Origin of the sequence: Kocuria sp. CPCC 205231, from assembly GCF_040980965.1 — a bacterium.
In the GTDB taxonomy this organism is placed as follows: domain Bacteria; phylum Actinomycetota; class Actinomycetes; order Actinomycetales; family Micrococcaceae; genus Kocuria; species Kocuria rosea.
On the sequence record NZ_JAVKPP010000006.1, the window covers coordinates 227,141 to 276,644 of the forward strand.

General features: G+C 73.5%; 47 protein-coding genes, 1 tRNA gene, 1 other RNA gene, 1 pseudogene and 2 riboswitches (1 of these 52 only partly in view). Of the genes and pseudogenes, 28 read left to right on the plus strand and 22 right to left on the minus strand.

All coding sequences use genetic code 11. From position 1 onward, the window contains the following. On the minus strand, positions 1-519 hold the 5' portion of the coding sequence (locus tag RF640_RS08490; RefSeq protein WP_035927819.1) for a DUF4126 domain-containing protein. The gene continues 141 nt to the left of window position 1, outside the view; 519 of the gene's 660 nt are visible here — the first part of the coding sequence; its start codon is at positions 517-519; its stop codon lies beyond the left edge, outside the window. A gap of 53 nt (positions 520-572) precedes the next feature. Continuing rightward, entirely contained in the window at positions 573-1,283 is a 711-nt protein-coding gene (locus tag RF640_RS08495) for a queuosine precursor transporter (protein WP_109221741.1), read from the minus strand. A 226-nt stretch (positions 1,284-1,509) separates the two neighbouring features. Here RF640_RS08495 and RF640_RS08500 point away from each other — a divergent pair, with 226 nt between their 5' ends. Beyond that, a complete protein-coding gene (locus RF640_RS08500) occupies positions 1,510-2,367 on the plus strand; it encodes a hydroxymethylpyrimidine/phosphomethylpyrimidine kinase (protein WP_017833888.1) in 858 nt (285 codons plus the stop codon). A gap of 206 nt (positions 2,368-2,573) precedes the next feature. After that, complete coding sequence (locus tag RF640_RS08505; protein ID WP_368795051.1) at positions 2,574-3,242, plus strand: TetR/AcrR family transcriptional regulator; 669 nt, start codon at positions 2,574-2,576, stop codon at positions 3,240-3,242. Here the strand turns inward: RF640_RS08505 and RF640_RS08510 are convergent. Then, complete coding sequence (locus RF640_RS08510; protein WP_368795052.1) at positions 3,226-3,576, minus strand: type II toxin-antitoxin system VapB family antitoxin; 351 nt, start codon at positions 3,574-3,576, stop codon at positions 3,226-3,228. The two genes, RF640_RS08505 and RF640_RS08510, sit on opposite strands and share 17 nt — an antisense overlap. Positions 3,577-3,644: 68 nt before the next feature. After that, positions 3,645-5,012, minus strand: a complete 1,368-nt coding sequence (locus RF640_RS08515; protein WP_368795053.1) for a hypothetical protein — start codon at positions 5,010-5,012, stop codon at positions 3,645-3,647. 181 nt (positions 5,013-5,193) lie between these two features. Here RF640_RS08515 and RF640_RS08520 point away from each other — a divergent pair, with 181 nt between their 5' ends. Further along, entirely contained in the window at positions 5,194-5,988 is a 795-nt protein-coding gene (locus RF640_RS08520; RefSeq protein ID WP_368827474.1) for a hypothetical protein, read from the plus strand. 140 nt (positions 5,989-6,128) lie between these two features. Here the strand turns inward: RF640_RS08520 and RF640_RS08525 are convergent. After that, positions 6,129-6,213, minus strand: a tRNA-Ser gene (locus RF640_RS08525). 132 nt (positions 6,214-6,345) lie between these two features. Between RF640_RS08525 and ffs the strand changes: the two genes are divergently transcribed. From ffs to RF640_RS08555, 6 genes are all read left to right on the plus strand, one after another. Beyond that, positions 6,346-6,442: signal recognition particle sRNA small type (ffs, locus tag RF640_RS08530), an RNA gene on the plus strand. A 75-nt stretch (positions 6,443-6,517) separates the two neighbouring features. Continuing rightward, a complete protein-coding gene (locus RF640_RS08535; RefSeq protein WP_368827476.1) occupies positions 6,518-9,574 on the plus strand; it encodes a DNA polymerase III subunit gamma and tau in 3,057 nt (1,018 codons plus the stop codon). Positions 9,575-9,665: 91 nt separating this feature from the next. Next, entirely contained in the window at positions 9,666-10,262 is a 597-nt protein-coding gene (gene recR, locus RF640_RS08540) for a recombination mediator RecR (RefSeq protein ID WP_017833883.1), read from the plus strand. 96 nt (positions 10,263-10,358) lie between these two features. Next, positions 10,359-11,645 (plus strand): aspartate kinase, encoded by a 1,287-nt coding sequence (locus RF640_RS08545; RefSeq protein ID WP_017833882.1) that lies wholly within the window; start codon positions 10,359-10,361, stop codon positions 11,643-11,645. Between the two features lie 46 nt (positions 11,646-11,691). Then, the gene (locus RF640_RS08550; RefSeq protein WP_035927837.1) at positions 11,692-12,627 is read left to right on the plus strand and encodes a hypothetical protein; all 936 of its coding nucleotides are present in this window, start codon (positions 11,692-11,694) and stop codon (positions 12,625-12,627) included. Then, on the plus strand, positions 12,624-13,001 hold the full coding sequence (locus RF640_RS08555; RefSeq protein WP_368827479.1) for a Rieske 2Fe-2S domain-containing protein: 378 nt from the start codon (positions 12,624-12,626) through the stop codon (positions 12,999-13,001). Before RF640_RS08550 ends, RF640_RS08555 begins: the two co-directional genes overlap by 4 nt. Positions 13,002-13,008: 7 nt before the next feature. Here RF640_RS08555 and RF640_RS08560 read toward each other — a convergent pair whose 3' ends face one another. From RF640_RS08560 to RF640_RS08570, 3 genes and pseudogenes are all read right to left on the minus strand, one after another. Continuing rightward, a complete protein-coding gene (locus RF640_RS08560) occupies positions 13,009-13,197 on the minus strand; it encodes a helix-turn-helix domain-containing protein (RefSeq protein WP_368795364.1) in 189 nt (62 codons plus the stop codon). Between the two features lie 45 nt (positions 13,198-13,242). Then, positions 13,243-13,623 (minus strand): annotated as a pseudogene (locus RF640_RS08565) (helix-turn-helix domain-containing protein); the annotation flags it as partial. Then, positions 13,620-14,168 carry a hypothetical protein gene (locus RF640_RS08570; protein ID WP_368827481.1) on the minus strand — a complete coding sequence of 183 codons (549 nt, stop codon included), beginning with the start codon at positions 14,166-14,168 and terminating at the stop codon, positions 13,620-13,622. The pseudogene RF640_RS08565 and the gene RF640_RS08570, both read right to left, overlap by 4 nt. A 188-nt stretch (positions 14,169-14,356) precedes the next feature. Here RF640_RS08570 and purS point away from each other — a divergent pair, with 188 nt between their 5' ends. The 5 genes from purS (at position 14,357) to cls (ending at position 19,869) form a co-directional block, all read left to right on the plus strand. Next, a complete protein-coding gene (gene purS, locus RF640_RS08575) occupies positions 14,357-14,620 on the plus strand; it encodes a phosphoribosylformylglycinamidine synthase subunit PurS (RefSeq protein ID WP_031283211.1) in 264 nt (87 codons plus the stop codon). A gap of 2 nt (positions 14,621-14,622) precedes the next feature. Beyond that, complete coding sequence (purQ, locus tag RF640_RS08580; protein ID WP_017833876.1) at positions 14,623-15,417, plus strand: phosphoribosylformylglycinamidine synthase subunit PurQ; 795 nt, start codon at positions 14,623-14,625, stop codon at positions 15,415-15,417. A 17-nt stretch (positions 15,418-15,434) separates the two neighbouring features. Beyond that, the gene (purL, locus tag RF640_RS08585) at positions 15,435-17,732 is read left to right on the plus strand and encodes a phosphoribosylformylglycinamidine synthase subunit PurL (RefSeq protein WP_176337355.1); all 2,298 of its coding nucleotides are present in this window, start codon (positions 15,435-15,437) and stop codon (positions 17,730-17,732) included. Between the two features lie 93 nt (positions 17,733-17,825). Continuing rightward, on the plus strand, positions 17,826-18,344 hold the full coding sequence (locus tag RF640_RS08590; RefSeq protein ID WP_017833874.1) for a GNAT family N-acetyltransferase: 519 nt from the start codon (positions 17,826-17,828) through the stop codon (positions 18,342-18,344). Positions 18,345-18,375: 31 nt separating this feature from the next. Next, the gene (cls, locus tag RF640_RS08595; protein WP_176337354.1) at positions 18,376-19,869 is read left to right on the plus strand and encodes a cardiolipin synthase; all 1,494 of its coding nucleotides are present in this window, start codon (positions 18,376-18,378) and stop codon (positions 19,867-19,869) included. A 16-nt stretch (positions 19,870-19,885) separates the two neighbouring features. On the opposite strand, the gene RF640_RS08600 is transcribed toward cls, so the two are convergent. The 4 genes from RF640_RS08600 to RF640_RS08615 all read right to left on the minus strand — a co-directional run bounded on the left by RF640_RS08600 (position 19,886) and on the right by RF640_RS08615 (position 22,999). Continuing rightward, positions 19,886-20,719 carry an anti-sigma factor gene (locus RF640_RS08600; protein ID WP_176337353.1) on the minus strand — a complete coding sequence of 278 codons (834 nt, stop codon included), beginning with the start codon at positions 20,717-20,719 and terminating at the stop codon, positions 19,886-19,888. Then, positions 20,703-21,266, minus strand: coding sequence for an RNA polymerase sigma factor (locus RF640_RS08605; RefSeq protein WP_035927855.1), 564 nt, complete (start codon positions 21,264-21,266; stop codon positions 20,703-20,705). Before RF640_RS08605 ends, RF640_RS08600 begins: the two co-directional genes overlap by 17 nt. A 129-nt stretch (positions 21,267-21,395) precedes the next feature. Beyond that, positions 21,396-22,082, minus strand: a complete 687-nt coding sequence (locus RF640_RS08610) for a class F sortase (protein WP_017833869.1) — start codon at positions 22,080-22,082, stop codon at positions 21,396-21,398. Between the two features lie 98 nt (positions 22,083-22,180). Next, on the minus strand, positions 22,181-22,999 hold the full coding sequence (locus tag RF640_RS08615) for a DUF4397 domain-containing protein (protein ID WP_035927860.1): 819 nt from the start codon (positions 22,997-22,999) through the stop codon (positions 22,181-22,183). A gap of 153 nt (positions 23,000-23,152) precedes the next feature. Here RF640_RS08615 and RF640_RS08620 point away from each other — a divergent pair, with 153 nt between their 5' ends. Next, positions 23,153-23,464: an SDR family oxidoreductase gene (locus RF640_RS08620; RefSeq protein ID WP_052132986.1), complete on the plus strand. Its 312-nt coding sequence runs from the start codon at positions 23,153-23,155 to the stop codon at positions 23,462-23,464. A 39-nt stretch (positions 23,465-23,503) separates the two neighbouring features. Here the strand turns inward: RF640_RS08620 and RF640_RS08625 are convergent, their stop codons facing one another. Beyond that, a complete protein-coding gene (locus RF640_RS08625) occupies positions 23,504-23,722 on the minus strand; it encodes a hypothetical protein (protein ID WP_017833866.1) in 219 nt (72 codons plus the stop codon). Positions 23,723-23,882: 160 nt separating this feature from the next. On the opposite strand from RF640_RS08625, the gene RF640_RS08630 reads away from it, so the two are divergent. Beyond that, complete coding sequence (locus RF640_RS08630; protein ID WP_017833865.1) at positions 23,883-25,013, plus strand: Vms1/Ankzf1 family peptidyl-tRNA hydrolase; 1,131 nt, start codon at positions 23,883-23,885, stop codon at positions 25,011-25,013. A gap of 93 nt (positions 25,014-25,106) precedes the next feature. Here RF640_RS08630 and RF640_RS08635 read toward each other — a convergent pair whose 3' ends face one another. The 3 genes from RF640_RS08635 to RF640_RS08645 form a co-directional block, all read right to left on the minus strand. After that, positions 25,107-26,525 carry an LLM class flavin-dependent oxidoreductase gene (locus RF640_RS08635; RefSeq protein ID WP_251355911.1) on the minus strand — a complete coding sequence of 473 codons (1,419 nt, stop codon included), beginning with the start codon at positions 26,523-26,525 and terminating at the stop codon, positions 25,107-25,109. A 78-nt stretch (positions 26,526-26,603) separates the two neighbouring features. Next, positions 26,604-26,718, minus strand: a riboswitch (SAM riboswitch). 142 nt (positions 26,719-26,860) lie between these two features. Beyond that, entirely contained in the window at positions 26,861-27,325 is a 465-nt protein-coding gene (locus RF640_RS08640) for a CoA-binding protein (RefSeq protein ID WP_136341828.1), read from the minus strand. An 85-nt stretch (positions 27,326-27,410) separates the two neighbouring features. After that, positions 27,411-28,088, minus strand: a complete 678-nt coding sequence (locus tag RF640_RS08645) for a maleylpyruvate isomerase N-terminal domain-containing protein (RefSeq protein ID WP_017833862.1) — start codon at positions 28,086-28,088, stop codon at positions 27,411-27,413. Positions 28,089-28,195: 107 nt separating this feature from the next. Continuing rightward, positions 28,196-28,300: riboswitch (SAM riboswitch) on the plus strand. A gap of 5 nt (positions 28,301-28,305) precedes the next feature. Here RF640_RS08645 and RF640_RS08650 point away from each other — a divergent pair. From RF640_RS08650 to RF640_RS08685, 8 genes are all read left to right on the plus strand, one after another. Further along, on the plus strand, positions 28,306-29,139 hold the full coding sequence (locus tag RF640_RS08650; protein WP_017833861.1) for an ABC transporter ATP-binding protein: 834 nt from the start codon (positions 28,306-28,308) through the stop codon (positions 29,137-29,139). A 95-nt stretch (positions 29,140-29,234) separates the two neighbouring features. Continuing rightward, entirely contained in the window at positions 29,235-30,278 is a 1,044-nt protein-coding gene (locus RF640_RS08655) for an aliphatic sulfonate ABC transporter substrate-binding protein (RefSeq protein WP_017833860.1), read from the plus strand. Next, complete coding sequence (locus tag RF640_RS08660; protein WP_368827488.1) at positions 30,275-31,096, plus strand: ABC transporter permease; 822 nt, start codon at positions 30,275-30,277, stop codon at positions 31,094-31,096. The genes RF640_RS08655 and RF640_RS08660 overlap by 4 nt, the downstream gene beginning before the upstream one ends. 59 nt (positions 31,097-31,155) lie before the next feature. Beyond that, the gene (locus RF640_RS08665) at positions 31,156-33,282 is read left to right on the plus strand and encodes an AMP-binding protein (RefSeq protein WP_368827490.1); all 2,127 of its coding nucleotides are present in this window, start codon (positions 31,156-31,158) and stop codon (positions 33,280-33,282) included. A gap of 207 nt (positions 33,283-33,489) precedes the next feature. After that, positions 33,490-34,248, plus strand: coding sequence for a succinate dehydrogenase (locus RF640_RS08670; protein ID WP_241975613.1), 759 nt, complete (start codon positions 33,490-33,492; stop codon positions 34,246-34,248). Between the two features lie 5 nt (positions 34,249-34,253). Next, a complete protein-coding gene (locus RF640_RS08675; RefSeq protein ID WP_017833856.1) occupies positions 34,254-34,376 on the plus strand; it encodes a hypothetical protein in 123 nt (40 codons plus the stop codon). Continuing rightward, the gene (locus tag RF640_RS08680; protein ID WP_017833855.1) at positions 34,373-35,095 is read left to right on the plus strand and encodes a 2Fe-2S iron-sulfur cluster-binding protein; all 723 of its coding nucleotides are present in this window, start codon (positions 34,373-34,375) and stop codon (positions 35,093-35,095) included. Before RF640_RS08675 ends, RF640_RS08680 begins: the two co-directional genes overlap by 4 nt. Positions 35,096-35,174: 79 nt before the next feature. Continuing rightward, complete coding sequence (locus RF640_RS08685; protein WP_368827493.1) at positions 35,175-36,794, plus strand: SLC13 family permease; 1,620 nt, start codon at positions 35,175-35,177, stop codon at positions 36,792-36,794. A gap of 69 nt (positions 36,795-36,863) precedes the next feature. Here RF640_RS08685 and RF640_RS08690 read toward each other — a convergent pair whose 3' ends face one another. Beyond that, complete coding sequence (locus RF640_RS08690) at positions 36,864-37,931, minus strand: tartrate dehydrogenase (protein ID WP_368827495.1); 1,068 nt, start codon at positions 37,929-37,931, stop codon at positions 36,864-36,866. Positions 37,932-38,264: 333 nt separating this feature from the next. Here RF640_RS08690 and RF640_RS08695 point away from each other — a divergent pair, with 333 nt between their 5' ends. Together RF640_RS08695 and RF640_RS08700 are read left to right on the plus strand one after the other, a co-directional pair. Further along, positions 38,265-39,677, plus strand: a complete 1,413-nt coding sequence (locus RF640_RS08695; protein WP_136341138.1) for an O-acetylhomoserine aminocarboxypropyltransferase/cysteine synthase family protein — start codon at positions 38,265-38,267, stop codon at positions 39,675-39,677. Continuing rightward, positions 39,674-40,168 (plus strand): CoA-binding protein, encoded by a 495-nt coding sequence (locus tag RF640_RS08700; protein WP_017833126.1) that lies wholly within the window; start codon positions 39,674-39,676, stop codon positions 40,166-40,168. Before RF640_RS08695 ends, RF640_RS08700 begins: the two co-directional genes overlap by 4 nt. Before the next feature lie 66 nt (positions 40,169-40,234). On the opposite strand, the gene RF640_RS08705 is transcribed toward RF640_RS08700, so the two are convergent. From RF640_RS08705 to ilvD, 3 genes are all read right to left on the minus strand, one after another. Next, positions 40,235-40,756: an OsmC family protein gene (locus RF640_RS08705; protein ID WP_017833125.1), complete on the minus strand. Its 522-nt coding sequence runs from the start codon at positions 40,754-40,756 to the stop codon at positions 40,235-40,237. Between the two features lie 71 nt (positions 40,757-40,827). Further along, complete coding sequence (locus tag RF640_RS08710; RefSeq protein ID WP_017833124.1) at positions 40,828-42,312, minus strand: sodium:alanine symporter family protein; 1,485 nt, start codon at positions 42,310-42,312, stop codon at positions 40,828-40,830. A gap of 157 nt (positions 42,313-42,469) precedes the next feature. After that, a complete protein-coding gene (gene ilvD, locus RF640_RS08715) occupies positions 42,470-44,302 on the minus strand; it encodes a dihydroxy-acid dehydratase (RefSeq protein WP_035927896.1) in 1,833 nt (610 codons plus the stop codon). A gap of 217 nt (positions 44,303-44,519) precedes the next feature. Between ilvD and RF640_RS08720 the strand changes: the two genes are divergently transcribed. Beyond that, entirely contained in the window at positions 44,520-46,046 is a 1,527-nt protein-coding gene (locus RF640_RS08720) for a gluconokinase (RefSeq protein WP_368827498.1), read from the plus strand. A gap of 212 nt (positions 46,047-46,258) precedes the next feature. After that, positions 46,259-46,552, plus strand: coding sequence for a hypothetical protein (locus RF640_RS08725; protein ID WP_052132987.1), 294 nt, complete (start codon positions 46,259-46,261; stop codon positions 46,550-46,552). A 69-nt stretch (positions 46,553-46,621) separates the two neighbouring features. Here RF640_RS08725 and RF640_RS08730 read toward each other — a convergent pair whose 3' ends face one another. Together RF640_RS08730 and fahA are read right to left on the minus strand one after the other, a co-directional pair. Next, complete coding sequence (locus RF640_RS08730) at positions 46,622-47,989, minus strand: short-chain fatty acid transporter (protein WP_035927904.1); 1,368 nt, start codon at positions 47,987-47,989, stop codon at positions 46,622-46,624. Between the two features lie 116 nt (positions 47,990-48,105). Then, positions 48,106-49,326: a fumarylacetoacetase gene (gene fahA / locus RF640_RS08735; protein ID WP_017833119.1), complete on the minus strand. Its 1,221-nt coding sequence runs from the start codon at positions 49,324-49,326 to the stop codon at positions 48,106-48,108. Between the last annotated feature and the right edge of the window lie 178 nt (positions 49,327-49,504).

Here is a 49,504-nt window from a genome sequence, read left to right on the forward strand (position 1 = left end):
GAGGACGGCCACGAGGGACAGCGTGAGCGCGGAGACGTCCTCCACGGTCGAGACCACGGGCGCCGCGGCCCCGGCGCTCAGGGTGTTGACGGCCGGCCGCGAGACCGTCTTGGTCACGTGCACCACCAGGGCGATCACCGCCCCGGTGGCCACGGGGATCCAGGCGTGCGAGGAGAGGAACGCCTCCGGGTCCGTGACGGTCGCCGTCTGCCCGCCGAGGTCGATCCCGGCGATCTGGGCGGTGGCCGAGGAGCCGAAGACGATGCCCCCGGCGGTCGGGCGCACGAAGGTCTGCAGCAGGTCGTTGAAGGAGTCCACGACCGGGACCTTGTCCGCCACCACCTCCACGGCCAGCAGCACGGCCAGGACCGTCAGGACCCACCCGTTCGACAGCCAGGCGAAGCCCGGGCCGAGGTCGACGACCTCGGTCCAGCGGTCCAGCAGGCCCAGCACCACGAGCGGGATGTAGGCGTTCAGTCCCGCCGAGGCCGCGAGTCCGGTGCCCGTGAGGAGATCCATGCGCTCATCGTAGGCCCGTGCACCGCCCCGGCCGGGCGGGGCGCCCGGGCCCGTCAGCGCTGGGGTGCGAGGGCCGCCCCCGGGACGGCGGTCTCGCCGTAGGTCGGCTCCCGGCGCTTGAGCCAGCCGATCACGGCGTAGGTCACCGGCATGACCAGCACCTCGACCAGGACCTTGTACACGTAGCCCACCACCACGTAGTTGAGGAAGTCGGCCGCGGTGGTGATGCCGATGACCGGGGCCGCGACGGTGCAGAAGATCACGGTGTCCACGAGCTCGCCCACGAGCGTCGAGCCGATGAGCCGGGCCCACAGGTGCTTCTCCCGCGTGCGCGCCTTGATCCGGACCATCACGAACGCGTTCAGCAGCTGCCCCGCGAGATAGCCCAGCAGGGAGCCGGCCACGATGAGCGGGACGGGGCCGAGCACGGACTCGAAGGCCGCCTGGCCCTCGTAGAACTCCGCCGGGGGCAGAGCGATGACCAGCCAGAACACGACCGAGGAGAACAGTCCCGCGGCGAAGGACGTGACGATGGCGCGGCGCGCGGCCCGGAAGCCGTAGACCTCCGCCACGACGTCGCCCAGGACGTAGGCGAGGGGGAAGAGGAAGAAGCCTCCGTCGGTGATGACGGGGCCGAACGCGACGCCCTTGGTCGCGGCGACGTTGGAGAGCACCAGGACCACGCAGTACGCCGCGACCACCAGGTCGAAGTACGTGCGGGGACGGCGGGCGAACCCGGCGGGGGCAGGAGCGGAGGAGGACACGGTCGGTCACCAATCTGTCGTGACGCGGCGCCGGCCCGCGCGGGGCGGACGCCGAGGGTCGATCTGTGCGGTGTGCTGGACGGACCCGGGGCGCCCGCCTGCCACCCGGGAGCCCCTTTCCCGCCGCCGCGGGCCCCTGCGGGGACCGCGTGCCGGCCGGAGACCGTCCGACAGTCTAGCCCCGGCGGTTGGCCCCGGCACCGCGCGGGGGCGCAGAATGGCTCCCATGACCGACACCAGCACCGTTCCCACGCCCGCCGCGGCGGGCCCCGCCGACCAGCCGTCCGTCGCCCTGACGATCGCCGGCTCCGAGGCCACCGGCGGCGCCGGCGCCCAGGCGGACCTCAAGACCTTCCAGGAGCTCGGGGTCTTCGGCTCCCTCGCGCTGACCTGCATCGTGTCCTTCGACCCGTCCGCCGACTGGGGCCACCGCCTGTTCCCCGTGCCGCAGGACGTCCTGCGCGAGCAGCTCGAGGCGATCACGGCCGCCCACGCGCTCGACGCCGTGAAGATCGGCATGCTGGGCAGCCCCGAAACCATCGCCACCACCGCCGAGGTGCTCACCGCGCTGGCCCCGCGCCACCTCGTCCTGGACCCGGTCCTCATCTGCAAGGGCCAGGAGCCCGGCGCGGCCCTGGACACGGACGAGGCGCTGAAGGCGAAGATCCTGCCGCTGGCCACGTTCGTGACCCCGAACCACTTCGAGTCCCTCTCCCTGGCCGGCATGGACGAGATCAGCACGGTCGAGGACCTCGAGGAGGCCGCCCGGCGGATCCACGAGACGTCCGGCGCCGTGGTCCTCGCCAAGGGCGGGGTCCGCCTCGCGGGCCCCGACGCCGTCGACGTCTTCTACGACGGGACGACCCTCGAGGTGCTCTCCGAGCCCAAGGTCGGCGAGGTCCCGGTGGCCGGGGCCGGCTGCACGCTGGCCGCCGCGGTCGCCGCGGAGCTGGCGAAGGGGGCCGCGCCCCTCGAGGCGGCCCGCACCGCGAAGGCCTTCGTCTCCGCCGGCATCCGGCGCCGGATCACCTCGCGCGCCCCGTTCGACTCCCTCTGGCAGGGCGGCTCGGCCGCCGAACGGTGAGCGGGCGGCGGGCCCGGCCGCCGGATCGGCACCCGGGCCCGCCGTGCCCCACCCCGCGCGTGCTGGGGGTTTCCTGGATGTTTCCCCAGACTGTCTGCGCGAAGGAGCCCGAACGCGGGAAACGGTGGTGTCATAGTCAGACACACCGTCACCAAGGCCCAGAAAAGTGTGCATAATTTGGTGACACGGACAGATAAGGTGTCATCATGCCTCGTATTTCTGCGGCCACCAACGCCGCGCAGCGGGAGAACACCAAACGAGCGATCCTCGACTCCTTCGGCCAGCTGCTCTACCAGCAGGGCCTCACCGGTCTGACCATGACGCACGTGGCCAAGAACGCCGGCGTGGGCCGCACCGCGGTCTACAACTACTTCGCGGACATGGGCGAGCTCCTCGTGGCCTACGCCCTGGACGAGACCGAGCGGTTCATGACCGACCTGCGCCGCGACCTCGAGGGCGTCGCCAACCCGGTCGACCGGCTCGCCGTCTACATCCGCGCCCAGATCGAGGACCTCACCCGGCGCCACCTGCCCCCGGGCCCCACCATGCGCACCGTCCTCTCCCCGGAGGACTACCAGAAGCTGGGCGAGCACGTGGGCGAGCTGCAGGGCCTGCTGGCCGCCATCCTGCGGGACGCGATCGGCCGGGCCTACCTGCCGGAGGGCGACATCTCGGAGCTCGCCGCCCTGGTCCACGGGTCCCTGACCGCCGCGGCGGACCGCGGCCAGAACTCCGACCAGGACCGGGCGGCGCGGGAGCAGCACATCCGCTCCACCGTCCGCTTCATCCAGCAGGGCCTGGGGGCGCAGTTCGACGCCGGGGGCCACCCCGTGCCGCTCGCGCCCGAGCGGCCACCCCTCAGCGCGGCGTCCTGACCGCGTCCCCCTCGCTCCCCGCCCGCGTGCCTGGCGCGGGGGCGAGTTCCAGCACGCGCGCGTGCAGCACGGTGCGGTGGTGCAGCGCGGTGCGCAGCGCCCGGTGCAGCCCGTCCTCCAGGTAGAGGTCGCCCTCCCACCGCACCACGTGCGGGAAGAGGTCGCCGTAGAAGGTGGAGTCCGCGTCCAGCAGGGTCGCCAGGTCCAGGGTGGTCTTCGTGGTGACCAGCTCGTCCAGCCGGACCTGCCGCGGCGCGATGCCGGACCAGTCGGTCGGCGTGACGAGGCCGTGGTCCGGGTACGGGCGGGAGTCGCCCACGGCCTTGAAGATCATGCGTTCATCCTAGGGGCGGGCCCCGCAGGAGGCACCTGCGGGGCCCGCCGGCCGGCGCGTGCCCGGGGTCAGCCGCGGGTCACGGTGACGGCCCGGGTGGTGGCGTTCCACTCGATCCGCCCGCCGGTGTAGTTCTGGGCCGCGCCGCCCGGGGTGCTGTACTCGTCGGTGGTCGGATAGCCCAGTCCCCGCTCGTGACCCAGCGCCGCCCACTTCTGGCCGATGGCCCCGTACTCCTTGACCGCCCTCGATCCGGTGCGCGCGGACCACAGGATTTTGGTCCGCTTCCCGGATGCGTCGAAGACCTGGTAGGCGCCGCCGTCGGCGACCCGGCGCTCGTCCGTCCGCGGCGGGCCGTAGCTGCCCGCGTAGCCGCCTGCCGCGAACTTCTGGCCGATGGACCCGCCGTAGTCGACCACCCGGGTCCCGGTGGTCCCGGACCAGTAGAGGGCCTTGTCCCGTCCGTCGGCGCCGGCGAAGCGCTGGTAGACGGAGCCGTGCCCGGAGGCGTACTCCGCGCTGACCGGGGTGGCCCACGCGGTGCCGCCCAGCGCCGCCCACGTGCGGCCGATCGCACCGGTGAGCTGGTACCCGCCGACCACGTCGTTGCCCGTCGGCGAGACGGTCTCGGGCTTCGGGGTGGCGCCGGCGTAGAGGCGGTCGACGTCGTCGCCGACCAGGTCGGCCAGGTCGTAGTTGGTGTGGTGCAGCCCGGGCATGACCACGCGGTCCGCCTTCGGGAACCCGGCCTTCTGGTACGCGGCGGCGCCCTTGCCGGCCGCTTCCAGCGCGGACCAGGTGGACGGCTGGGTGGCGCCGTAGCTGTCGAGGGAGCCGACGTACCAGGTCGGGTCCGTGGCCCGGAGCGCGGCGTCGGGAGTGCTCTCGAGCCGGCCGTTGTAGACGCCGCCGCCGCCGATGAGGGTCGACCCGCCGCCGCGGATCCAGCCCGCCCGGTCGGAGAGCACCTCGGTGGAGATGAACTCGGCGCCGCCGGAGTACCCGGCCAGGTGGATGCGGGTCGCGTCGACCCGCTGTTCGGCGACGACCTTGGCCGCCAGGGCCCGGAACCAGTCCCCGACCGCCTCGCTGTTGGAGGTCCAGGACCGGTTGGCCGGGGCGACCGGCACCACGAGGATCATGTTCCGGGCCGCGGCCCGGGCGGCCATGCTCTTGAGCATCGACGTGGTGGGGCGCTGGGCGTAGTACTGTCCGTCGCCGTCGAAGTAGAAGACCACGCCCACGGTCTTCGAGCGGTCCACCCCGGCGTCGTAGAGGTGGTACTGGGAGGAGATGCCGGCGGCGGTGTGGACTGTGTTGGTCGTCGAGGCGTGGGCCGGGGCGGCCGCGCCGGCCATCGTCCCGGCGAGCATCGCGCCGGCCAGCAGAGCGGCCGGCAGTGCGGTCGAGGGCATGGGGAATGAAGGCAGCTTCATGAGGACCTCTTGGGGGGAGAGAGGACGGTGGGCGCGCAGCCGGGGGGCAGCTGCGAGTGTGGCGGAACAGCCCGTTCCGCCACATCAGCAGGGTATTGCATTAGTGAACGCAGGGAACGGAACGACGTAAAGTTACGGTGTACTCCTGTCCCGCCCGCTTCCCCCCGGAGAGACCGCCCCCATGACCCTTCGCCCCCTGGCGCTGGCCGCCCTGCTCCTGCTCGCCCCCGTGCCGGGAGCGGCCCACGCCGCCGAGACCGCGCTACCCCCCGCGACGGGCGCGGACTCCCCCGCCGCAGTCCCGTCCCCCGCGCCCCCGTCCGACGACGAGCCGGCCGGCCCCCGGCCGGGAACCGGTCCCGCCGAGGCCCCCCACACCACGCCCGAGCCCGGCGGAGCCCCCGCGCCGGAGCCCGGCGGCACGGCGCCGGGCGCGCACCTCTCCCCCGCTCCCGGCGGGCACGCGGCACCGGAGCCCGGCGGAGTCCGCGCCGAGGACGGCCGTGCCGGAGACGCCCGTGCAGGGGACGGCGGCGCGGGGAACGACCGTGCAGGAGGTGACCGCGCAGGAGGTGACCGCGCAGGGGATGCCCGCCCGGAGGCGGCCCCCGGCACGCCCTCGGGTGCGGACTCGAGCCCCGGCTCGGACCCGGACCGGGGCCCGGACCCGGGGGAGCTCTCCGCCCTGGAGCGCGCCTCCTTCGTCGGGCCCGGCCCCGCCGCGGCCCACCGTCCCGGCTCCGGAGCGCTGGTCCGGGACGGGGCCGCGCTGCGGGCACAGGTCCTGGCGGGGCAGCAGCAGGTGACGCCCGGGACGCTCACGCGCATCTCGGTGGGAACCGTGACCCGGGTTCCCGCGCAGGACGCGACCGGGGACTCCTCCACCGCGTGGTGGGCCGGTGGGCTCGCGGCACTGGGCGCCGCGGCGGCCGGCGTCGTCGTCGCCCGCAGGTCCCGCGCGCGCCGCCCGCACTGAGGGACGGCCGCCGGGGCGCCGCGGCGGCCGGGTCCGCGGGCCGGCGACCCACGGGCCGGTGGGCCGCGAGCCGGCGGAGGAACGAGAAAGAGCCCCGCACCGGGATGAACGTCTCCGGTGCGGGGCTCTTGCTGCAAGTGCGGAGGATGGGGGATTTGAACCCCCGAGGGCGTGAACCCAACACGCGTTCCAGGCGTGCGCCATAGGCCGCTAGGCGAATCCTCCAGGCACGCACGACCGGCGGCCTGACGGTGCCGGAACATGCGGGGTCCAGCATAACCGAACCGCCGGGCAATGCCGAATCCACGGCGCCGGGGCCGGGTTTCGACCCGGCCCGCCGCATCCGCTAGACTTGTCGACAGCCCCTCGCGTGGCGTCATCCTGTTGAACTCCCCCAGGACCGGAAGGTAGCAAGGGTAAATGGGCTCTGGCGGGTGCGCGAGGGGTCTTCTCGTCCCCGCGGCGGCCCGCGTCCCCAGCGCCGATCCGCCCGGCCCGCCTGTCGGATTCCGTCGCTAAGGTGTCATCTGTGACTACCGCCCTGTACCGCCGCTACCGCCCGGAGACCTTCGAGGACGTCATCGGTCAGGAGCACGTGACCGAGCCGCTGATGACGGCGCTGCGCAAGGACAGGGTCAGCCACGCCTACCTCTTCTCCGGCCCGCGCGGCTGCGGCAAGACCACCTCCGCCCGCATCCTGGCCCGCTGCCTCAACTGCGCGGAGGGCCCCACCGCCACCCCGTGCGGCCGCTGCGACAGCTGCCGCGACCTGGCCCGGGACGGCGCCGGCTCCCTCGACGTGATCGAGATGGACGCGGCCAGCCACGGCGGCGTGGACCACGCCCGCGACCTGCGGGAGCGCGCCACGTTCGCGCCCGTCCGGGACCGGTACAAGATCTTCATCATCGACGAGGCGCACATGGTCACGCGCGAGGGCTTCAACGCCCTGCTCAAGATCGTCGAGGAGCCGCCGGAGCACATCAAGTTCATCTTCGCGACCACCGAGCCGAGCAAGGTGCTCACCACCATCCGGTCCCGCACCCACCACTACCCCTTCCGGCTGGTCCCCACCGAGCCGCTCATGCACTACCTGGAGCAGCTCTGCGCCGAGGAGCACGTGCAGGTGGCCCCGGGGGTGCTCTCCCTCGTGGTCCGCGCGGGCGCCGGATCCGTCCGCGACACCCTATCCGTGCTCGACCAGCTCATGGCCGGCTCCGACGAGCAGGGCATCGGCTACGACCTCGCCGTGGCCCTGCTGGGCTACACGCACGGCGCCCTGCTCGACGACGTGGTCGACGCCTTCGCGTCGGGGGACGGCGCCACGGTGTTCCGCGCGGTGGACCGGGTGGTGCAGACGGGGCAGGACCCGCGCCGCTTCGTGGAGGACCTGCTCGAGCGGTTCCGGGACCTCATCATCGTCAACGCGGTCCCGGAGTCCGCGGGCAACATCCTGCACGGGATGCCCCAGGACCAGATCGCCCGGCTGCGCAACCAGGCGTCCCAGCTCGGGGCGGCGGAGCTCTCCCGCGCCGCCGACATCACGAACACGGCCCTCACCGAGATGACGGGGGCCACCTCGCCCCAGCTGCACCTCGAGCTGCTGTGCGCGCGCATCCTCCTGCCGTCCTCGGAGGACACCACGCGCGGCGTCACGGCCCGCGTCGACCGGCTGGAACGGCGCCTGAGCATCGGCCGGGGCGCCGCCGCAGCCGGTCCGGACGAGACCGCCGACGCCCCCGCGGCCTCCTCCGCCGCGCCGACCGCGCCGGCGGGTCCGGGCGCCCCGCCCGGGGGCCGGAGCCACTCGCAGCCCGCCCCTGCGCCGGAGCGACCGGCACCGCCCGCGCCCGGCGGGAACGCGCAGCAGGCGGTCCCGCGGGGGACGGATCCGCGGGAGCGGACCGGACAGGGCTCGGGGCAGGACGCCGGGCGCGCCGCGGCGGCTCCCGAGCGCCCGTCCGCCCGGGAGGACAGCGGACCGGAGCGGCCCACCGGACGGGAGGCGCCCGCCGCAGCGGAGCGTCCTGACGCGCCGCGGCAGGACGCCGCGGCGCAGGCGCCCCGCCAGGACACGCCCCGGGCGGGCGAGCAGGGCGGCAACGAGATCGACCTGCTGCGGGCCTCCTGGCCGGAGATCGTCAACGCCCTCGCGGACATCCGCCGCGTCGCGTGGTTCACGGTCCAGCGCGGCACCCCGCAGTCCTTCGACGGCAAGGTGCTGCGCATCATGTTCGACGCCGAGGGCGACCTCATGAACTTCCCGCGCTTCGAGGACGACCTGCGGCAGGCGGTCCAGCAGATCCTCGGCATCGACTGCCGTGCGGAGGCCGTCCCGCCGGGCGGCGGCGGGCACGGCCGGGACGGTGGCGGCGGCGGAGCCCCGCGCGGCCCGGAGCCGTCGACGCGCCCGCCCGGGCGCCCGGCGGAACCGGGGCCCGGGACCGACGGGGAGCGCCCCGAGCGGCGCGCCCCCGAGGACCGGTCCCGGGGCGGCCAGGACCGGCGACCCCCGGCCCAGGACCGGCCGGGCGCACCGCGCGGCCGGGAGCAGCAGCCGACCCCGCCCCGGGCCGCGAGCACGCCCCCGGACGGCGCACCGGGCACCGCGACGGACTCCGCGCCGGAGCCGCCCGCGGGCGCGCCGTCCCCGGACGGGGACGGCGGCGGCCAGGACCCCTGGGACGCCCACGGCCGACCCGCCACGGACGCGCCGGCGGAGTGGACCGACCCCGCCTGGGCCCAGGAGCCCGTGCACAGCTGGTCCGTGGCCGCCATTCCCCAGGGCGGCGCCCCGGCCGGGCCCCCGGCCGCACCCGCACCCCGGGCTCCGGCGCAGCCCGAGGCCCGGCCGCCGGGACCGGCCCGGACGGCGGAGGACCCCGCCGGCGCCCAGCCCGCCGACCGGCCGGCACCGCAGCCCGGGACGCAGCCCGGAGCACCGTCCGGCCCCGGTCGGACCGGGCGCCCGGGCCCCGCCCTCCCCGGCGAGGCCCCGGGGGCACGGGACCGGGACGTCCCCCCGTCGGACGACGACGTCCCGCCGCCCGAGGAGCCCCCGTACCCGGACGATCCCCCTTACCCCGACGACCTGGACGCGGCGCCCCCGGAGCAGTGGCGGCCCGCGGCCCCCGCACGGCAGAGCCCTGCGTCCGCTCCCCGTTCCGGGGGCGGACCCGGCAACCGGTCGACCGGCAGCGCCACGCCACCCACCGCCCACCCGGCCGCCCGCCCGGAGGATCCCCGGACCGCGACGGGCGCCTCTGCCCCGGCTCCGACGGCGAACCCGGCGGCCCCAGCGGCCCCGGCCGCCCCGCAGCAGGACGCCCCGTCGGCGGCACCGGCCGGCGCCGACCGGAACGCACGGCTGAGCTTCCGGGAGCGCCACGCCGCGGCCATCGCCGCGGGGCGCAAGGCACCCGCCTCCGCCGCGGCCCCGCAGGACAGCGGCGTAGAATGGGACGACTCCTTCGTGCCCAGCTCGGACGACGAGGCGCTCGAGGACTCCACCCTCTACGGCCGCGCCGCGATCGAGCGGATCCTCGGGGGGATGCTGATCGAGGAGCGGGACCTCCACACCGGGGAGTGAGCCGGGACCGCCCCGCGCACCGGCACCCCGGTGACGTCGTGGCCGAGGACGATCAGGAGGGCCGTGCACCGGCCCGGAAATCGAGGGAAACGTGTACGAAGGCGCTGTTCAGGATCTGATCGACGAACTGGGCCGGTTGCCCGGCGTCGGGCCGAAGTCCGCGCAGCGGATCGCGTTCCACCTCCTCGACGCCGACAAGGAGGACGTCCGGCGGCTGGCCGACGCCATGACGGCGGTCAAGGACAAGGTGAAGTTCTGCCGGATCTGCGGGAACGTGTCCGAGCTGGACGAGTGCGCCATCTGCCGCGACGCCCGCCGGGACGACAGCGTCATCTGCGTGGTCGAGGAGTCGAAGGACGTCATGGCCATCGAGCGCACCCGCAGCTTCCGCGGCCGGTACCACGTCCTGGGCGGGGCGATCAGCCCCATCCAGGGCATCGGCCCCGACCAGCTGCGCATCCGGGAGCTCATGACGCGGCTCTCCGGGGACACCGTGCAGGAGGTCGTGCTCGCCACCGACCCGAACCTGGAGGGCGAGGCCACCGCCACCTACCTCTCCCGCATGCTCAAGACCCTCGGGATCCGCGTGACCCGCCTGGCCTCCGGGCTGCCCGTGGGCGGCGATCTCGAGTACGCCGACGAGGTGACCCTCGGCCGCGCGTTCGAGGGCCGGACGGTCGTCGCCTGACGCACTCGCGTAGGATGTCCTGGTGCCCTGCCGCGGGGAGCGGGCGCACGGCCCGGCCCCGACCGCCGGCCGCCCTCGAGCACAGGAGTTGAACCCATGAGCCTGATCGTGCAGAAGTTCGGTGGATCCTCCGTCGCGGACGCCGACGGCATCCGCCGCGTTGCACGGCGTATCGTCGAGACGCGCAACAGGGGCCACGACGTCGTCGTCGTCGTCTCCGCGATGGGCGACACCACGGACGAGCTCCTGGACCTCGCCCACGAGGTCACCCGCAAGCCCCCGGCCCGCGAGCTCGACATGCTGCTCACCGCCGGCGAGCGGATCTCCATGGCGCTGCTGGCCATGGCGGTGTCCGGGATGGGCGCTCCCGCCCAGTCCTTCACCGGGTCGCAGGCGGGGATGGTCACCGACGGCGCGCACGGCGCCGCCCTCCTCGTGGAGGTCAATCCGCTGCGCGTGCGCGAGTCCCTGGACCAGGGCAACATCGCGATCATCGCCGGGTTCCAGGGCGTGCACCGCCAGACCAAGGACATCACCACCCTGGGCCGCGGCGGCTCGGACACCACGGCCGTGGCGCTGGCCGCGGCCCTCGACGCCGACGTCTGCGAGATCTACTCCGACGTCGACGGCGTGTTCACCGCCGATCCCCGCATCGCGCCCAGGGCCCGCAAGCTGGACGTGGTCAGCAGCGAGGAGATGCTCGAGCTCGCCGCGAACGGCGCGAAGATCCTGCACCTGCGCTGCGTCGAGTACGCCCGCCGCTTCGGCGTGAAGCTGCACGTCCGCTCGTCCTTCTCCCACAACGAGGGCACCTGGGTCATCCCGGGCCCCGAAGACGCCGTCACCTCCCCGAAGGAGATCCCGTTGGAACAGCCGCTCATCTCCGGCATCGCCCACGACCGCACGCAGGCGAAGGTCACCGTCGTCGGAGTGCCGGACAAGCCCGGCATCGCCGCCCGGATCTTCCGGCTGCTCGCGGAGGCGAAGGTCAACGTGGACATGATCGTGCAGAACATCTCCACCGGCGACGACCCGCTGACGGACCTCTCCTTCACGGTGGACGAGTCCCAGGGCGATCTGGCCATGAGCCTGCTGCGCGCCGCCGAGGAGAAGATCGGCTACGCGGGCCTGGAGTACGACGACGAGGTCGGCAAGCTCTCCCTCGTGGGCGCCGGCATGAAGTCGAACCCCGGGGTGACCTTCACGTTCTTCGAGGCGCTCGCGGCCGCGAACATCAACATCGACATGATCTCGACCTCCGAGGTCCGGATCTCGGTGGTCACGGCCGCCGACCGGCTCGACGAGGCCGTGCGCGTGGTGCACAGCGCCTTCGGCCTGGACTCCGACGAGGAGGCCACGGTCCACGCGGGGACCGGCCGCTGATCCCCGTGCCGCGCTCCACCGGTCCGTCGACGACGGGGCGGGTCCCGTGACCCGCCCCGTCGTCGTCCTGTCCCGCGCGGAGTGGGCGCCGCGGTCGCACGCCCACGAGCAGCGCGCGGCGCGCCGCGCGGACCCGTTCGTGGCCCGCCGCCACCGCGGGCACAAGCACCCGGTCGAGGACTTCCTGTTCACCTACTACACCCTCAAGCCCGCGCAGCTGAAGCGCTGGCACCCCGGGGCGGGCACCGTGCTGCTGGACGCCGCGGACCGCGCCGGGGAGAAGTTCTACCGCGCGCTCACCGGCGCCGAGCTCACGGCCCTGGGGCTCAGCGCCCGGGACGGGGCCGTGACCGTCGACGACGACGCCCTCCGGGACCGGCGGGCCCCCGCGATCGACTTCGCCCGGGCGGTGCTGGGCGCGCACGCGGGCAACCCGGGCTTCTTCGGCTGCTTCGGCCTGCACGAGTGGGCGATGGCCTACCGCTCGGAGGACAACGACCTCCGCCACGAGCAGCTCGAGCTGCGGCTCGGGGCCGCGGGCACGGACGCCGTGGTGGAGTCCGCCCGGATCCGGTGCACCCACTTCGACGCGTTCCGGTTCTTCCAGCCGCAGGCCGTGCCGCTCAACGAGCTGCGGCCCACCCGGGAGTCCCAGCGCCGGATGGAGCAGCCGGGCTGCCTGCACGCCACCATGGACCTCTACAAGTGGGCGTACAAGCTCGTCCCGGGGATCCCCTCCGAGCTGCTGATGGACTGCTTCGAGCTGGCGTGGGACGTGCGGGAGACGGACATGCGGGCCGCCCCCTACGACCTCTCCGGCTGGGGCTACGAGCCCGTGCGGATCGAGACGCCGGAGGGCAAGGCCGAGTACGTGCGCCGGCAGCGGGAGTTCGCCCGGCGCGCCGAGCCGCTGCGCCGCCGGCTCGGCGCGGCCCTCGAGGTCCTCGACCCGGCCCGCGCCACCGACGGGGCGGCGGCGTGAGCGCGCCCGGGGAGCCCGCCGGCGGCTGGGAGCGGATCGTGGCGGTCTCCGCCGTGCCGGACCCGCTCGACTTCGTGACGGCGCCCTCCGGCACGGGGCCGGTCCTCGTCACCCGTGACGCCGAGGGCGCGCTGCACGTGCTGCGCAACACCTGCACCCACCAGCAGGCCACCGTGTGCCGGGAGTCCGCCGGGCGCGCCGAGACGTTCGAGTGCCCCAACCACTTCTGGGTCTTCGCCGCCGACGGGCGGTTCGTGGGGTCCCGCCTGGCCCTGGCGGCCGGCCGGGAGGCACCGCCGGACCCCGCCAAGGACCTCCTGCGGGCGGCGGCGGTCGACGTGGTCGAGGGCTGGGTCGTGGCCCGCTTCGACTGAGGCGGGGTCAGTGCGGCGCGGGCGCGCCGTCGTCGTCGCGCCGCTGCCGCCCCGCGAGCCAGGCCTGGACGTCCGAGCGCCGGATGCGGCGGTGGCTGCCCCGGTACTGCACGGGCAGGGTGCCCTCGGTGGTGAGGTTGCGCAGATAGGTGGCCGAGATCCCGGCGAGGGCGGCCGCCTGCGAGGTGGTCAGCAGGTCCTCCGGGGAGTCGGGGGCGGCCCCGTCCTCGCCGTGGCGGGCGAGCCAGGCCTGGACGTCCGCGCGCCGGATCCGGCGGTGGCTGCCCCGGTACTGCACGGGGAGGACGCCCTCCGTGGTGAGGTTGCGCAGATAGGTGGCCGAGATGCCGGCGAGCGCGGCCGCCTGAGAGGTGGTCAGCAGGTCCCCGGGGTCCGCCGGCGGCTCCGCGGCGGCGGTCACCGCGGCGGACGTCACCGTGACGGTCTCCCCGCGGGTCATCCGGGAGAGGAGGTCCACGACGGCGTCGCGCGCCCCCTCCGGCAGGCGCAGGGAGGTGCCGTCCACGAAGACCGTCACGTCCCGGGCCTCGAGGGCGTCCGCGAGCCGCTCGGCCTCCCGGCCGCTGAGTCCGGGGGTGGTCGTCGCTGGGTGCTGGGTCATGGGCCCATTGTTCCAGCACCGCCCCGTCCCCCTCCGTCGGCGGCGGACCGGGCTCGGTCCGTCCCGCGCCGCCAGCGGAGGACGGCGAGCCACAGCAGCACTCCCGCCAGGCCCATCGTGCCGGGCACGAGCACGGGGGACGGCCCGACGGCCCCGCTGGTGGCCGCCCACAGCCGGGCCGCGCCCGACATCGCGTCCCAGGCCTCGGCGTACCGCGGGTCCAGCGGTCCGGCCCGCAGGTTCGCCAGGACGTGCTCGTAGACGCCGTAGGCGCTGCCGAGCACGGAGACGACCGCGGCGACCCGCACGGTGCGGGCCGTCCCGGTGGTGCGCCGCACCAGCCACGCCACGGCCCCGAGCAGCAGCACGGCCAGCACCGCCCACGGCACCAGCTGGGCGGGTCCCTGCCAGTGCCGCAGCATCGCCAGCTCGGTCAGGGCGCCGAGAACCGTGCCGATCCCCAGCAGGGTCAGGACCCGGCGGTAGACCGAGACCAGGCGTGCGTCGTCGGTGCGGGCCCCTGCGGTCTGCGGTGCGGTGCTCATGGCACCACGGTCTACCGGACACGCCTTGGAGAATCCCGGGGGCCCACCGCCCGGGCGGCCTGCCGGCAGGTGACCCCTACCACACCCGGCGGGCGGTCCGGGCCCGGCACGACCGGCGTGCCCGAGCCGATAGAATGGCTGACGTTCGCCGGATCCCGGCCCGCTGCTCGACCCTCAGGAGTTCCCCGATGGCCCGCATTGTTGTCGACGTCATGCCCAAGCCCGAGATCCTCGACCCGCAGGGGAAGGCGATCGCCAACGAACTGCCCCGCATCGGCCTGGACGGCTTCGCCGGTGTCCGGCAGGGCAAGCGCTTCGAGCTGACCGTCGACGGCGAGGCCACCGAGGACGCGCTGGCCCAGGCCCGCGAGGCCGCGGAGAAGCTGCTCTCCAACCCCGTCATCGAGGACGTCGTGCGCGTGGCCGTGCTCGACGAGACCGAGGAGAACTGAGCATGGCCGGTCTCGAGACCCCCCTCATCGCGGATCTCTCCGGCCCCGCGCCGGACGCTGGGCTCGCCGGCGCGCGCGTCGGCGTCGTGACCTTCCCCGGCACCCTCGACGACCGCGACGCGGCGCGCGCCGTGACGCTGGCCGGCGGCACCCCCGTCCCCCTCTGGTACGCCGACGAGGACCTGCAGGGCGTCGACGCCGTGATCCTGCCCGGCGGCTTCTCCTACGGCGACTACCTGCGCGCCGGGGCCATCGCCCGGTTCGCCCCCATCATGGCGCCGATCATCGACGGCGCGAACGCCGCGGGCACCTCCGGGTCCGCCCCGCTGCCGGTCCTCGGGATCTGCAACGGCTTCCAGATGCTCACCGAGTCGCACCTGCTGCCGGGTTCCATGATCAAGAACGAGCGCCTGAAGTTCCTGTGCCGGGACCAGCGCCTGCGCGTGGAGAACAGCACGACCGTGTGGACCACCGAGTTCGAGCAGGGCCAGGAGATCGTGGTCCCGCTCAAGAACCAGGACGGCCAGTACGTGGCGGACGAGCGGACCCTCGACGCCCTCGAGGCCGAGGGCCGCGTGGTCTTCCGCTACGTCGGGGGCAACCCCAACGGGTCCCGGCGGGACATCGCCGGGATCTGCAACGCCGGCGGCAACGTGGTGGGCCTCATGCCGCACCCCGAGCACGCGGTCGAGCCGGGCTTCGGCGCGGACTCCTCGGCCTCCGGCGAGGTCGGCATGCGCGACGGCACGGACGGGCTGGGCCTGTTCGTCTCCGCCCTCAAGGCACTGGTCAAGTAAGGGACACCGAGCACTCCATGAGCGACAAGCACTTCAACCTGGACACCGTCGAGCACGCGACGGCCACCCCCGACACCGAGCTGCCCTGGGCCGAGCTGGGCCTCAAGGACAACGAGTTCGAGGAGATCAAGAAGATCCTCGGCCGCCGGCCCACCGCCGCGGAGCTCGCCATGTACTCGGTCATGTGGTCCGAGCACTGCTCCTACAAGTCCTCCAAGGTCCACCTGCGCCAGTTCGGCGAGAAGGTCACCGAGGAGATGAAGAAGGACCTGCTGGTGGGCATCGGCGAGAACGCCGGCGTCACCGACCTCGGGGACGGCTGGGCCGTGACCTTCAAGATCGAGTCCCACAACCACCCGTCCTACGTGGAGCCCTACCAGGGCGCCGCCACGGGCGTCGGCGGGATCGTGCGCGACATCATCTCGATGGGCGCCCGGCCCGTGGCCGTCATGGACCCGCTGCGCTTCGGGGCGATCGACCACCCGGACACCGCGCGCGTGGTGCACGGCGTGGTGGCGGGCGTGGGCGGCTACGGCAACTCCCTGGGCCTGCCCAACGTGGGCGGGGAGGTCGTCTTCGACTCCTGCTACCAGGGCAACCCGCTCGTCAACGCGCTCGCCGTGGGCGTGATGCGCCACGAGGACATCCGCCTTGCCAACGCCTCCGGCGTGGGCAACAAGGTGGTGCTGTTCGGCGCCCGCACCGGCGGCGACGGCATCGGGGGCGCCTCCGTGCTCGCCTCGGAGTCCTTCGACGACGCCAAGCCGTCCAAGCGGCCGGCCGTCCAGGTGGGCGACCCGTTCGCGGAGAAGGTGCTCATCGAGTGCTGCCTCGAGCTGTTCAAGGGCTCCCTCGTGGAGGGCATCCAGGACCTGGGGGCCGCGGGCATCTCGTGCGCCACCTCGGAGCTGGCCTCCAACGGGGAGGGCGGCATGCACGTGGACCTGACCCAGGTGCTCCTGCGCGACCCCACCCTGACCCCGGGCGAGATCCTCATGTCGGAGTCCCAGGAGCGCATGATGGCGGTCGTGACCCCCGAGAAGGTCGCCGCCTTCGAGGCCGTGATGGACAAGTGGGACGTCGAGCACTCCTGGATCGGCGAGGTCACCGGCACCGGCCGGCTCGTGATCGAGTGGGACGACGAGGTCATCGTCGACGTCGACCCCCGCACCGTCGCCCACGAGGGCCCCGTCTACGACCGGCCGTACACCCGGCCCGTGGACCAGGACCGGCTCCAGGCCGACCGCTTCGCCGGATCCCCGGCCGACGCCGGGCGACCCTCGGGCGCGGAGCTCAAGCACGCCGTCCTCGAGCTCATGGCCTCCCCGAACCTCTGCGCCAAGGACTGGGTCACCGACCAGTACGACCGCTACGTGCAGGGCAACACCGCCATGGCGATGCCCGACGACGCCGGGGTGGTCCGCGTGGACGAGGAGACCGGCCTCGGCGTGGCCCTGTCCACCGACTGCAACGGCCGCTACGCCTACCTGGACCCGTACGCCGGCGCGCAGCTGGCCCTGGCCGAGGCCTACCGCAACGTGGCCACCGCCGGCGCCCGCCCCGCGGCCGTCTCCGACTGCCTGAACTTCGGCTCCCCCGAGGACCCGGAGACCATGTGGCAGTTCGCCGAGGCCGTGCGCGGGCTCGCCGACGGCTGCCAGCAGCTGGGGGTGCCCGTGACGGGCGGCAACGTCTCCCTCTACAACCAGACCGGCGGCGTGGCCATCCACCCGACGCCCGTGGTGGCGATGCTGGGCGTGCTCGACGACGTCCGGCGGCGCACGCCGTCGGGCTGGCGCGAGGACGGCCAGGCGATCTACCTGCTCGGGACCACCCGGGACGAGCTGGACGGCTCCGAGTGGGCGAACCTGCGCGGGCACCTCGGCGGGCTCCCCCCGGCCGTGGACCTCGCCCAGGAGAAGCTGCTCGGCGACCTGCTGATCAACATGTCCCGCGACGGCATGATCGACGCCGCGCACGACGTCGCCGAGGGCGGCCTCGCGGCGACCCTCGCCGAGATGGCGCTGCGCTTCGACACCGGTGCGCGCATCGGGCTGGGCGAGGTGTGCGAGCGCGACGGCGTGGACCTGTTCACCATGCTCTTCTCCGAGACCCAGGGACGGGCCGTGGTGGCCGTGCCGCGCAGCGAGGAAGTACGGTTCAAGGACATGTGCACCATGCGCGCCTATCCGCACACGCGGATCGGCGTGGTGGACACCGAGAACCGCGCGCTGGACGTGCAGAGCGAGTTCGGCATCGGCCTGGACGAGCTCCGCACCGCGCACGAGGGCACGCTGCCGAAGCACTTCGGCTGATCCGCCGGGGGCGGATCCCCGCCCCCGGCACCCCGCTCCACGGATCCACCCAGTCCACCCTCGGCACCCGGACCCGCAGAAAGCAGCACCAGCATGACTGAGGACCTCGAGGCCCAGCGCCCCGCACCCGTCCTGGAGACGGAACGGCTCCTGCTCCGCCCCTTCACCGCCGAGGAGCTCGACGCCGTGGCGGCCGGCGAGCACGGCGCCCACTTCGCCCACGGCTTCCCGACCGCCGAGGACATGGACTTCGCCCGCGAGTCCCTCATGGCCGGGGGCTACTTCTTCACGGAGTCCGTGTACGCGCGGATGGCCGTCGTGGAGAAGTCGACCGGCGAGATCGTCGGCACGGCCGGCTTCGTGGGCCCGCCGATCGACGACGAGCTCGAGATCGTGGGCTCCCTCGCCGCGGACCGCCGGAACCTGGGCTACGCGCAGGAGGGCATCACCGCGCTGCTCGGCGTCGCGTTCGCGGACCCCGCGGTCACCGGGGTGCGCGCCAGCGTGCCCGGGGACAACGCGCCGGCCGCGCAGGTGCTCGTCGCCGCGGGCTTCGTCCACCGCGAGACCCCCGGTCCGGAGACCGACTACGTCCTGCCGCGCCCCGCGTAGACCGCGCGGCGCCGGAACCTAGACTGGCGAGGTGATCCCGGCCCTGTTCCCCTTCAGCGGCATCCCCGCGCACCTCCTCCCGGAGACCGCGACGATCGTCGTGCTGGTGCTGGGGCTGCTCATCAACCTGGTGGCCCTGGGCTGGATCCCGCACAACCGGCGGCCCTCCGTGGCCCTGGCCTGGCTGCTCGCGATCTTCCTGCTGCCCTACGTGGGGATCCTGCTGTTCCTGGCCATCGGCTCCGCCAAGCTGCCGAAGAAGCGGATGGCGATGCAGGCGAAGATGAACGACGTCATCCGCGAGAACACCCCGGACCTCCACATCCTGGGCAACACGGACGAGGAGCTGCCCGAGTGGGTGGCCTCCACCGCGGCCCTGAACTACAAGCTCGGCGCCCTGCCCATGGTCGGCGGCAACTCCTTCGAGATCCTCACCGACAACCACGAGGCGATGCGGATCATGGCGGACGCCGTGGACCGGGCCCGGGACTATGTCCACTTCGAGTTCTACATCGTGGCCATCGACGACGCCTCGCGTCCCCTCCTGGAGTCCTTGGTACGCGCCCACCGGCGGGGGGTGCGGGTGCGGGTGCTCATCGACCACCTCGGCTCCGTGGGCTACCCGGGGTACCGGGGGATGATCAAGCGCTTCGACGAGGCCGGGCTGCCGTGGCAGCGCATGCTGCCCGTCCGGCCGTGGAAGGGCGAGTGGCAGCGGCCCGACCTGCGCAACCACCGCAAGATCCTCGTGGTCGACGGCTCCCTGGCCTACACGGGTTCGCAGAACATCATCCACCGCTCCTACAACAAGCGCCGGAACCGCCGGAAGGGGCTCGAGTGGAAGGACCTGATGCTCGAGTGCACCGGTCCCGTGGTCGCCGAGCTCAACGCCCTGTTCACGAGCGACTGGTACTCCGAGACCGGCGACCTCCTGCTCGACGAGGCCGCCCGCGACCTCCCGGACACCCAGGGGCCGGTCTTCGCCCAGGTCGTGCCCTCCGGCCCCGGGTTCGAGACGGAGAACAACCTGCGCCTGTTCAACCACCTGATCTACAACGCCAACGAGCAGATCGTCATCGCCAGCCCGTACTTCGTCCCGGACGAGTCGCTGATGCACGCGCTGACCACCGAGGCGCAGTCCGGGGTGGACGTGCGGCTGTTCGTGGGCGAGACCTCGGACCACTTCCTGGCCTACCACGCCCAGAACTCCTACTACCAGGAGCTCGTCGAGGCCGGCGTGAAGATCTACCGGTACCGCTCCCCCACCGTGCTGCACGCCAAGTTCGTGCTCGTGGACGACTACGTCTCCGTGATCGGCTCGTCCAACATGGACGAGCGCTCGTTCGCCCTGGACCTCGAGATCTCCGTGTTCATCGCGGACCGGGACTTCCGGCGGCGGATGGACGCGGTGGTCGCCGAGTTCCTCGAGGCCAGCACCCTGCTGGACTTCGACGCGTGGAACCGTCGGCCGCTGTGGCACAAGTACGCCGACAACGTGGCCCGGCTGACCTCGGCCCTGCTCTGAGGGGCCGAGCCCCCGCTCAGACCTCCAGGACGCCGCGCACGATCGAGTCCCCCGAGTGCGTCGGGTCGCCGTCGATCGGCTCGTTCGAGACGTCCACGACCGGGAACTCGCCGACGTCCAGGTTCTCGGGCAGCACGAACACGGCCTCGTCCCCTGCCATCACGCCGAGGCTGACCATCCGCTGCGCGTCGGGGGCGAGCAGCCAGACCTCCTTGAACCCGTCCACGTCGGCGGGGTCGGTCCGCACCACCAGCTGACGGGTCCCGTCCGAGCGCTCGTCCACCTCCGCCGAGCCGCGGGCGGTGTAGCCGGCGAGGGGCTCGAGCTCCGCCGTGGCCAGCACCGTGGGGTCCGGCTCAAGGCCCAGGCGCTGCGCGCCCCAGACCGAGACGCCGCCCACGAGCAGCGCCGCGGCGGCCGCGGCGGCGGCCAAGGGGTACGGCACCCCGCGCCGGGGCCTGCGCCGGCGGGCGTCGAGGTCGACGACGGTCGCCCCGCCGCGCCCTGCGCCGTCGTCGCCCCGCGGGCCGGCCGCGGAGCCCGTGGGGGCGCCGACGGTGCCGGCGCTGTCCTCGGCGGCGGTGTCGCCGCGGGCGCTGTCCCGGGTGCCGGCGAACGGATCCGCCGCGACCTCGTCGGAGAGGCCCAGCTCGGCGTGGATCGCGGCCCAGACCCCGGGGCCGGGCGCCGTCACGGCGGGCGCCTCGGCCCGGCCGGCGTGCACGACGCGCTGCAGGGACGCGAGCTCGGCCGTGCAGTCCGCGCAGGAGGCGACGTGCTCCCGGCTCTGGGGGTCGAGGGCCTCACCCAGAGCCAGGAGCGTCAGCGACTCCTCACTCAGGTGTGCCATGACCGTCTCCCAATCGTGTACGTAGGTTCGTGAGGCCGCGCCTCAGATGACTCTTGACCGTGCCGAGGGGCAGGTCCAGGTGCTGTGCGATCTGCTGGTGCGTGAGCTCCTCGTAGAACGCCAGCGCCATGATCGTCGACTTCGGGGGCCCGAGCCGCTCGACCTCCGCCCGCACCACGAGCCGGTCCACCAGCAGGTCCGACTCCTCGTGCCGCGGCTCCCGGTCGGTGCGCACCGCGTCCGCCTGGCGCCGCTCCGCCTCGCGGCCGGCGGTCCTCGCGGCGTCGGCGATGCAGTTGCGCGCGATCCCGATGAGCCAGGCGGGGGCCGAGGAGTGCTCGGGGCGGTAGCCGGACCGGTACTTCCACGCCCGGATGAAGACCTCCTGCACCACGTCGTCGGCACCCGCGTCGTCGCGCAGCGCCCGGAGGGCGAGACCCCGGATGACCCCGGCGCAGTGCCGGTACGCGGCACTCAGCGCCTGCTCGTCCCCCGCGGCGAACGCGGCGTCGAGCTCGGGTCCCCAGTCCGGGGGCGGCGGCGGCATCGTGGAAGGACTCCTCGTGGGGCGGAGGTCGTGGTCGCGGGCGGCCGGGCGGTGCGCGGGCGCACGAGTCCTGCCCAGCCTAGTGGACACCGGCCATCCGGTCATGCGCCTCTCGCCTCCCTCCGCCGCTCAGGGCACCGGGACCGCCCGCAGCACCACGTTGTCCTCGTAGTCCCCGATCTCCTCGAGCCACTCCCCGCCGCACGTCACGAGGTGGAGCACCGGCTCGCCGGTCCGGCGGAACAGGTCCGCCTCCGCGAGGGACTTCTTGTGCACGTGCTGGACGGACTCGGTGCGGTAGCGCTGGACGCTCCCGTCCGCGCGCTCCACGCGGACCTCCGCCCCGACCGGCACGTCCTTGAGCTGCGCCATCGGCGTGACCTCGGTGAGGGTGTCGACGTGGCCGGCGACGACCGCGGCGCCCTCGTCCGCCCCGGGGGACGGACCGTACCGGTACCAGCCCAGCTCCACGTGGTTGTCCGGGATGGTCATGGCCCCGTTGTCCTCGACCCCCACCGGGACCACCGGCATGTCGATCGGGGAGCCGTCCACGACCACCCGCACGGGGGCGGGGACCTTCTCGGCGGGCGCCTGGGTGGCGGGAGCGACCGGGATCTCCGCGGGTGCCGCGGCGGACTGCGCCGGGGCCTCCGCGGAGACCGGACGGTCGAGGCCGGCGAGTGCCGGCACCGCCTCCTCGCCCTGGTACGGTCCCGCCGCCAGGGAGTTCGCGGGCGGCACGGCCCCGCTCTCCGGGAGAGCGGTGACGGCCGCTGCCGCGAGCAGGGACACCGAGGCGACCGCCCCGGCACCCACCGCCGCCAGACGACGACGGGTGCCGGGAGTTGTCGGTCCGGGCGCGCGGTGGGCCGCAGCCTGCCGCGCACCCGGACCGTGCCTGTCAGGACCGCTCACTACCGGCGGTTCCCCGCGAGCACCCGGCGGGCACCGTACGCCGCGCCGATCAGCCCGAGCGCACCGGCGGCCGCGAGGCCGGCGGTCAGCATCGTGCGCTGCTCCTGGGCCGCGAGGCCGGACTGGCCGCCCGGCACGGCCTCGGGCGCCTGCTCCATGCCCTCCAGGGTCTGGACGGCGAGGTCCAGGTTCCCGGCCTCGAGGGAGCCCCACGCGTACACGATGTTGTGGGTGCCCTCGGCGAGCTCGAGATCGGCGGGGCCGATGACGGGCTCGGTGGTGCCCGCGGCGGCCACGGACGCCGAGACCGTGCCGGCGTCGACCGGGAGGGTCTCCTCGTTCGGGTTCTCGAGCCCGGTGATGATCGCCTGGTCGCCCGCGAGGACGTCCACGGCCGGGGCCGCGGCCACGTGCCGGACGGTCAGGTGCGACTTCCCGGCCTCGATCTCGGACATGTCGTTGGTGAACAGGGCGGCCGTGGGGTTGCCCTCGGCGTCGAGGTGGGCCGCGGCCGTGTAGCTCATCCCGGTCTGCAGGTCGGCGGTGACGGGACCGATGATCGGCTCCGAGGCGTCGGCGGCGTCGGGGGCCGTGATGGCCAGGTCGTAGCTGCCGGCGGGCAGCTCCAGCGGGCCGGCCAGGGTGCCCGGCTCGAAGTCGTCGAGGGTGAGCTCACCGTTGACGTAGACGTCCACGACGGTGTCGGGGACGCCGTGGAGCACGGAGAGCTCGGCGTGCTCGGCGGCGAACGCCGGGCTCATGCTGAGGGCACCGGCACCGAGGCCGAGGACTGCTGCGGCGGAAAGGGTCTTGCGCATGGTAACTGCTCCTTGAACGGGCTCCCTGGCGGAAGCGGAATCGACCTTGCACCCGTACTACCGCCGTTGACCCCTCCGTGGATGCAGCAGGTCACATTTTTTCCGGGAAGTTTTTCCGGGCCCGTTCCGCACCACCATGAAGAGGGCGGCGCCGTGGCCCGCGCGGCGATCCCGCTGCTCCGGGCCTCCGGACGGGGAGCGATCGTCAACGTGGCCTCCGAGGCGGCCCTGCGCGGCTCCGCCGCGGGCGCGGCCTACACCGCCTCCGAGCACGCCGTGGCCGGGCTGACGAAGAGCACCGCCCTCACGCACGCCGCGGACGGCATCCGCACCAACGCGGTCGCCCCCGGTGCCACGGCCACGGCAGAGCAGGTCGCCGCCGTCATCGCCTTCCTCGCGAGCGACGACGCCTCCAACGTCAACGGCGTGATCATGCCCTCGGACGGCGGCTGGTCCGCGGTGTGACGCACCGCGCGGGGTCCTTGCCCCCGCGCGGTGCGCGGCTCACTCCTCCTCGAGCGTGGAGACCTCCTGCGGCTCGTCGAGGACGACCTCCTGGTCCTGCTCCACGAGGTCGTCGGGGTTCGCCTCGAGGGAGGACGCCTCCGAGCGGTCGGGCGCGTGCACCGGAGCCTCCTCGTCCTGGTCGTCGAGATCCTGCTGATCGGCGTCGATCGACTGCTCGAGCCGGTCGGCCTCGTCGTACTCGGGTACGTCGCTCATGACTGCCTCCTGCGTCGTGGGACCTGCGGGACCACCGGCCGTGGGGCCGGTCGTGTGCCTCCGACCCTACTCGTCGGGTCGTCTGTTCCCAGCCCCCTGGTGGTCGGATAACGTGGTCTGCACCACAGGAAGCACCGCTCAACAGCAGGAGTTGTCGATCATGACGAGCCGATTCCACCGCTACGCCGAACTGTTCAAGAGCAAGGGCCCCTGGTGCACCGTGTACACGGACATCAGCACCGGCACCGTCGACTCGCTGCACGCCATCGACGTGCTTCCGGAGAACATCTGCCGAGAGCTGGAGCGCCAGGGTGCGAGCAAGGCCGACCTCGCCGCGGTGGAGGCCGCCGTGCGCCCGGCCGAGGGCGTGCCGGACCCGGTGTGCCGGTACCTGCTGGTGCGCGGAGGCACCGTGGAGATCGACGAGGTCCTCCCCGGGCCCCGGGCCGGCAGCGGTGTCGTCCAGGTGGAGGACGTCCCCGATCTCACTCCCCTGTTCCGGCACCGCCCGGACGACTTCCCGTACGTGGTCGCCGAGGTGGGCCGGGACGGCGGCGAGATCTGCCTCCAGCACGCCAGCCGCGTCCGGGCCGCGGACGAGCAGCAGATCGAGGGCGAGACCGAGCACCTGAAGAAGTTCCCCGGGGGCGGCTGGTCGCAGGGGCGCTGGCAGCGGCACACGGAGGACGTGTGGCGGCGCAACACCGAGCAGGTGGCCGAGCAGATCGACAAGGTCGTGGCCGAGAGCGGGGCCCAGCTCGTCGTCCTGGCCGGGGACCTGCGGGCCCGGGGCCTGGTCGAGGAGCAGCTGTCCAAGGCGAGCCGGGGGATGCTGAGCGTCGTGGACGCCAACACCCGGGCGGAGGGCAGCAAGTCCGCCGACTTCGACCACCAGGTCGAGGAGCGCGTGGCGGAGGTCGTGGCGCACCGCCAGCAGGCGCTGCTCGAGCGGCTCGCCGAGCAGCAGGGACGCGCGGACCCCACCGCCGTCTCGGGGATGGCGCCCGTGGTCTCCGCCCTGCAGCAGGCCCAGGCGGAGACGCTGCTGATCGACGACACCCACCTGGACACGGAGCAGCAGCTCATCGCCCTGGACGCCGAGCCGTGGATCGCCCTGGAGGAGTCGGAGGCCGTGGGCGCCGGCGTGCTGGGCCGGGTCTCCGCCGACGCCGCGCTGGTGCGCGCCGCGGTGCTGACCGACGGCCGCCCCGTCTTCGTGCCGCCGGGGGCGCTGCCCCACGGCACGGACGTCGCGGCCCTGCTGCGCTGGAGCGCCGCACCGGCGTCCTGACCCGGCACGGACGAGGGGCCCCCGCACGCGGGGGCCCCTCGTCCGTGCCCTGCCCCGTGCTCTCGGCGGAGCCGCGGGGTCAGGGGACGGGGGTCAGAGGGCCAGCTGGCGGGCGGGGGTGTCCGCGGCGGAGGGCCTGCCCGCGTAGGCGCCCCGGAACGCGGCGGCGGGGTGGGTGCCGAGCACCTTGGTCTGCCCCTTGCCGTAGAGGTTCTCGCGCAGCGTGGTGCCCTCGTAGCCGGTGCGGTAGCGGCCGCGCTTCTGCAGCTCCGGCACGACCCACTCCACGAAGTCCTCGAACGAGCCCGGGGACACGTGGTAGGCGAGGTTGATGCCGTCCAGCCCGCCCTCGTCGATCCACCGCTCGAGCTCGTCGGCCACGGTCTGCGGGGACCCGACGATCGGCACGCCCATGCCGCCCATCGAGATGTGCTTGGCGACCTCCTTGATCGTCCACTTCTTGTGCGGGTCGGCCGTGGTGAAGGGGGTCAGGAAGGACTGGATCGAGTCGGTCTTGATGTACTCCAGGACGTCGTTCTCGTCGTAGCGGCCCAGGTCCAGCCCGGACCAGCCGCCCACGAGGCCCAGCGCGCCGTCGGTGTCCGCGTACCGCTCGTAGTCGCGGCGCTTCTGCTCGGCCTTCGCGTCGGTCTCGTCGACGATCACGTGCAGCATGGCGAAGATCTTGAGGTCGTCCCGGTCCCGCCCGCCGGCCTCCGCCTCGTCGCGCAGCTTGTCGGTCACCACCCGGGTCAGGTCCGGGCGGATGCCGCCCACGAACACCGCCTCCGCGTGGCGGCCGGCGAACGCCCGCCCGCGGGAGGAGGCCCCGGCCTGGAAGATCAGCGGCGTGCGCTGCGGGGACGGCTCGGTCAGCCCGATGCCGGGGACGTCGAAGTACCTGCCGTGGTGCTGGATCGGGTGGACGAGCGCCGGGTCGGCGAAGACCCCGTTGACCCGGTCGCGCCGGACCGCGCCGTCCTCCCAGGAGCCCTCCCAGAGCTTGTAGCAGACCTCCATGAACTCCTCGGCGATCTCGTAGCGCTCGTCGTGGGAGATCTGCTCCGTCAGCCCGTGGTTCTCGGCGGCCGACTTCAGGTAGGACGTCACCACGTTGAAGCCCATCCGGCCCTTCGTGAGGTGGTCGAGGGTCGCGAACTTCCGGGCGAGCGGGTACGGCTGCTCGTAGGTGATCGCGCTCGTCACGCCGAAGCCGAGGTGCTTCGTCACGGCCGCCATCGCGGAGATCTGCATGAAGGGGTCGTTGACCGGGATCTGGGTGGCGTCCCGGATCACCGGGGCCGCGGAGTTCTGGTAGACGTCGTAGTACCCGACGACGTCCGCGAGGAACAGCGCGTCGAAGAGCCCCTTCTCCAGGACCTGGGCGACGTCCGTCCAGTACTCGATCGTGTTGTACTCGTCCGCCCGGGAGCGGGGGTGCTTCCACAGACCGGGGGCCTGGTGGCCCACGCAGGTCATGTCGAAGGCGTTCAGGGCGATGCGCTTGCTCATGGGGTGTTCCTCCCGGGTCGATGCCGACCCGCGCCCGTGCGTCGTGGAGACCTGCCCGCGGGTCCGACGCACTGGTGGGCGCCGTACTTGCCGCGGAGCACGTGCACCGCGGCCCGATGTTCATCTGGGGCACCCCGCTACGGGAGAGGGTTGCCGCCCGACCAGCCAGAGCTTCGTGTCGGGACTCGTCATCGTCGTCGGGGGACAGCTTAGCGGGTGGCCCCTGACCGGGTGCAACCCCTGTGCGGTCCCGCCGCACGGGGACGGTCCCGGCCCGCATCGGGCCTGCGCCCACCCGGTTCGGGCGGCTCCGCCGGGTCGCTCAGCCGGGTCGTTCAGCCGGGCGGGGCGAGCGGCGGGGTCCGGCCCGGGTCCAGGGTCCAGCCCCGCCGGAGCAGGGACCGGAGCTCGATCAGGGGGCAGGTGTCCATGACCACGTCGAGGCCGGCCCGCTCCGCCCGGGCGGCGGCGTCCTCGTCGACGACGCCCAGCTGCAGCCACACCGCGGCGGCGCCCACGGCGATGGCCTGGTCCACCACCGCGCCGACGCGGCGGGAGTTCACGAAGCAGTCCACCACGTCGATCGGCCCCGGGACCTCGGCGAGCGTGCGGTGGCCGGGCTCGCCGTGCACCGGCTCGCCCTTCGGGTTGACCGGGACGATCGTCATGCCGAGGTCGTCCCGGATCCGCTTCGCCACCGAGTGCGCCGGACGGGCCGTGTTGCCGGTCAACCCCACCACGGCCCACCGGCCGGGCCGTGCCATGAGGCGGTCGATGACGGCGGGGTCGTTGCGGCTCATGCCCCCAGCCTGGCACGGAACCCGTTCCCCCTCCTTCTTCCTCCGCGGGATTGCACGTGTCGGCGACCTCGCGGAGGGGGGAGGGTCAGGAGAAGAGCGGCAGGAGGTCCGCGTGCGCGCCCAGCTCCGCACGCTCCTGGGCGGTCAGCTCCGCCCGGCCGGTGCCCACGCGGGCGAAGTGCTCGTCGCTCCAGTGCTCGAGCGGTTCCCGCTCCCACAGGTCGGTGAGGACCCGGCGGACCTCGGCGAGCCCGTCCACGGCGGGACCCGGGGAGCCGTCCAGGTGCTGGATCAGGTCCAGGTGGTGGACCGTGGCCTCCACCGCGAGGGTGCTCAGCAGGTCCTCGACGCGCAGCACGTGCCCCTGGGTGCGGACCGCGCCGTCGCCGCAGTGCTGCGCGGCGTGCACGAGCGCCCGGGTGGTCTCGCGGTGGAGGGCGCGCACCGGCTCCCAGTCCAGGACCATGGACGCGGCCACGCGGGTGTGGCGCCGGGCCTCGGCGGCCCCCGCGGGATCGCCGCCCCAGTCGGTCCAGTAGGTCGCGGCGTCCCGGTCGGGGCGGGCGGTGGTGGGCGTGTGCAGCGCGACCAGCCCCCGCAGGGCGTCCATCGCGCAGTGGTGGGTGAGGTCCCGGACCGACCACCCCGGGCAGCCAGTGGCGGCCCAGGAGTCGTCGTCGCCGAGCCCGTCGAGGACCGCGCCGAACGCCGCGCAGGCGTCGCGCACCAGGTCCGCCCGGGCCGGGCTTCTGCGGCTCGTCATGGGTCCATGGTGGGGCACGGAGGGCTCCCGTGCCAGCGATGTGTCGCGATCACCACGGATGCGACGGATTTGCCAGGGAACACGCCGAGGACGTTCAATTGGTGGTGTAACCATCCGGAGCGGCTGAGAGACCTGGCTCGTCGACGTCGCAGCAACCGGCACGGATCCGTCTGATCCTCCGTGCGAGGTGCTAATGCCAGGACCGATGGAGTTGATCATGAGCACTTCCCTGCTGGGCTCTGCGCCGGCCACCGCACCGGGCACCGCGAAGCGCGCCTTCTCCGTGGCCTTCGAGCACGTCGGCAAGGCCTTCCCGTCCGGCCGCGAGACCCACCACGTCCTGCAGGACGTCGACGTCACGGCCCGGCCCGGCGAGGTCCTGGCGGTCCTGGGGCCCTCGGGGTGCGGCAAGTCCACGCTGCTGCGGGCCGCCGCGGGGCTCGACACCGCCTCGGCCGGACGGGTGCTCATCGACGGCACCCCCGTGTCCGGCATCGACCCGCGCTGCGCGGTCGCCTTCCAGGAGCCCCGCCTGCTGCCGTGGCGCTCGGTGCGCGAGAACGTCCGCCTGGGCCTGCCCCGCGGACTCCCCCGGGACGAGGGGGACGCCGTGATCGACGACCTGCTGCGCCTGGTGGGGCTCACCGCGCACGCCGGCCACCGTCCCCGCGCGGTCTCCGGCGGCATGGCCCAGCGCGCGTCCCTGGCCCGGGCCCTGGCCCGCAATCCCGGGGTCCTGCTGCTCGACGAGCCCTTCGGCGCGCTCGACGCCCTGACCCGCCTGAAGATGCAGGACCTGCTGCTCACGATCCACGCGGCCCAGCCCACCACCGTCCTGCTCGTCACCCACGACGTCGACGAGGCGCTGCAGCTCGCGGACCGGATCGTGGTCCTGGGCCGGACCGGGCCCACCGCCCCGGCCTCGATCAGCACGATCCTCGCCGTCCCCGGCGAGCGCCCCCGGGACCGGGCCTCCGAGGTCCTCGCCGAGCTGCGCGTGCAGCTCCTCGGCCACCTCGGCGTCGACACCCACCACCCCGCGACCCGCTGACGCGGCCCGCCCCCACCCCGACTCCCCTCCCCGGACCAGCGGCGGCACCCGCCCGCGCCGCCCGGCACCGTCCGTCCCCCACGAAAGGCTCCGCCATGCCCCTGCCCCAGCGCTCCGTCCGCACCGTCCCCGCACTCGCCGCCGTCCTGGCCCTCGGCCTGACCGGGTGCATGGCCGGTGAGGGCTCCGGTGAGCCGCCCGCGGAGGCCGCCGGGGACGGCACCGTCCGCGTGGACTGGGCCACCTACAACCCGCTCTCCGTGGTGATCAAGGAGAAGGGCTGGCTCGAGACCGCGTTCGCCGAGGAGGGCATCGAGGTGGAGTGGGTGCAGTCCGCCGGGTCGAACAAGGCCAACGAGGCGCTGCGTGCGGAGGCGGTGGACATCGGCTCCACCGCGGGCTCCGCGGCGCTGCTGGCCCGCAGCAACGGCACCCCGATCCGGGTGATCGACCTCTACTCGCAGCCGGAGTGGTCCGCCCTGGTCACCACCGCCGGCAGCGAGGTGCAGGAGGTCGCGGACCTCGAGGGCCGCACCGTGGCCGCGACCAAGGGCACCGACCCGTACTTCTTCCTGCTCCAGGCCCTCGACGAGGCCGGGGTGGACGCCGGGGACGTCACGATCCAGAACCTGCAGCACGCCGACGGCCGCGCCGCCCTGGAGAACGGCCAGGTGGACGCCTGGTCCGGGCTCGACCCGATCATGGCCGCCGCGGAGGAGAACGGCGCGGAGCTGTTCTACCGCAACGTCGACTTCAACACCTACGGCTTCCTCAACGCCCACGAGAGCTTCCTCGAGGAGCAGCCCGAGGCCGCCCAGACCGTGGTGGACGTCTACGCCTACGCCCGGCAGTGGGCGCAGGAGAACACGGAGGAGACCGCGCAGCTGCTCGCCGAGGCGGCCGGGATCGAGCTGTCCGTGGCCGAGAAGGTGCTCGAGCGCACCAACCTGGACATCGACCACGTGCCGGGCGACGAGCAGCTGGCGGTCCTCGAGAAGGTCGGGCCGATCTTCGTGGAGTCCGACGACGTGGCCGGCCAGGAGCAGATCGACGAGGCGCTCGGGAGCATCGTGGAGAGCTCCTACGCCGAGAACGCCGACGCCTCCCGCGCGGCCGAGCTGGTCGGGGCCGGGCAGTGACGCAGCCCCTGGCCCCCGCCGAGGAGGCGCAGCGTCTCGAGGACGCCCCCGCCGCGGCCCCCCGGCGGCGGCCGCTGCTGCGCACCGGGCTGGGCCTGCTGCTGCCCGCCGCGCTGCTGCTGCTGTGGCACGTGCTGTCCACCGCCGGGATCTTCAGCGCCGTGCAGCTGCCGGCCCCGCTCGCGGTGCTCGAGGCCGGGATCGGCCTGCTGGCCGGCGGGGACCTGTGGACCCACGTGGGCATCTCGACCCAGCGCGTGCTGATCGGCTTCCTGATCGGCGCCGGGCTCGGCCTCGTGGCCGGGTCCTTCATCGGTCTCTCCCGCTGGGGCTCCACGCTGGTGGGCCCCACGATCGGGGCGTTCCGCGCGGTGCCGTCCCTGGCGTGGGTGCCGCTGCTGCTGCTGTGGATCGGTCTCGGCGAGGACTCCAAGGTCACGCTGGTGGCCATCGGCGCGTTCTTCCCGGTCTACACCACCGTCTCCGCGGCCCTGCAGCACGTGGACCGCAATCTCATCGAGGCGGCGCGGGCGTTCGGGCTGCACGGGCTGCGCCTGCTCACCGCGGTGCAGCTGCCGGCCGTCATGCCGTCGGTCATCTCGGGGCTGCGCCTGGCCCTGGCCCAGGCGTGGCTGTTCCTCGTGGCCGCCGAGCTGCTGGGCGCCTCCATGGGCCTGGGCTGGCTGCTCACCGACTCGCAGAACAACGGCCGCACCGACCGCCTGCTCCTCGCCATCGTGCTGCTCGCGGTGCTCGGCAAGGCGACGGACGCGCTGCTGGGGGTCTTCGAGAAGTGGGCCGCCAAGAAATGGGCCTGACACGTGCGCCTGGCACAGTGGAACCGTCGTCCGTGCCGGCCGGAAAGGACAGCAGCACCGTGAGCTTCAGCTGGAGCGACCCCTCCTCCCCCACCCCCAATCCCGCCCTGGTCTCGGACGAGGCCCGGATCGCCTTCTGGGAGGCGCAGGCGTCGCGCCTCGACTGGGCGCGGCCGTGGACCACCGCGCACCGCTTCGAGGCCCCGCGGCGGCTCGGGACGGACGAGCAGGGCGGCCCCACCTGGTCGGTCCCGGAGATCGCGTGGTTCGAGGGCGGCAGGCTCAACGTGGCCCACAACTGCGTGGACCGCCACGTCGAGGCCGGCCGCGGCGCCCACGTGGCCCTGTACTTCGAGGGGGAGCCCGGGGACCGGCTGGTCTACACCTACGCCGACCTGCAGCGGGAGGTCTCCCGCGCCGCCAACGCCCTGCTCGCCCTGGGCGTGGAGCAGGGCGACCGGGTGGTGATCTACCTCCCCGTCATCCCGGAGACCGTCATCATCACGCTGGCCTGCGCCCGCATCGGCGCGGTGCACTCCCTGGTCTTCGGCGGGTTCTCCGCCGAGGCGCTGCGCTTCCGCGTCGAGGACACCGGCGCCAAGGTCCTCGTGACCACGGACGGGCAGCACCGGCGCGGCGCCGTGGTGCCTGTGAAGGCCGTGGCCGACGAGGCCTGCAGCGGTGACAACGCGGTCGAGCACGTCGTCGTCGTGCGCCGCACCTCCCGGCCCGGGCGCACGGACCTGCCGCGGGGCACCCGGGGGACGCACTCCAAGGAGGAGGACGCGGTCCCGTGGACGCGCGGGCGGGACGTGTGGTGGCACGAGCTGGTCGCCGAGCAGTCCGACGTGCACGTGCCCGAGGCGTTCGACGCCGAGACGCCGCTGTTCATCATCTACACCTCCGGGACCACCGGACGGCCCAAGGGCCTGGTGCACACGATGGGCGGCTATCTCGTGCAGACCGCCTACACCCACGCGCTGCTGTTCGACCTGCTGCCGGACGTCGAGGACGAGGACGGCGCACTGCGCCCGGACGAGCTGGCCACCGTCAACGACCCCGCGAAGGTGGACTCGACGGTCCACTGGTGCACCGCGGACCTCGCGTGGGTCACCGCGCACACCTACGAGATCTACGGGCCGCTGGTCAACGGCGTGTCCGAGGTGATCTACGAGGGCACCCCGAACACCCCGCACTGGGGCCGGCACTTCGAGGTGGTCGAGCGCTACGGGGTCACCGCCTACTACACGGCGCCCACGCTGATCCGCTCCCTGATGGGCGCGTTCCCCAAGGGCGTCCCGCCGCTCTACAACCTCAACTCGATCCGGCTGCTCGGCTCCGTGGGCGAGTCGATCAACCCCGAGGCCTGGCGCTGGCTGCGCGCGCAGCTGGGCAGGGACGAGGTGCCGTTCGTGGACACGTGGTGGCAGTCCGAGACCGGCGCCACCGTGATGTCCCCAAGGCCGCACGACCCCCAGTTCGCGCCCCCGGGGACGTTCGACGACGGAGCCCCGCGCACCGCGCTCAAGCCCGGCTGCGCGACCCGGGCGGTCCCGGGGATCTCCACCCGCGTGGTCGACGAGGCCGGGGAGACGGTCCCGCCCGGGGTGCAGGGCTTCGTGGTGGTGGACCGGACCGGCCCCTCGATGGCCCGTACCGTGTGGGGCGACCCGCAGCGCTACCTCTCCTCCTACTGGCAGGCCTACGCCGAGCAGGGCTGGTTCCTCGCCGGGGACGGCGCCCGCTACGACGAGGAGGGGGACATCTACATCCTGGGGCGGGTCGACGACGTCATCAACGTCTCCGGGCACCGGCTGTCCACCATCGAGATCGAGTCGGCGCTCGTCACCCACCCGTGGGTGGTGGAGGCCGGTGCCGCGCCGGTGCGCGACGAGCTGACCGGGCACGCGGTGCTCGCCTACGTGGTGCTGACCCCCGAGGCCGCCCGGGTCCCGACGGAGGAGCTGACCGCGGCCCTGCGCGAGCACGTGGCGCACGAGATCGGGCCGATCGCCAAGCCGCGGGCGGTCGTGGCGGTCCCGGACCTGCCGAAGACCCGGTCCGGGAAGATCACCCGGCGGCTGCTCGCGCAGCTGTGGGAGGGCGCCCCGCTCGGTGACCGGTCCTCGCTGCAGAACGAGGAGTCCCTCGAGCGCATCGCCGACGTCCTGGCCGCACGGCGCTAGCCCCCGCCGCGAGGGGTCGCTTCCGGCGCTCCTCCGGCCGCGGGGGGTCGCATTCGGTCGGAATGAGCTGCTCGCACCGGCGGAAAACGACCCCTCGCGCCGCCACGGAGGCGGGAAACGACCCCTCGGCGCGGCTCCGTGACGGTCCGCGACCCCCTCCGCAAGGACGTTGAGACTTGTGACGTCTCAGCCCGCACCGCCCCTAGGATGAATGCCGTGAACGACTCCCCCCGCCCCGCAGGCACGGCCCGCTCCGCGCCGGACGGGCTGCTGCCCGCCCTGCCGAACACCGACCTCAAGCTCGCGATGGCCGCCTCCGGCGCCCTGTTCTCGGGCTACGTGCTGGTGCACATGCTGGGGAACCTGAAGGTCTACCAGGGCGCGCAGAAGTTCGACGCCTACGCCGAGCTCCTCCGCACGGCGGGCGCCCCCGTGCTGCCGCGCGGCACGGTGCTCTGGGCGGCCCGCGGCGTGCTCGCCGCCGGCCTCGTGGTCCACACGGGCGCCGCCGCGGTGCTCACCGCGCGGTCCTGGGCGGCGAACGGGACGCTGCTGCCGCGCACCGGCCGGCGTCCGCGGGGCCGTCGTCGCTCCCCGTGGACGGTGGCGAAGCGCTCGATGCGCAGCACGGGCGGCGTGCTCGGGCTGTTCACCCTCTTCCACGTGCTCGACCTGACCCTGGGCGCCCGGCCCGCCGCGGCCCGGGGCTTCGAGCACGGCAGCGCCCACGCCAACCTCGTGGCCAGCCTCTCCCGCCCGCCGGTGGCCGCCGCCTACGCCCTGTCCATGGCGGCACTGGCCGCCCACCTGGTGCACGGCATCCCGGAGATTGCCAATGACGTGGGCGTGGGCGGTGACCGGCGCTTCCAGCGGCGGCTGCGGATCGCCGCGAACGCGTTCGGCGCCGCGGTGGCCGCCGGCAACACCACGATCCCGGTGGCCGTGCTGACCCGCGCGGTGCGCTGAGCCCCGTGGCCGCCCTTCCCCGCCTGCGGGACGACCTCCCGCGGGACGCCCTGCTGCGGGACGACGTCCTGCAGGACGACCTTCTTCGAGACGACTTTCTTCGAGACGACAAGGACCCGAGCGAGTGAGCACCTTCTCCCTGACCGTGGACGTGTGGCGCCAGCCCTCCCCGGAGGAGCCCGGGGACTTCACGGCCTACGACGTCCCGGACGCGAGCCCGGACATGACCGTGCTCGAGCTGCTCGACCGGATCAACGCGCAGCTGGAGGCCGCCGGCGAGGACCCGGTGGTCTTCGACGACGGGTGCCGCGAAGGGGTCTGCGGCAAGTGCGGGGTGACGGTCGACGGCGTGGCGCACGGCCCCGAGCGCAACGCCGCGAGCTGCATGCAGCACCTGGGGGCCTACCGGGACGGGGACCGCGTGCGCATCGAGCCGCTGCGGGCGGCGTCCTTCCCGGTCAAGCGGGACCTCTCCGTGGACAAGAAGGCGCTGCGCCTCGTGGCGAAGGCGGGCAAGTTCCCGGTGGCGATGAAGGCCCTGGCCAACGGCGGCTGCATCAGCTGCGGGGCGTGCGTGGCGTCCTGCCCCAACGGGTCCGGCCAGCTGTTCGTGGGCACGATGCTGCGGGAGCTGCCGCCGCTGGCCAAGGACGACGCCGAGCGCCGGGAGCGTTCCGCCCGGGTGATCGACGCCTCCGAGGAGCAGTTCGGGCCCTGCTCCCTGCTCGGCGACTGCGTGGAGGTCTGCCCGGCAGGGCTGCCGATCGAGAACCTCTCCGCGGTGGCGCAGGAGAACCTGCGCAACCGTTTCCCGCGCCGGAGCAGGGACGCCCCGGACCCCGGATGACCCGGCGCGGCGCGCCTTGCCGCCCGGTGACGTGACTGCTACCTTTCGGGCACGCCCCCGAGACCATGAGGTGGATCACATGAGCGAGCGCCCCGGAAAGATCGTCCCCGAACAGGGCGAGTTCGACTACGAGCCCGACGACCGCGAACCTGCCCGCCCGGCGGCGAAGACCTGGCTCTTCCGCGGCCTCGGCCTGCTGCTGGCCTTCCTGGTCTGGTTCCTGCTCGGCGGCGCGGACGTCTCGGCCGACGCCCGGGTGGTGGGTGCGGTCGCCACGCTGATGGCGGTCTGGTGGATGACCGAGGCGGTGCCGCTGTCCATCACCTCGCTGCTGCCCATCGTGCTCTTCCCGGTGCTCACGGCGCTCACCGTGGCCGAGACGACCGCACCCTACGCCAACCCGATCGTGTTCCTGTTCCTCGGCGGCTTCCTGATCGCGATCGCCATGCAGAAGTGGAACCTGCACCGCCGGATCGCGCTGCTGACCCTGCGCCGGGTGGGCACCCACCCGCGGCAGATCATCCTCGGCCTGATGATCTCCACGGCCTTCCTCTCCATGTGGGTCTCCAACACCGCGACCACGCTGATGATGCTGCCGATCGGGCTGTCCGTGCTGACCCTGGTGGTCGAGAACAGCCGCAACGCCGGCACCCGGGCCGAGACCGAGGCCATGGGCGAGGACATCCGCGGCGGCAAGGCCATCAGCGACGTCATCGACGATCGCGACGTGCGCCTGTTCGGCGTGGCCCTGGTCCTGGCGATCGCCTGGGCCGCCACCATCGGCGGCCTCGGCACCCTGCTGGGGTCCCCGCCCAACGCCATCGTGGCCGGCTACATCAGCGACGAGCTGGACCGGACCGTGGGCTTCGCGCAGTGGATGATGCTCGGCGTGCCGATCGTGGTGGTCTTCATCGGTCTCGCCTGGCTGCTCATCACCCGCGTCATCTTCCGCTTCAACCTGGCGGAGGTGCCCGGCGGCAAGGAGCTGATCAACGAGGAGATCGCCGCCCTGGGGCCCATGAGCAAGGGCGAGAGGACCGTCCTCGTCGTGTTCGTCATCGCCGCGTTCTTCTGGATCGTCCCGGGGCTGCTGTCCGGCATCGGCACCATCGGCGAGCAGCTGCCCTGGCTGGACCTCTTCGACGACACGGTGGTCGCCATCGGCGCCGGCGTGCTGCTCTTCCTGCTCCCCGGGGACAAGCAGGGCAACATGACCCTGGAGTGGAAGGACGCCGAGGAGGGCCTCCCGTGGGGCGTGCTCCTGCTCTTCGGCGGCGGCCTGTCGCTCGCCGCGGCCGTGGCCGGCACGGGCCTGGACGCCTGGTTCGGCGCGCAGGTCTCCGGGCTCGGCGCGCTGCCGATCGTCCTGCTGCTCGCGGCGGTGGTCACGATCGTCCTGCTCCTGACCGAGATCACGTCCAACACCGCCACGGCGGCCACGTTCATCCCGATCCTGGGCGGCGTCGCCGTCGGCATCGGGGTGGACCCCATGACGCTGCTCATCCCGGCGGCGCTGGCGGCCACGTGCGCGTTCATGCTCCCCGTGGGCACCCCGCCCAACGCCATCGTCTTCGCCACCGGCCAGGTCAAGATCGCCGAGATGGTGCGCGGCGGCATCGTCCTCAACATCGTGGGCGTCATCCTGATCACGATCTTCACCGTGCTCATCGGGCCCTTCGCCCTGGGCCTGGTGATCTAGCCCGTCCTCGTCCCGGTACAGGGGGGCCCGTGGTGTCCACGGGCCCCCCTGGTCGTGCCACCTCCTGCGTCAGGGGGCGTCGGTGCACCGGGCCAGCACGGCCTGCGTGAACTGCTCCGTGCTCGCCGTCCCGCCGAGGTCCCTGGTCAGGGTGCCGCCGGCCATGGTCTGCTCGAAGGCGGACTCCAGGTGCCGGGCCGCCCCGGTCTCCCCGAGGTGGTCCAGCATCATGGCGGCCGCCCACATCGTGCCCACGGGGTTGGCGATGCCCTGTCCGGCGATGTCGGGGGCGGAGCCGTGCACCGGCTCGAACATGGACGGGTGGGTCTTCTCCGGGTTCAGGTTCGCGCTGGGGGCGACACCGATCGAGCCGGCCGCCCCGGCGGCGAGGTCGGAGAGGATGTCGCCGAAGAGGTTGGAGGCGACGATCACGTCGACGCTCCGCGGCTTGAGGACCATCCGGGCGGCCAGCGCGTCGATGAGGACCTTCTCGACCGTCACGCCCGGGTACTCGGCGACCGTGGCCTCCACGACCTCGTCCCAGAACGGCATGGTGTGGATGATGCCGTTGGACTTCGTGGCCGAGACCAGCCGGCCCGTGCGGCGCTGGGCCAGCTCGGCGGCGTAGCGGGCGATCCGGGTGACGCCGGCGCGGGTGAACACGGACTCCTGGACGGCCATCTCCTCGGGCCGGCCGCGGTAGAGCCGGCCGCCGACCTCGGAGTACTCGCCCTCGATGTTCTCGCGGACGACGACGAGGTCCAGCTCGTCGAGCCCGCGCAGGGGCGAGGTCACGCCCGGGAGGATCCGGATCGGCCGGAGGTTGACGTACTGGTGGAACTCGCGGCGGATGGGGATCAGCAGGCCCCACAGGGTGACGTCGTCGGGGATGTCCGGGGCGCCCACCGCCCCGAGCAGGACGCCGTCGCCGGAGGCGAGCTGCTCGATGCCGTCGACGGGCATCATCCGGGAGTGGGCCCGGTAGTGGTCGGAGCCCCACCCCCGCTCGCGCCAGTCGACGGTGAAGCCGTGCGCCTGCGCCAGCGCGTCGACGCAGCGCAGCGCGGACGGCATGACCTCCTGGCCGATGCCGTCACCGGCGATCACGTCGATGGTGTAGTGCCGTGTCCTCGTCACCAGGTCCTCCGCAGCGTCGTGGGCGCGGGAAAGGCGGGCGCCTTCCGCGCATGGCGCAGATCATAGCGCTCCGGCCGGCCCGCCCGGGGTGCGGGCGGCGCCGCCCCGGGCCGGCGGTTGGCGCGGGGCGGCCCCGGGCAGCACAATGGGAGGCAGCCATCCCGAGCGGCCGAGGGACCTGGACCGACGACGCCGCAGCAACCGTGGTCGACGTCGCAGACCGCACGGTGCTACCGCCAGGACCGATGGGGCACCGCACCCCCGGCACCCCCGCCGGGACCCTCCTGACGCCCGGGACCGTCCAGCGGCACCACTCGCACGAGGAGCTTCCCCATGGCCGACCACCAGTTCGGGTTCCGCACCCGCGCCCTGCACGCCGGGGGCACCCCCGACGCCGAGCACGGCGCCCGTGCGGTCCCGATCTACCAGACCACCTCGTTCGTCTTCAAGGACGCCGACGACGCCGCCAACCTGTTCGCCCTGCAGAAGTACGGCAACATCTACTCCCGCATCGGCAACCCGACCGTCGCGGCGTTCGAGGAGCGCGTCGCGTCCCTCGAGGGCGGCATCGGCGCCGTGGCCACCGCCTCCGGCATGTCCGCCGAGTTCCTCGTGTTCGCCGCGCTCGCCCAGGCCGGGGACCACATCGTGGCCTCCGCCCAGCTCTACGGGGGCACGGTCACCCAGCTGGACGTCACCCTGCGCCGCTTCGGGATCGAGACCACGTTCGTCCCCGGCACCGACCCCGCCGACTACCGGGCGGCGGTGCGCCCGGGCACCAAGGCCGTCTACACGGAGGTCGTTGCCAACCCCTCCGGCGACGTCGCGGACCTGGAGGGCCTGGCGGCGGTCGCGCACGAGGCCGGCGTGCCGCTGGTCGTCGACTCGACCATGACCCCGCCGTACCTGGTCCGTCCGATCGAGCACGGGGCGGACATCGTCATCCACTCGGCCACCAAGTTCCTGGGCGGGCACGGCACCACGCTGGGCGGCGTCGTCGTCGAGTCCGGCCGCTTCGACTGGGCGAACGGCAACTTTCCGTCCATGACGGAGCCGGTGCCCACGTACAACGACGTCACCTGGTGGGGGAACTTCGGGGAGTACGGATTCCTGACCCGGCTGCGCACCGAGCAGCTGCGGGACATCGGCCCCGCCCTGGCGCCCCAGTCCGCCTGGAACCTGCTCCAGGGCGTGGAGACGCTGCCGCAGCGCATGGACGCGCACCTGGCCAACGCGCGGGCCGTCGCGCGGTGGCTGGAGGAGGACCCCCGGGTCTCCTACGTCAACTGGGCCGGGCTGCCGAGCCACCCCCATCACGAGCGGGCCCGGCGGTACCTGCCCCTCGGCCCGGGCTCCGTGTTCGCGTTCGGGGTCTCCCCCACGGAGCGGCTCGGAGGGCGGGAGGTCGGGGCGCGCTTCATCGAGAACCTGCAGCTGGCCAGCCACCTCGCCAACATCGGGGACGCCCGCACCCTCGTCCTGCACCCCGCCTCCACCACGCACCAACAGCTGAGCGCCGAGCAGCTGGTCGGCGCGGGGGTGCGGGAGGACCTCATCCGCCTGTCGGTGGGCCTCGAGGACGTCGAGGACATCCTCTGGGACCTCGACCAGGCCCTCACGGCGGCCACCGGCCTGCCCCGGGAGACCCCCGGCCGCGCGGCCGGCGCCCCGGCCGGCGCCACCGCCGACGACACCGCTGCTGCCGACGCCGACGCCGACGTCACGACCGAAGGAGCGCTCCGATGACCGCCGAGACCCGCACGTGGACTGGGCCGAGCGCGCCCGAGCGGCTGAGCATCCTGCACGGCACCGAGTCGATCGCCGTCGTGGGCGCGTCCGACAAGCCGTCCCGCGCCTCCTACTTCGTCTCGACCTACCTGCTGTCCTCCTCGCCGTACCGGGTGTACTTCGTCAACCCGGCGCTGCGGGAGATCATGGGCCGGCCCGTCTACCCGTCCCTCGCGGACCTGCCGGAGACGCCCGACGTCGTCGACGCGTTCCGGCGCCACGACGACCTCCCCGGCGTGGCCCACGAGGCCGTGGCCGTCGGGGCGCGGACCCTGTGGCTGCAGCTGGGGTCCTGGCACGAGGAGGCCGCCCGGATCGCCGAGGAGGGCGGGCTCTCCGTGGTCATGGACCGCTGCCTGAAGATCGAGCACGCCCGCTTCCACGGCGGGCTCCACCTGGCCGGCTTCAACACCGGGGTCATCTCGTCGAAGCGCCAGGTCCTGTCCTGAACGCGGAACGGCTCCGTGCGCCCTGGGGCGCACGGAGCCGTTCCGCGTCCGGCGAGGATGCGGCCGCTACACGCGCTCGACGACGAACGCCACGTCCGTGTTCAGGCTCTGGCTGACCACGCAGTACCGCTCGGTCGACTTGGCCAGCCGCTGGAGAGTGGCGTCGTCGGCGTCGGTGTCGAGGCGGACAGTGAGGACGACGTCCTGGACCCCCACGGCCACGGACCGGTCCAGGCCCAGCGTCCCGCGGGCGTCGAACATGCCCTCCGCGCGGAGCTCGGCCGACCGGATCGGCACGCCCATGGCCGTCGCCACGCTGCGCAGGGTCACGCCCGCGCAGGCCGCGAGCGCGTCGAGGAGCATGTCCCCGGAGCAGGCGTCGCTGCCGTCACCGCCGGTGGCGGCGTGCAGGCCGGCCCGCACCGGCCCGGCCCACGAGTCGACGGTGGTCGTGAGCCCGGTGTCGCGGAAGTCGCCGCGGGCGTGCAGGGGTGTGCGGGCCTCCTCGGGGTGCTCCCGGTAGCGTTCCTTGAGGGGGGCCTGCAGCTGCCGCAGGGCCGAGGCGTCGATGTCCGTACGAGATTCCATGACCTCACTGTAGAGGGGCCGGGGCGGGGGCCGCCACGCGGTCCCGGCCCCGGCCTGCTGCTCCGTGCCCGTCAGCGGGTCCTCGTGGGCTTCTGCGCCAGCTCGTCCCAGTAGCCGCGGGTGGTCACCACGTCGGTGCCGTCCCACGCGCCGAGCCCGGACAGGCCCGGGACGTCGCCGCTGTGGAAGATCGGCTCGAGGCCCTGCTTGCGCTGGGCCTCGTAGTTCCGGAGCACCCGGACGGCCACGCCGGCGAGCAGCACCAGGGCCACCAGGTTGATGGTGGCCATGACCGCCATGAACAGGTCGGCCAGGGACCAGACGAGGTCCAGGGCCAGCACGGCGCCGCCGAAGACGAACACCAGCACGAGCACGCGGTAGGCGGTCATCGCCGCGGGCGAGCCCGTGAGGAAGCGGACGTTGGACTCGCCGTAGTAGTAGTTGCCGATCACGGAGGTGAACGCGAACAGGAAGATCGCCACGGTCAGGAAGTGCACCGCCCAGTTGCCCAGCTGCAGGGCCAGCGCGGACTGGGTCAGGGACGCGCCCTCCCGGCCGCCGAACTCGGGGTTGGAGAGGAGCACGATGAACGCGGTGATCGAGCAGATCAGCCAGGTGTCGAAGTACACGCCGAGCGCCTGCAGGAAGCCCTGCTTCGCCGGGTGGGACACGGACGCGGTGGCGCCGGCGTTGGGGGCCGACCCCATGCCGGCCTCGTTGGAGAACAGGCCGCGCTTCATGCCCTGGATGATGACGCCGATCAGCCCGCCGGTGACGAACTCGCGGATGCCGAAGGCCCCCTCGAGGATCTGGCCGAGCACGGCGGGGACCTCGCCGAGGTTCAGGAAGACCACGAGCAGGCCCAGCAGGAGGTAGAGCACCGCCATGATCGGGACGACGATCTCGGAGACCGCGGAGATCCGGCGGATGCCGCCGAAGATGATCGCGGCGGTCAGCCCCACGAGCACGGCGCCGACCAGGATCCGGAACCACAGGGCCTCCGCCGCCGCGATGTCCACGCCCAGGGAGCCGCCGAGCGCGTCCACGATCGAGTTGGACTGCACGGAGTTGAACACGAACCCGTAGGTAAAGGTGATGACGACCGCGAAGAGCAGCCCCATCCAGCGGGCGCCGAGGCCGCGCTCCATGTAGTAGGCGGGCCCGCCCACGTAGCCGGTGGGCGCCTTGATCTTGTAGAGCTGGCCCAGCAGGGACTCCGTGAACGCGCTGGCCGCGCCGATGCCGGCGATCACCCACATCCAGAACACGGCGCCCGGCCCGCCCAGGCTGATGGCGATCGCGACGCCGGCGATGTTGCCGGTGCCCACCCGGGACGCGGCGGAGACGGTGAAGGCCCGGAACGCGGAGATGCCCTTCTGGCCGTCCTCGGCCAGACCGGGCTTGTCGTTGAGCACCCGGAACATCTCCGGGACCAGCCGCAGCTGCACGACGCCGGTGCGGACGGTCAGGTAGAGGCCCACCCCGATGAGGATGGCGAAGACCACGTTCCACACCCAGCCGCCGAGGGTGCCCACGAGATCGGTGACGAGTTCCATTGCAGCTCCGAACTGTGACGGACGCGGGTCCCCGGCGTGGGGTCTGCGGGGCCCGCGTGAAAGACCGGGCGCAGCGGTTGCGCGCCCCGACGGAACTCTAGTGGAAGTGACCCGCGTCTCGGTGCCCCGCGGGCCCCGGGATCGCGGCCGGAGGGGGTCAGATCACGCGCACGGCGCCCTTGTCCGCGGAGGTGACCATCGAGGCGTAGGCGCGCAGGGCCTTGGAGACCTGGCGCTCGCGCGGCTTCGTGGGGTACCACGGGGCCGGCCCCCTGGCCTGCCGCCGGGCGGCCAGCGTCGCGTCGTCCACGTTCACGCGCAGCACGCGCCGGGCGACGTCGATCTCGATCTCGTCGCCGGTCTCGATGAGGCCCACGGCGCCGCCGGCGGCGGCCTCCGGGGAGATGTGCCCGATCGAGAGGCCGGAGGTGCCGCCGGAGAAGCGGCCGTCGGTGATGAGCGCGCACTCCCGGCCGAGGCCGAGGCCCTTGAGGTAGGAGGTCGGGTAGAGCATCTCCTGCATGCCCGGACCGCCCTTGGGGCCCTCGTGGGTGATGACCACGATGTCGCCGGGCTCCACGTTCTTGGACAGGATCTCGAAGACGGCCTCGTCCTGGGACTCGACCACGAAGGCCCTCCCCACGAAGTGGAACAGCTCCTCGTCGATGCCGGCGGTCTTGATGACCGCCCCGTCCTCGGCGATGTTGCCGTAGAGGATCGCCAGGCCGCCGTCCCGTGTGTAGGCGTGCTCCACCGAGCGGATGCAGCCGTCCTCGCCGTCGAGGTCGAGGGACTCGAACGTGTTGGCCGTGGAGAACGCCTGCGTGGTGCGCACGCCGCCGGGCGCGGCGTGGAAGAGCGCCCGGGCGCGCTCCGAGGACCGGCCGCTGCGGACGTCCCACTCGTCCAGCCAGGTGGCCAGGTCCGGGGCGTGCACCGCGTGCACGTCCTCGTTGAGCAGGCCCGCGCGGCGCAGCTCGCCGAGGAGCGCGGGGATCCCGCCGGCGCGGTGCACGTGCTCGATGTGGAACCGGGTGGAGTTCGGCGCGACCTTGCACAGGCAGGGCACCCGGCGGGACAGGGCGTCGATGTCCGGGAGGGTGAAGTCGACCTCGCCCTCCTGGGCCGCGGCGAGGATGTGCAGGATCGTGTTGGTGGACCCGCCCATGGCGATGTCCAGGGCCATGGCGTTCTCGAACGCGGCCTTGGTGGCGATGTTGCGCGGGAGCACGGACTCGTCGTCCTGCTCGTAGTACCGGCAGCACAGGTCCACCACCCGGCGGCCGGCCTCGAGGAAGAGCTCCTTGCGGGCCACCTGGGTGGCCAGCGTGGTGCCGTTGCCGGGCAGGGACAGGCCGAGGGCCTCGGTGAGGCAGTTCATGGAGTTGGCGGTGAACATGCCCGAGCAGGACCCGCAGGTGGGGCAGGCGTTGCGCTCGATCTGGCCCAGCTGCTCGTCGGTGACGGACTCGTCGACGGCCATGGACATCGCGTCCACGAGGTCCAGACGGTGCTCCACGACGCCCTCGACGGCCTCGCCGGACTCCATGGGCCCGCCGGAGACGAAGACCACCGGGATGTTCAGCCGCAGCGCGGCCAGCAGCATGCCCGGCGTGATCTTGTCGCAGTTGGAGATGCAGACCAGGGCGTCGGCCCGGTGGGCGTTGACCATGTACTCCACGGAGTCCGCGATGATGTCGCGGGAGGGCAGGGAGTAGAGCATCCCGTCGTGGCCCATCGCGATGCCGTCGTCGACCGCGATGGTGTTGAACTCCTTGGCCACGCCCCCCGCCTCCCGGATCGCGGAGGCCACGAGGTCGCCCATGTCCTTGAGGTGCACGTGGCCCGGCACGAACTGCGTGTAGGAGTTCGCGATCGCGACGATCGGCTTCCCGAAGTCGTCGTCGCCCATGCCGGTGGCGCGCCACAGGGCGCGGGCGCCGGCCATGTTGCGGCCGTGGGTCGAGGTGCGGGAGCGGAGGTGGGGCATGGCGGAGCTGGGTCTCCTCGGTCGGGGATGTCCGGTGGCGGGGCGGGCGGCGCACGGGCCGTGGGGCACCCGGGCCGGCCGCCGGCGGTCCGCCGTCCAGAATACGCTTTTCGACCGCAACGTCCTGGTGGGCGGACTCGCGTCTCACGATGTGACCGTCGCTCCGCGCCGCCTCCTACACTGGGGCCAGCCGCGCAGCCCCCAGGAGGAGCCGACCATGAGCCACCACCCGACGCCCCCACGGCCGGACGACGGCGCCGCGTTCAGCGTGGACCTGCGCGAGGCCCTCGATCCCCTGGTGATGGCCCTGGACGTCGGCTCCACGGGCAGCCGGGGCGGTCTGCACGACGCCACGGGGACCCCCGTGCGGGGCTACCGGCACAAGATCGAGCACGAGTTCACCACCGCGGCGGACGGGACCTCCGTGATCGACCCCGACCAGGTGACGGAGGAGCTCGCGGCGGTCCTCGACCTCGTCCTGGCCGACCCCGCACTGGCCGGCCGGGTCGCGGGCGTCGCCCTGGACACCTTCGCGTCCTCACTGGTCGGCGTCGGGACCGACGGCGCCGCGGTCACCACGTGCTTCACCTACGCCGACTCCCGGTGCGCCGAGCAGCTGGCCGGGCTGCGCGGCGAGCTCGACGAGCCCGCCGCCCTGCAGCGCACGGGCGCCCGCCTGCACACCTCGTACCTGGCCCCGCGGCTGCGGTGGCTCCGGGAGACGGACCCGGAGGCGTGGGAGCGGGCCCGGCGGTGGATGTCCCTGGGCGAGTACGTGCACCTGCGCCTGCTGGGCACCGCGCGCGCCGGGACCGCCACGGCCGCGTGGACCGGGATGCTGGACCGCCGCACGGGCCGGTGGGACGAGCCCCTGCTCCTGGCCTGCGGGCTGGACGCGGAGCAGTTCAACCCGCTCGCCGACCCGCACGAGCCGATCCCGGACGTCGCCGCGTCCGTGGCCGAGCGCTGGCCGGTCCTCGAGGGCGCGGCGTGGTTCGCGCCGGTGGCCGACGGGCTGAGCGCGAACCTCGGCACGGGCGGCACCGACGCCTCGACGATGGTCGTCTCCACCGCCACCTCGGGGGCCGCGCGCGTGCTGCTGCACCGGATCCCCGAGCGGGTGCCGCCGGGGCTGTGGTGCTACCGCGTGGACGGGGCACGGTGCCTGCTGGGCGGCGCCCTCAACGACGTCGGCCGGGCGCTCGCCTGGCTCGAGCGCACGGTGACCCTGCCGGAGAGCACCACGCTCGCGGACGTCGCCGCCGCGGACGTGTCCGGAACCACCCCCGTGGTCCTGCCGTTCTTCACGGGCGAGCGCTCGACGGGCTGGGCCGGCGGCGCCCGGGCGGTGTTCGCCGGCGTCTCGGCCTCCAGCACCGGGGCCGACCTGGCCCGCGGGGTGCTCGAGGGCGTCGCGGTCTCGTACGCCCGGGTGGCCGAGCAGCTCGAGGACGCCGCCGGCGGCGTGGACCGCGTGGTGGCCTCCGGCAGCGCGTCGCAGGACGTGCCGGAGCTGCTGCAGCTGCTCGCCGACGCCCTCGGCAAGCCGGTGGCGCGGGCCGAGTTCAAGCGGGCGACCCTGCGCGGCACCGCCCTGCTCGCCCTCGAGAGCCTCGCCCCGGACGTGGAGCGGGCCTCCCCGCCCTGCGGGCCGGAGCACCGGCCGGTGCCCGGACGCGCGGAGCACTACCGCACCGCGCGCGCCCGCTTCGAGGAGCTCTACGGGGCGGTCGTCGGCTCCTGACCCGGCCGGGCGGCTCGGCGTCGCCTGGGTGCCGACCGGGTGTTCCCTCACACTCGGACACAATGGTGTACCTCCGCTAATACCGTGGTCCCGGCACGGCCGCTTTCCTACCGTGGAGCCTGTGGGTGCGGGTGCGCGCTTCCTCCGGAGTTCGAGCACCCTGCTTCCGCACCCCCTACCCCCGCACCCCGCACCGCACGGAAGGAACCACGATGGAGGACTCCCTGGGCCGGGAACAGGCCGTCGGACTGCACCAGGCGCTCGAGCGGGCGTCGATCGGGCACCGCCGGCTCTGGGTCCGCTACCTGTACCTGGGCGGGACGGCCGACGAGCTCGAGGTCAGCGCGTACCTGCACCAGTGCCTGGACCTGCCGGTCCGCGAGCGGGACCTGCTGAGCTGGGCGGCCAACACCCTCCTCGACCGCCGGTACCACCCGCGCGTGCCCTCGAGCGCCGACTTCCTGCGCCACGGCACCGGCCGCGGCGCCCCGGAGCGCACCGCCTGAGCACACGCTCCCCGGCCGCCGCGGCACGGATCCAGCGGCACGGAGCCGGCGGCGCGGGCCGAGGCCCGTTCAGCCCGCGCCGACGAGCAGCAGGGTCGCCCCGAACACCAGGCCCGAGACCACGAGCACCACGGTGGTGTAGCCCAGGATGTCGCGGATCTTGAGCCCGGCGATGGCCAGCAGCGGCAGCGCCCAGAACGGCTGGATCATGTTGGTCCACTGGTCGCCGTAGGAGATCGCCATGATCACCACGGCCGGGTCCACGTCGAGGCGGGCGCCGGCGTCCAGCAGGATCGGGGCCTGCACGGCCACCTGCCCGCCGCCGGAGGGGACGAAGAAGTTCACGAGCCCCGCCGAGAGGAAGGCGAGCAGCCCCAGCGTCTGGGGCGTGGCGACGGCCACGACCGAGTCGGAGAGCACCTGGATCAGGCCGGTCGCCGCCATCATTCCCATGATCCCGGCGTAGAGCGGGAACTGCAGGAGGATGTCGCCCACGTTCGCGGCGGCGTTCTTGATCAGCGCCATGACCTCGAAGGCGTTGCGCGCGAGCAGGAAGATCAGGCCCAGGAACATCCAGTTCACGACGTCGAGCGTCACCGTCCCGCCCTCGGCGAAGTGCAGCACCAGGTAGCCGGCGAGCGCCAGTCCCACGACCAGGGTGGGGACGCGGCTGGCGTCGAGCCGGTCGGCGGGGGTGACGACCTCCTCCTCGGTGACCGTCTGCTCCGAGGCGGCGAGGGCGGCTGCGGTCATCCGGTGGGCGGGGTCCACGGCCCGGGGCGCGATGAGCCACAGGGCCAGCGCGACGAGGACCACGGTGGCGACGACGGCGGTGAGGTTCCAGGCGGAGAACGTGGTCTCGGTGATGGGCACGGTGCGTCCGAGCTGCTCCTCGATGAAGGAGCCGGGGGTGGCCGCGGTGAGCGGCCCGGACCCGGAGTAGCCCATGTGCCAGACCACGAACCCGGAGAACCCGGAGGCCACGAGCATCGGGAAGCTCAGCTCCAGGCCGCGTCGGTCCCCCGCGGCGGCGACGTCGCGGGCGAGCAGGGCGCCGACGACGAGGCCGAGCCCCCACGTGATGAGGGAGGCGACCGCCGCCACCAGGAACACGAACACGTACGCCTGGAGGGGCGTCCGGGGCACCTGCGCCAGGGCGCCGAGCAGCCGGCGCACGGGACGGGTGTTGGCGAGGGCGTGGCCCAGCAGCAGGATCAGCGCCATCTGCGTCATGAACGCGAGCAGCCCGGCGAGCCCCTCGCCCCAGCCGCGCAGCACGTCGGCGGGTCCGGCGTCGGTGAGCAGCAGGGCCATGAGCCCGACGGCGACGCTCAGCAGGATGGCGAAGTTGAGCGCGGACGGGATGTACTTCTCGACGACCGAGTTGACGGGCCGCATCGCCCGGGCGATCGCGGGTTCACGGGTGCCGGTGCTCATGGCGGGGACTCCTGCTGTCGGCGGGCGCTCGGGCGGCCACGCCCTCCCCCGCCGGTCGCGGCGCGGCGGGGTCGGCGGGGGTGATCGTGGTCACCGGCGGGGGACGGGACCAGTATTCAGGTGGCGGGCAGGATCGTGGCGGTGCACTCGCCGAGGTCGATGACGGAGCCGCCGGGGCCGGGCGCGGTGCCGGTGAGGGTCACGCTCTGGCCGTCGGCCAGGAACGTCATCTCGGTGCCCCCGGGCAGGGCGAACGGCTCCTTGCCGCCCCAGGAGAGCTCCAGGAAGGACCCGCGCTGGTCCTTCTCCGGCCCGGAGACGGTGCCGGAGCCGAAGAAGTCCCCCGGGCGCAGGGACGCGCCGTTGACGCTCATGTGCGCGACCATCTGGGGTGCGGTCCAGTACAGGGTGGACGCCGGGGGGTGCGAGACGGTCCGGCCGTCCACGCTCACGCCCAGGGTGATGTCCAGCCCCCACGGCTCCTTGCCCTCGTCGTCGAGGTAGGGGGCGAGCTCGTGCTCGCGCGCCGGGGGCGCCACGCGGGCCGCGGACAGGGCCTGCCAGGGCACGACCCACAGCGAGATCGAGGACGCGAAGGACTTGCCCAGGTAGGGGCCCAGGGGGACGTACTCGTAGGCCTGGATGTCGCGGGCGGACCAGTCGTTGAACAGCACCACGCCGAAGAGGTGCTCGGCGGCCGCCTGCTCGAGGGAGACCTCCCCGGCCGGGGCCGCCCCGCCGAGGACGAAGCCGAGCTCCGCCTCGATGTCCAGGCGGCGGGAAGGGCCGAAGCTGGGCGGCCCGTCCTGCTCGGGGCGCAGGCCCTTGGGCCGGGGGAAGTCCTTGCCGGAGGGGATCACGGTGCCGGCGCGGCCGTGGTAGCCCACGGGCAGGTGCTTCCAGTTGGGCAGCAGCGGGGCCTGGTCCGGACGGAACATCTTCCCCACGTTGGAGGCGTGGTGCTCGGAGGCGTAGTAGTCGACGTAGTCGGCCACCGTGAACGGCATGTGCAGGGTGATCCCGTCCACCGGGTGGGAGGCCTGCTCCACCGTGTCCGCGAGCCCGTCGGCGGTCACGACCTCCACCAGCCAGGCCCGCAGCGCGGTCCAGGTCCCGTGGCCGGCCGCGAGCAGCGCGTCCAGGTTCGGGGCCGACACCGCCGTGCGCGCGGCGTCGTCGAGCCCCTCCACCGTGGCGGCCAGGGCGGCGACGTCGATCGCCCGGTCCCCCAGGCGCACCCCCAGGCGCGGGTCCCCGCCGGTGGGCGAGAAGGAGGCGTAGGGCAGGTTCTCGGGGCCGAAGCCCTCGGCGGCGAAACGGTCGGCGGCGGTGCTCACGGGGTGGATCTCCTTGGACGTGGGGGGACGGTGGCGACGGCGGCGCCCTCCCGCCCCGGTGGTCCCGGGGGGGGGGGGGGGGGGGGGGGCCGGGTCAGGGGGGGCCGGGGGGGGAGGGGGCGGGGGGGCTGGGGCTCGCGGGGGGGTCCGCCACGGCTCCCGGCCCCGAGGAGGGGAA

What these genes read in the sequence shown, in the direction of transcription:
- RF640_RS08500 (WP_017833888.1), top strand. Translation starts at nt 1,510, where the DNA reads ATGACCGACACCAGCACCGTTCCCACGCCCGCCGCGGCGGGCCCCGCC.
- RF640_RS08505 (WP_368795051.1), top strand. Translation starts at nt 2,574, where the DNA reads ATGCCTCGTATTTCTGCGGCCACCAACGCCGCGCAGCGGGAGAACACC.
- RF640_RS08510 (WP_368795052.1), bottom strand. Translation starts at nt 3,576, where the DNA reads ATGATCTTCAAGGCCGTGGGCGACTCCCGCCCGTACCCGGACCACGGC.
- RF640_RS08515 (WP_368795053.1), bottom strand. Translation starts at nt 5,012, where the DNA reads ATGAAGCTGCCTTCATTCCCCATGCCCTCGACCGCACTGCCGGCCGCT.
- RF640_RS08520 (WP_368827474.1), top strand. Translation starts at nt 5,194, where the DNA reads ATGACCCTTCGCCCCCTGGCGCTGGCCGCCCTGCTCCTGCTCGCCCCC.
- RF640_RS08545 (WP_017833882.1), top strand. Translation starts at nt 10,359, where the DNA reads ATGAGCCTGATCGTGCAGAAGTTCGGTGGATCCTCCGTCGCGGACGCC.
- RF640_RS08570 (WP_368827481.1), bottom strand. Translation starts at nt 14,168, where the DNA reads ATGAGCACCGCACCGCAGACCGCAGGGGCCCGCACCGACGACGCACGC.
- purS (WP_031283211.1), top strand. Translation starts at nt 14,357, where the DNA reads ATGGCCCGCATTGTTGTCGACGTCATGCCCAAGCCCGAGATCCTCGAC.
- purQ (WP_017833876.1), top strand. Translation starts at nt 14,623, where the DNA reads ATGGCCGGTCTCGAGACCCCCCTCATCGCGGATCTCTCCGGCCCCGCG.
- purL (WP_176337355.1), top strand. Translation starts at nt 15,435, where the DNA reads ATGAGCGACAAGCACTTCAACCTGGACACCGTCGAGCACGCGACGGCC.
- RF640_RS08590 (WP_017833874.1), top strand. Translation starts at nt 17,826, where the DNA reads ATGACTGAGGACCTCGAGGCCCAGCGCCCCGCACCCGTCCTGGAGACG.
- RF640_RS08600 (WP_176337353.1), bottom strand. Translation starts at nt 20,719, where the DNA reads ATGGCACACCTGAGTGAGGAGTCGCTGACGCTCCTGGCTCTGGGTGAG.
- RF640_RS08605 (WP_035927855.1), bottom strand. Translation starts at nt 21,266, where the DNA reads ATGCCGCCGCCGCCCCCGGACTGGGGACCCGAGCTCGACGCCGCGTTC.
- RF640_RS08615 (WP_035927860.1), bottom strand. Translation starts at nt 22,999, where the DNA reads ATGCGCAAGACCCTTTCCGCCGCAGCAGTCCTCGGCCTCGGTGCCGGT.
- RF640_RS08625 (WP_017833866.1), bottom strand. Translation starts at nt 23,722, where the DNA reads ATGAGCGACGTACCCGAGTACGACGAGGCCGACCGGCTCGAGCAGTCG.
- RF640_RS08630 (WP_017833865.1), top strand. Translation starts at nt 23,883, where the DNA reads ATGACGAGCCGATTCCACCGCTACGCCGAACTGTTCAAGAGCAAGGGC.
- RF640_RS08635 (WP_251355911.1), bottom strand. Translation starts at nt 26,525, where the DNA reads ATGAGCAAGCGCATCGCCCTGAACGCCTTCGACATGACCTGCGTGGGC.
- RF640_RS08640 (WP_136341828.1), bottom strand. Translation starts at nt 27,325, where the DNA reads ATGAGCCGCAACGACCCCGCCGTCATCGACCGCCTCATGGCACGGCCC.
- RF640_RS08645 (WP_017833862.1), bottom strand. Translation starts at nt 28,088, where the DNA reads ATGACGAGCCGCAGAAGCCCGGCCCGGGCGGACCTGGTGCGCGACGCC.
- RF640_RS08650 (WP_017833861.1), top strand. Translation starts at nt 28,306, where the DNA reads ATGAGCACTTCCCTGCTGGGCTCTGCGCCGGCCACCGCACCGGGCACC.
- RF640_RS08655 (WP_017833860.1), top strand. Translation starts at nt 29,235, where the DNA reads ATGCCCCTGCCCCAGCGCTCCGTCCGCACCGTCCCCGCACTCGCCGCC.
- RF640_RS08670 (WP_241975613.1), top strand. Translation starts at nt 33,490, where the DNA reads ATGAATGCCGTGAACGACTCCCCCCGCCCCGCAGGCACGGCCCGCTCC.
- RF640_RS08685 (WP_368827493.1), top strand. Translation starts at nt 35,175, where the DNA reads ATGAGCGAGCGCCCCGGAAAGATCGTCCCCGAACAGGGCGAGTTCGAC.
- RF640_RS08695 (WP_136341138.1), top strand. Translation starts at nt 38,265, where the DNA reads ATGGCCGACCACCAGTTCGGGTTCCGCACCCGCGCCCTGCACGCCGGG.
- RF640_RS08700 (WP_017833126.1), top strand. Translation starts at nt 39,674, where the DNA reads ATGACCGCCGAGACCCGCACGTGGACTGGGCCGAGCGCGCCCGAGCGG.
- RF640_RS08705 (WP_017833125.1), bottom strand. Translation starts at nt 40,756, where the DNA reads ATGGAATCTCGTACGGACATCGACGCCTCGGCCCTGCGGCAGCTGCAG.
- RF640_RS08710 (WP_017833124.1), bottom strand. Translation starts at nt 42,312, where the DNA reads ATGGAACTCGTCACCGATCTCGTGGGCACCCTCGGCGGCTGGGTGTGG.
- ilvD (WP_035927896.1), bottom strand. Translation starts at nt 44,302, where the DNA reads ATGCCCCACCTCCGCTCCCGCACCTCGACCCACGGCCGCAACATGGCC.
- RF640_RS08720 (WP_368827498.1), top strand. Translation starts at nt 44,520, where the DNA reads ATGAGCCACCACCCGACGCCCCCACGGCCGGACGACGGCGCCGCGTTC.
- RF640_RS08725 (WP_052132987.1), top strand. Translation starts at nt 46,259, where the DNA reads ATGGAGGACTCCCTGGGCCGGGAACAGGCCGTCGGACTGCACCAGGCG.
- RF640_RS08730 (WP_035927904.1), bottom strand. Translation starts at nt 47,989, where the DNA reads ATGAGCACCGGCACCCGTGAACCCGCGATCGCCCGGGCGATGCGGCCC.